39 protein-coding genes, 3 tRNA genes and 1 riboswitch are annotated in these 41,840 nt (G+C 55.6%); of the genes, 25 read left to right on the top strand and 17 right to left on the bottom strand.

The features are described 5' to 3' along the window. Positions 1-172: 172 nt before the first annotated feature. Complete coding sequence (locus VKV29_RS02740; RefSeq protein ID WP_324199766.1) at positions 173-793, bottom strand: hypothetical protein; 621 nt, start codon at positions 791-793, stop codon at positions 173-175. A 1,534-nt stretch (positions 794-2,327) separates the two neighbouring features. Between VKV29_RS02740 and VKV29_RS02735 the strand changes: the two genes are divergently transcribed. From VKV29_RS02735 to VKV29_RS02710, 6 genes are all read left to right on the top strand, one after another. Beyond that, on the top strand, positions 2,328-3,413 hold the full coding sequence (locus VKV29_RS02735; RefSeq protein ID WP_324199765.1) for a glycoside hydrolase family 172 protein: 1,086 nt from the start codon (positions 2,328-2,330) through the stop codon (positions 3,411-3,413). Positions 3,414-3,500: 87 nt separating this feature from the next. Beyond that, a complete protein-coding gene (locus tag VKV29_RS02730) occupies positions 3,501-5,219 on the top strand; it encodes a hypothetical protein (RefSeq protein WP_324199764.1) in 1,719 nt (572 codons plus the stop codon). A 23-nt stretch (positions 5,220-5,242) separates the two neighbouring features. Beyond that, positions 5,243-6,037, top strand: a complete 795-nt coding sequence (locus VKV29_RS02725; protein WP_324199763.1) for a hypothetical protein — start codon at positions 5,243-5,245, stop codon at positions 6,035-6,037. 142 nt (positions 6,038-6,179) lie between these two features. After that, a tRNA-Gly gene (locus VKV29_RS02720) sits at positions 6,180-6,251 on the top strand. 33 nt (positions 6,252-6,284) lie between these two features. After that, positions 6,285-6,357, top strand: a tRNA-Cys gene (locus VKV29_RS02715). Between the two features lie 147 nt (positions 6,358-6,504). Then, positions 6,505-6,837 (top strand): 2Fe-2S iron-sulfur cluster-binding protein, encoded by a 333-nt coding sequence (locus VKV29_RS02710; RefSeq protein ID WP_324199762.1) that lies wholly within the window; start codon positions 6,505-6,507, stop codon positions 6,835-6,837. Here VKV29_RS02710 and VKV29_RS02705 read toward each other — a convergent pair. Beyond that, complete coding sequence (locus VKV29_RS02705; protein WP_324199761.1) at positions 6,834-7,274, bottom strand: ribonuclease HI family protein; 441 nt, start codon at positions 7,272-7,274, stop codon at positions 6,834-6,836. The genes VKV29_RS02710 and VKV29_RS02705 overlap by 4 nt on opposite strands. A gap of 10 nt (positions 7,275-7,284) precedes the next feature. Beyond that, positions 7,285-8,001: a zinc ribbon domain-containing protein gene (locus VKV29_RS02700; RefSeq protein WP_324199760.1), complete on the bottom strand. Its 717-nt coding sequence runs from the start codon at positions 7,999-8,001 to the stop codon at positions 7,285-7,287. Between the two features lie 117 nt (positions 8,002-8,118). Between VKV29_RS02700 and VKV29_RS02695 the strand changes: the two genes are divergently transcribed. From VKV29_RS02695 to glyA, 3 genes are all read left to right on the top strand, one after another. After that, positions 8,119-9,060, top strand: a complete 942-nt coding sequence (locus VKV29_RS02695) for a polysaccharide deacetylase family protein (RefSeq protein WP_324199759.1) — start codon at positions 8,119-8,121, stop codon at positions 9,058-9,060. Between the two features lie 106 nt (positions 9,061-9,166). Beyond that, positions 9,167-9,496 (top strand): hypothetical protein, encoded by a 330-nt coding sequence (locus tag VKV29_RS02690; protein ID WP_324199758.1) that lies wholly within the window; start codon positions 9,167-9,169, stop codon positions 9,494-9,496. Positions 9,497-9,615: 119 nt separating this feature from the next. Beyond that, entirely contained in the window at positions 9,616-11,007 is a 1,392-nt protein-coding gene (glyA, locus tag VKV29_RS02685) for a serine hydroxymethyltransferase (protein WP_324199757.1), read from the top strand. A gap of 54 nt (positions 11,008-11,061) precedes the next feature. On the opposite strand, the gene VKV29_RS02680 is transcribed toward glyA, so the two are convergent. After that, positions 11,062-11,134, bottom strand: a tRNA-Lys gene (locus VKV29_RS02680). Between the two features lie 303 nt (positions 11,135-11,437). On the opposite strand from VKV29_RS02680, the gene VKV29_RS02675 reads away from it, so the two are divergent. From VKV29_RS02675 to VKV29_RS02665, 3 genes are all read left to right on the top strand, one after another. Further along, positions 11,438-12,202 carry a sugar transferase gene (locus VKV29_RS02675; RefSeq protein ID WP_324199756.1) on the top strand — a complete coding sequence of 255 codons (765 nt, stop codon included), beginning with the start codon at positions 11,438-11,440 and terminating at the stop codon, positions 12,200-12,202. A gap of 326 nt (positions 12,203-12,528) precedes the next feature. Then, the gene (locus VKV29_RS02670; protein WP_324199755.1) at positions 12,529-13,107 is read left to right on the top strand and encodes a hypothetical protein; all 579 of its coding nucleotides are present in this window, start codon (positions 12,529-12,531) and stop codon (positions 13,105-13,107) included. Between the two features lie 698 nt (positions 13,108-13,805). Continuing rightward, entirely contained in the window at positions 13,806-14,687 is an 882-nt protein-coding gene (locus VKV29_RS02665) for a phytanoyl-CoA dioxygenase family protein (RefSeq protein WP_324199754.1), read from the top strand. Here VKV29_RS02665 and VKV29_RS02660 read toward each other — a convergent pair. After that, a complete protein-coding gene (locus VKV29_RS02660; RefSeq protein ID WP_324199753.1) occupies positions 14,684-16,060 on the bottom strand; it encodes a folylpolyglutamate synthase/dihydrofolate synthase family protein in 1,377 nt (458 codons plus the stop codon). The two genes, VKV29_RS02665 and VKV29_RS02660, sit on opposite strands and share 4 nt — an antisense overlap. 271 nt (positions 16,061-16,331) lie before the next feature. Here VKV29_RS02660 and VKV29_RS02655 point away from each other — a divergent pair, with 271 nt between their 5' ends. The 6 genes from VKV29_RS02655 to metK all read left to right on the top strand — a co-directional run bounded on the left by VKV29_RS02655 (position 16,332) and on the right by metK (position 24,455). Then, positions 16,332-17,237 carry a prepilin-type N-terminal cleavage/methylation domain-containing protein gene (locus tag VKV29_RS02655; RefSeq protein WP_324199752.1) on the top strand — a complete coding sequence of 302 codons (906 nt, stop codon included), beginning with the start codon at positions 16,332-16,334 and terminating at the stop codon, positions 17,235-17,237. A gap of 13 nt (positions 17,238-17,250) precedes the next feature. Continuing rightward, positions 17,251-17,430 carry a hypothetical protein gene (locus VKV29_RS02650; protein ID WP_324199751.1) on the top strand — a complete coding sequence of 60 codons (180 nt, stop codon included), beginning with the start codon at positions 17,251-17,253 and terminating at the stop codon, positions 17,428-17,430. Between the two features lie 104 nt (positions 17,431-17,534). Further along, positions 17,535-18,536, top strand: coding sequence for a YncE family protein (locus tag VKV29_RS02645; RefSeq protein ID WP_324199750.1), 1,002 nt, complete (start codon positions 17,535-17,537; stop codon positions 18,534-18,536). 208 nt (positions 18,537-18,744) lie between these two features. Beyond that, entirely contained in the window at positions 18,745-19,854 is a 1,110-nt protein-coding gene (locus tag VKV29_RS02640) for an alcohol dehydrogenase catalytic domain-containing protein (RefSeq protein ID WP_324199749.1), read from the top strand. Between the two features lie 53 nt (positions 19,855-19,907). Beyond that, positions 19,908-22,931: a glutamine amidotransferase gene (locus VKV29_RS02635; RefSeq protein WP_324199748.1), complete on the top strand. Its 3,024-nt coding sequence runs from the start codon at positions 19,908-19,910 to the stop codon at positions 22,929-22,931. 82 nt (positions 22,932-23,013) lie between these two features. Continuing rightward, positions 23,014-23,135, top strand: a riboswitch (SAM riboswitch). A 162-nt stretch (positions 23,136-23,297) separates the two neighbouring features. Next, positions 23,298-24,455: a methionine adenosyltransferase gene (gene metK / locus VKV29_RS02630; protein ID WP_324199747.1), complete on the top strand. Its 1,158-nt coding sequence runs from the start codon at positions 23,298-23,300 to the stop codon at positions 24,453-24,455. A gap of 125 nt (positions 24,456-24,580) precedes the next feature. Here metK and pdxS read toward each other — a convergent pair whose 3' ends face one another. The 6 genes from pdxS to dnaK all read right to left on the bottom strand — a co-directional run bounded on the left by pdxS (position 24,581) and on the right by dnaK (position 29,769). Continuing rightward, entirely contained in the window at positions 24,581-25,483 is a 903-nt protein-coding gene (gene pdxS, locus VKV29_RS02625) for a pyridoxal 5'-phosphate synthase lyase subunit PdxS (protein ID WP_324199746.1), read from the bottom strand. Beyond that, positions 25,480-26,169: a pyroglutamyl-peptidase I gene (locus VKV29_RS02620; protein WP_324199745.1), complete on the bottom strand. Its 690-nt coding sequence runs from the start codon at positions 26,167-26,169 to the stop codon at positions 25,480-25,482. The genes pdxS and VKV29_RS02620 overlap by 4 nt, the downstream gene beginning before the upstream one ends. Positions 26,170-26,280: 111 nt before the next feature. Next, positions 26,281-26,403: a hypothetical protein gene (locus VKV29_RS02615; protein ID WP_324199744.1), complete on the bottom strand. Its 123-nt coding sequence runs from the start codon at positions 26,401-26,403 to the stop codon at positions 26,281-26,283. Beyond that, a complete protein-coding gene (locus VKV29_RS02610) occupies positions 26,400-26,747 on the bottom strand; it encodes a MerR family transcriptional regulator (RefSeq protein ID WP_324199743.1) in 348 nt (115 codons plus the stop codon). Before VKV29_RS02610 ends, VKV29_RS02615 begins: the two co-directional genes overlap by 4 nt. Before the next feature lie 17 nt (positions 26,748-26,764). After that, on the bottom strand, positions 26,765-27,808 hold the full coding sequence (locus tag VKV29_RS02605) for a J domain-containing protein (RefSeq protein ID WP_324199742.1): 1,044 nt from the start codon (positions 27,806-27,808) through the stop codon (positions 26,765-26,767). Positions 27,809-27,909: 101 nt separating this feature from the next. Then, positions 27,910-29,769 carry a molecular chaperone DnaK gene (gene dnaK / locus VKV29_RS02600; protein ID WP_324199741.1) on the bottom strand — a complete coding sequence of 620 codons (1,860 nt, stop codon included), beginning with the start codon at positions 29,767-29,769 and terminating at the stop codon, positions 27,910-27,912. Between the two features lie 219 nt (positions 29,770-29,988). On the opposite strand from dnaK, the gene VKV29_RS02595 reads away from it, so the two are divergent. From VKV29_RS02595 to VKV29_RS02585, 3 genes are read left to right on the top strand one after another with little or no spacing between them, the layout of a single operon-like run. Further along, a complete protein-coding gene (locus VKV29_RS02595) occupies positions 29,989-30,663 on the top strand; it encodes a vWA domain-containing protein (protein ID WP_324199740.1) in 675 nt (224 codons plus the stop codon). Continuing rightward, positions 30,648-31,442 carry a PP2C family serine/threonine-protein phosphatase gene (locus VKV29_RS02590; protein ID WP_324199739.1) on the top strand — a complete coding sequence of 265 codons (795 nt, stop codon included), beginning with the start codon at positions 30,648-30,650 and terminating at the stop codon, positions 31,440-31,442. The genes VKV29_RS02595 and VKV29_RS02590 overlap by 16 nt, the downstream gene beginning before the upstream one ends. Before the next feature lie 50 nt (positions 31,443-31,492). Continuing rightward, positions 31,493-33,907 carry a protein kinase domain-containing protein gene (locus VKV29_RS02585; protein WP_324199738.1) on the top strand — a complete coding sequence of 805 codons (2,415 nt, stop codon included), beginning with the start codon at positions 31,493-31,495 and terminating at the stop codon, positions 33,905-33,907. Here VKV29_RS02585 and deoC read toward each other — a convergent pair. Continuing rightward, complete coding sequence (deoC, locus tag VKV29_RS02580; protein ID WP_324199737.1) at positions 33,904-34,596, bottom strand: deoxyribose-phosphate aldolase; 693 nt, start codon at positions 34,594-34,596, stop codon at positions 33,904-33,906. The two genes, VKV29_RS02585 and deoC, sit on opposite strands and share 4 nt — an antisense overlap. Positions 34,597-34,752: 156 nt before the next feature. Here deoC and hppD point away from each other — a divergent pair, with 156 nt between their 5' ends. Genes hppD through VKV29_RS02560 form a run of 4 tightly spaced genes read left to right on the top strand, consistent with a single transcriptional unit; the run spans position 34,753 to position 37,990 of the window. Next, entirely contained in the window at positions 34,753-35,892 is a 1,140-nt protein-coding gene (gene hppD, locus VKV29_RS02575) for a 4-hydroxyphenylpyruvate dioxygenase (RefSeq protein ID WP_324199736.1), read from the top strand. Further along, complete coding sequence (locus VKV29_RS02570; RefSeq protein WP_324199735.1) at positions 35,889-36,848, top strand: fumarylacetoacetate hydrolase family protein; 960 nt, start codon at positions 35,889-35,891, stop codon at positions 36,846-36,848. Before hppD ends, VKV29_RS02570 begins: the two co-directional genes overlap by 4 nt. Then, a complete protein-coding gene (locus VKV29_RS02565) occupies positions 36,841-37,779 on the top strand; it encodes a YihY/virulence factor BrkB family protein (protein WP_324199734.1) in 939 nt (312 codons plus the stop codon). Before VKV29_RS02570 ends, VKV29_RS02565 begins: the two co-directional genes overlap by 8 nt. Positions 37,780-37,810: 31 nt before the next feature. Then, complete coding sequence (locus VKV29_RS02560) at positions 37,811-37,990, top strand: hypothetical protein (protein WP_324199733.1); 180 nt, start codon at positions 37,811-37,813, stop codon at positions 37,988-37,990. An 8-nt stretch (positions 37,991-37,998) separates the two neighbouring features. Here the strand turns inward: VKV29_RS02560 and VKV29_RS02555 are convergent, their stop codons facing one another. The 5 genes from VKV29_RS02555 to VKV29_RS02535 all read right to left on the bottom strand — a co-directional run. Next, positions 37,999-38,760 carry a 2-phosphosulfolactate phosphatase gene (locus VKV29_RS02555; RefSeq protein ID WP_324199732.1) on the bottom strand — a complete coding sequence of 254 codons (762 nt, stop codon included), beginning with the start codon at positions 38,758-38,760 and terminating at the stop codon, positions 37,999-38,001. Further along, on the bottom strand, positions 38,760-39,434 hold the full coding sequence (locus VKV29_RS02550; protein WP_324199731.1) for a macro domain-containing protein: 675 nt from the start codon (positions 39,432-39,434) through the stop codon (positions 38,760-38,762). Before VKV29_RS02550 ends, VKV29_RS02555 begins: the two co-directional genes overlap by 1 nt. A 33-nt stretch (positions 39,435-39,467) precedes the next feature. Continuing rightward, a complete protein-coding gene (locus tag VKV29_RS02545; RefSeq protein ID WP_324199730.1) occupies positions 39,468-40,835 on the bottom strand; it encodes a nicotinate phosphoribosyltransferase in 1,368 nt (455 codons plus the stop codon). 110 nt (positions 40,836-40,945) lie between these two features. Further along, a complete protein-coding gene (gene upp / locus VKV29_RS02540) occupies positions 40,946-41,566 on the bottom strand; it encodes a uracil phosphoribosyltransferase (protein ID WP_324199729.1) in 621 nt (206 codons plus the stop codon). Positions 41,567-41,636: 70 nt separating this feature from the next. After that, positions 41,637-41,840, bottom strand: a 204-nt coding sequence (locus tag VKV29_RS02535) for a hypothetical protein (protein ID WP_324199728.1), incomplete at its 5' end; no start/stop codon positions are given.

Here is a 41,840-nt window from a genome sequence, read left to right as displayed (position 1 = left end):
AAACTCCCCACATACTTCTGACTGCTGCTCCCCGCCTGACCACTCCGTACCATACCGTATACATCGTACTTTTGGACTGCCTCTATGCAAAGCGCAAATGTTTATACTGTTGCTTCAACAAAAACCACCCTATTTCCTTCTGCAGCTATGCTTTTTATCATAAAATCAGTTGCTAAAGGTCTTGTTCACCTGTCTTGCATTCATTAACCGAGCGCTCGCCTGGAGGCTCCCTTAGAGGAAGGGATGTTTCTAGATAAAAACGCTGATATGGTTGTAACAAGGTGTTGATTTCCTCTGGTGCAGCAGCAGGAACGACCAGCCCTATCTTCCTTTTCTCTCTATGCCAAAACCATTCCACATAGGCCTCCATCGCTTGGCGACAGAGGCGAACCCGTCCGGCTAAATCGCTTTGAGGATAGGCTCGTATCCACTCCGCTCGTCGAGGCCCCACCCAGTCTTTAGCCCCAAAGGGCAAGTTGCTAACAAGCTTCAACTGGAATTGTTCTAGAAAGCCTTCCAACGGGGCAGGATCCCCTTCTGGATTATCCCCTTCCTGTTCTAGCAGCGCCAACACCTGCAGGGTTACGGGGAACCATAGCTCATAGAAACAACCCTTTAACGCAAGATAATACAGATTTGCACGTGCTTGTGAGGAGAGAGCGCGTAGGGTAAAGTTAGGTTGGTTCAGATGTTGGAGCAGAATAAGACGCCTATCTTGAAACCACTCTATCAGGGAATCCTCTACAGCACCGTTCTTAGCGTTTACTCGCATGTACAGTCCACAACTGACCATAAATAGAAACATCCTGCACTCTATGTCTGCATCATACTTGCCTGAGATAGCTGTATGGGTAGTAGTTTATAGCAACATTGTTCGGCTTCTTTACGTACTGCCTCTTCCAAAACAGTGAAGCGCAGACTTGCCAGTCGGTAGAAAAAATAGTTTGCTATGCGCCTATCCTGACCTCCTAGCTGACACATCCCTCGCAAAACAGTTACAACGAACTCCGTCTTTTGACCATAACATGCGAATAAGGCAATCTTTTCAATAAAATACCAAATCCCATCTGAAGGGAGGACTCTCAGGGTTCCTACCCCATCCCGTAAAGATATATTGCTCAATTAAAGTCCACCATTGCCGCCTTCCCTCAACCCCTGTACAATATCGTAAGGCCACCAGTGCTGTGGCCAAAATATCTTGCTGCTTCTCCAATGCACCCCGCTCAAGGCTTCTTTGAAGTTCGCCACAGAGCGCTAGCAGATCATCTTGTGTTTTCTTCCAACCCATCCATATCGTGCCTACGACGCAACATAAAGCCACTAGCACAAGTAATCTTAGTAGCCATGCCTTTGGCAGATCGAGAAAATGCTGGAATACTCCCCCAGGTGCTCAGTCAAACCAAGAAAAAACACGAACTCCAATACGACCGCCAACAATGTTTTCTGAATACGCTGATCGAATCGCTTAGCGTAGCTTCGTGCAAAGACCGTAACTTCCGCTTCATCTGATTGTGGAGCGACTGCTTTATCCGGCAGGCTGCTCTCGGCTACTTCCGTACGGAATTCAGATTGAGGAAGAAACAGTTGTTCCCTACGTGGATACGATAGCAATGGGGAAAGTGCCAGCGCTCCGCCCAGATGGGTTCGGTAATAGGAAGACGGCGGGCTTTTCCTACAAGACCTCGCACGGTTAGTCCGTCGGAGGAAAGTTTAACTACTGTCCCAATCGCGTTAGGGAGACGTAAGGCTAGGTAACAGGGGATGATAAGCGAGAAAGCAAGGCATAATAATCCTAATTTGTCGCCATATTGCCTAGTCGCTCCATGTTGTGGCGACCAAGATAAGTCGCCTAAAGGCAGTAAGAGCGTCAGTAACCCCAAGACGATCAGGAAACACAAAGCGATTAGAAACAAGTAAGCGAGTCTGCGTTGACCTGGATAGTGCACAGGGCTTCTCCTTTCGTCAGCTCATTAGTGCTGCAAATGCATCGTCTGCGAGCGCATGCACATTAAATGCTGTCCCACACACGGCTGCGCCCCCACCGCCTAACGTGTTCCCGTCCACATCGTTGACGTAACCGCCTACATTCCGACGTACCAAAGCCGACTGCCATCGTATTTGGCGTGTTGCTTTACGGCTTGATAAGCTGCCTTGTGATGCAAGTTGACAATCGGTTTTGATTGTAGACGGATGAGAACAGGAAAGCGTTTCGGCAAGTTGCCTCGCTTGCAGGCTTGAACCAGAGGGCTATCTCTCCAAGTCTCTGCAGGAAATGAGATGCCTTTCAACGAAATAGAGCTAAAATTTTCCCAGAATGAGAGGTAACCATGGAACCTTTTTGGGGACCTGCGCTCCATAACATCTTTCTGCTGTCTCACGCCAAAACGCGCTCGATAAGCGCGGAAAACCCCACCGGAGAAAAAGGTAAGGGGGGCATGGCCACGGAAGGAGCCGGCGCACGTGCCGCACGAGACTTGGGACAAGGCTGGAAAGTCTCGCCCTGCATCACCCTTCCGGCTCGAACCACCGTAACCCTTGCCGAAATTCAAGGCCCCGGCACCCTCCAACATATTTGGAACACGGTGCACCCGGACTGGTGGCGTCGCCTCGTTTTTCGCGCCTACTGGGATGACGAACCCACCCCCTCCATCGAAACCCCCCTCGGCGACTTCTTTTGCAATGGCTGGTGCCGACGCTGTAATGTGAACTCGCTTCCTATCGCCGTGAACCCCGCCGGCGGCTTCAACTCCTACTGGCCGATGCCGTTTCGCCGGTCAGCCCGAATCACCATCGAAAACCTATGGGATGAAGATTGCCATGGCTATTACTACCAGATTACCTATGCCCTCACGGAGGTTCCTGAGGAGGCAGGGTACCTTCATGCCCAGTTCCGCCGATCAAACCCCCTTCCCTATAAACAGGTTCATACCCTGCTCGACGGCGTTCAGGGACAGGGGCACTATGTGGGCACCTACCTGGCCTGGCAGGTCAACAATAACGGCTGGTGGGGTGAAGGCGAAATGAAGTTCTACCTCGATGGCGACGGCGACTTTGCTACTATTGTCGGAACGGGCACAGAGGACTATTTCGGCGGGGCCTGGAATTTTGAACACCCCCCCGGACAGTATGGGGTTTACTCCACTCCCTTCCTCGGAATGCCCCAGGTGATCATGGCCGGAGAAGGCGGTATGTACCAGTCGCAGCAGCGCCACGGAATGTACCGATGGCACATTCCCGACCCCATTCGCTTTGAAAACGACATCCGTGTCACCATTCAAGCGCTTGGGTGGCGCAGTGGAGGCCGCTATCTTCCTCTACAAGACGATATCTCCTCCACCGTGTGGTGGTATCAGCGAGAACCTCACGCACCATTCCCACCTCTACCCGACCGTGATGGCCTAGAAGTGATTTAAGCCAACATGGGCGAGGGGCGATGACACCGCAGGCTTATCCGTTCCGTATTCTCAAACAAAGCTGCGGTGTTTTGAAAGGAGCAGGCCATGCTGCCGCAACAAAAAAAGAGGGCGCTTGCTTTGGGGCTGCTGTTGATTGGCCTACTTGCCACCATCAACGCCTTTTCTCAGCCTACCAACTTCTCACAAGACCCCCTCGCCCGCGCGCTTCAACGCCAGGATGTATTTGTAGGCCGTACCCGCCGCGCCGATGTGGATGCCCAAACACTTCGGGAGGTCGTGCGTAACGCCCCCGGTGATATGCCGGTTAAGATCGCCGTGCTTTCCCGATTGCCGAATCAGGCCCGGGCGTTTGGCACGCGAGATGCCTATACCCATGCGCTTCACGCTTGGTTGAAGCTAGGTCGTGGGCTGCTCGTTATCGAAACCAAACAAGGTATCTCCGCCAGCTCATCGGCTCTTTCAGGCACACAGATAAAGACGGTGCTGCGGCAGCACCTTTCTGAGCTTCAAACGAACCCCACTCAGGGCCTGAAGGATGTGGTCGAAACCCTCATCCAAACGGCGGAGGCAACCTCAACCGCCTCTCCTCAACCGACAGCAGCCCCGCCCTCACCGACATTCGGAGGAACCGCCATGCCCATGCCAGAACCGCCATCTTTCGGCTTTCCGGTAGATGTTTTTGGCATTTTTGCCTTGCCGATGATCATCTTTATCATACTGGCGATCTTCATGGTGATTGCAGCCCTGATCGCCTCTGCTACAAAGCGAAATCGCATAAAGACCGCCATTAAACAGCGCTTAGAACGGCTGCATCGTCAAATTGTGGAGAATATCTCCTATGCCGATAACTATCTCGACCTTCTCCCGGCCTCTTCGGCGGCTCAGGCGGCCAAAGAGGCGCGCCAGCGTGCCGCCGAGCTAGATGCGCAAGCCGTACAGCTTCTGCGCACCTCACCAAACCCGCAAGATTGGGGGCGTGCCGAGGCGCTTTTGCAAGAGGCGCTGCAACAGGTTCAGCTCTGCAGACAACAGATTGACGTGGCAACGGGAGGTACGGGCGTGGTCATGGCCGTAGAGGGCACGGACTATCGGGTTACGCCGGCCAATGCCCCCTCTAAAGCCGCTCCCATAGCGACCCTAACGCCTCCCGATGAGATTCCGCCCGAAGAGAGAGCCGTCTGTTTCTTCTGCTCACGACCGGCTCGCCTCTCGGAGTTGACGCCCATCACCATTGCCATAGAGGGCAAGCGTCGTAAAGTGCTTGCCTGTGCCGAGGATGTACGCATCGTTCAACAGGGCGCTGTTCCCCAAATCCGGACGGTATCGGTGGGGGGAAAAGCTATGCCTTGGTACGCCGCGCCGCATTACGACCCCTATCGCGACTACTACGCCCCCACCGTCTCCTACGCTCCCGTATACGCCTCAGACGGTGGGTTCTTCGAGGGCTTTCTCCTCGGTTCGCTGCTCTCTCCACCCGATCCTATTCCCTATCCGGTCTTTGTAGACCCCATAGAGGTTGCTCCACCGGCGCAGATGTTTGAGCCGATCTTTCCCGATACCACCTTCACGGACTCGGTAACGTTGGATACCGGTGGCGTAGATTTCAGCGGCAACGACGCCACGGATACGGGCAGCATAGATACAGGCGGCGTAGACTTCGGAGCCGGCCCCGATGTTAGCACCGATACCGGTGGCGTGGACTTCGGCAACGATACGGGAGGTGTGGATTTCGGCAGCGATACCGGCGGCGCCGATTTCGGAGGGGATAGCGGCGGCTCGGACTTCGGTGGGAGCGACTTTTAACTTCCTCTAAGGAGCAGACACCCATGCCTTGGCCTTTCTTTACCACGTCGGTGGCACGACGACGTTTTTTGGGAGGGGGCTTTCTGGCCTACCTTTTGCGTTTTCGGCAAAAAGAGAACGGCTCGCCATCACCCCCTTCTCTGAGTGCGTCAGGGCCGCCTCTTCATGCGCATATGCAACTCGGCAACCCGCCCCTACAGCCGCTCGATACCATGATCCTTTTTGAACGTGGCGACAACAATAACGGCCGCGCCGAGACCCACGAAGTGCTCTCGCTGATCCATCAAGAAAAAGGAGCACGCTCCTACCCTTGGACGCTCTACGCCAGTCTAGAGACGCACCACACAGAAGGCGATGCCTGCGTGGTCTGCTCACGCTTGCACAAATACGGGCCGGGATGGTCTACGGGACTACATTCAGAAGTGTTCACCCACTCCCGTGCTGTGGTCATCGGTTGCAACATCGAAGTGAGCAACCACTATCAAGGAACGGAGGCCACCTTAGCGATCGGGCTAAATATTCAGGCCAAAGGCCCCCAAAAAGCCCAATATGGTATTCAGATTCACGATGGAGGTGGGGGTTTTGAGCGAGGTATTGGGCTAAACGGTTCTGGAGCCATCGGTTTAGACCTCGGTGGGAAATTCGACGTGGGTGTGCACGCCCACCAAAACCCCATTCGTCTGAGCGAGGGCACCTGTATTGAGCTGGAGGATACGGGCACGATTCGCCTGAGATACCTCAAAGGGCGCATTGAGTTTTTAAAGGGTGACCGCTGTTTCGCCCATATAGATGTGGATGGCCCCGACCACGCGCTTTAGCGACCCCAGGCGTCGGAATTTGTGAGGTTTAAGAACGGTATTTATTATATGGAAGAACCAGATTCGGCGTTTGCTCTTCGGTGTGCACGCCCTAAGCAACTTGACAGACGGCCTCGATTCGGCGTAAAATGAAAATGGCTGTGCGGGAGTAGTTCAGTGGTAGAACGTCAGCTTCCCAAGCTGAATGTCGCGAGTTCGAGTCTCGTCTCCCGCTCTAGGGCGTCGGTAGTCCGGCGTCTACAGACGAGGGGCCGTACCCAAGTGGCTAAGGGAGCGGTCTGCAAAACCGCGATTCACCAGTTCGATTCTGGTCGGCCCCTTTTCCGTGCTTTCCATCTTACAGGCTCTCGCATCGAAATGTCACACACCCATCGGCATCGCCTCTAAGCCCCCGTTTCGTTTCAGCGCTCGCACTCAAATTCAGGTATCCTACGACTGCATCATTTTCTACAAGGGAAGAGGAGGGAATGCCCCATATTACCGTTATTGGAGACAATGAAAAAAGTTTCGAGGTTCCCAGCGGCACAAAGTTGGTTTTGGCCTTAGAAGACAACGGCGTGCCCATGCTGCACCGTTGCGGTGGACAGGCACGCTGTACCACCTGTCGCGTGGAGATCGTAGAGGGCACACCGCCTCCAATGGGCGAGAAAGAGCGGACGGCCCTTATGAAAGAGCCTGGCCTTATCGAACGCTATCGGCTTTCGTGCCAGATTAGAGTAGAGAGCGATCTTACCGTGCGCATTCCGCCAAGGCCGCCACATCTTGAGGGAGTAAGCCCCGGCCCCCGCCCGCGCCCCTAAACCGCCTGCTGATTGCAAGCAGACTGCGTCTTCGCTTGGCTAACCCCGATTTTGGAGAGCATATCGGCCCGTTTGTTCTGCTCACGTGGTACCGATGTGAGTGTGGCCTCCTTAAACTGCCCCATGAGCAACCGCGCCTGCTGGTAGAGCGGCCAAAGATGGGCTGTTTTTACCTGATAGGTGCCCTCGATCTGCCGCGCCATCAGCTCGCTATCGGTAAAGATGCGGATGCGCTCGCAACCCAGCGCCCGCGCCTCCTCAAGCGCCCGAATAAGCGCGTGGTATTCGGCCACATTGTTCGTCGTGCAGCCAAGAGGCTCGGCTATTTCGCGCAGTGTGTTGCCATTGTCATCTAACAGCACCACTCCTAAGCCTGCCGGGCCGGGGTTGCCCTTCGCCGCCCCATCCACATATGCCGTGCATACTTTATGAACCACCGCTCTCTCCTTAATCCTCCGGCACATAGAGAATACGCCCACAGTTGTCGCAATAGACAAACGTTTCGTAGCGGCGCGCTCGGTCTACCGTGTTGGTCGGCAGCGTGAGGTGGCAGGCCGTGCAGATACCGTTGATAACGGCAGCCACCGCCACGCCCTCCTTCGTTTCCCTCAGACGCTCGTAGGTGCGTAAGAGGTTGGATGGCACCTTCGCTAGCGCCTCCTTACGCGCCTCCGCAAGCTCTTGCGACTCGGACTTCATTCGAGTGGCCGCCGTGTTGAAAGCATCTATTTTAGATTGCAGTTGTTTGGCCGCAACAGAAAGCGACTGTCGGGCCTGTTTTTCTTCGGTGCGTCGCTGCTCCAAAGCCTCCATCAGCATCAGAACTTTCTCGTCGAGGCGCGATCTCTGCCGGCCTAAAGCCTCCACTTCGGCCTCTAGAGCCTGCAGTTCACGCGGAGAACGCACGGCACCGCTCTTCAATCGCGCCTCTTCACGCGCCCGCTTGCTCTCGACCCCCTTCAACTCTAGCTCGGCGTCGCGCAGTTCGGTCTCCAACTTCTTTACGGTCTCCTGAAGTGTAGAAAATGCCGCTTTCGCCTCCTCATACGCTTTGCGCTCGGCCTCCCCACGATCTAACCGAGCGTATTCTCTGCGTAGGTCGGCTATCGCGTTGTCAATCTCCTGTAGGCGATACAAGGCTTCCAATTCAGTTTGAATTCCCATGCCAGCTTGCTTTTATCCTCTCCAAAACTTGCCTCATCTATCCTTCTCTATGATTCTTGCATAGATTCGACGCTGGAGGCATCGCATCCTGCAGCCCCTTCAAGATATAATGAAACCATGCCTTCCAACATACCGAACCTACATGCTAACCGATCGTTTCTGCGCTGGCTCATCGTGGGCGTTTTGCTCATCGCAGGTGCCACAGGCGCCCTATGGTATAATGAACATCGCGCAATAAGCTGGAAAGATACGCTTGATCCGTTCTACTGGTGGCGTCGCTGGCATAACGAAGACCTCTACCTGCCTCAGCAAGACCTGCTGCTTCACGGAAACCACCAACTGCCGGAGGTAGCCCTCACCTTTGACGACGGCCCCCACCCCCAAAGCCTGCCTTCCATTCTAGCCACTCTTCAGCGTTTCCATGTGCACGCCACCTTCTTCGACGTAGGAGAGAATATGGCGGCCTACCCAAACCTAGTGCGCGAGACGCTTGCAGAGGGCAATGAGATCGGCAACCACACAAGCACCCACCTACGTCTCCCGCGTCTCTCCCCCCTCGAACGGCATCATGAGATCAACGATGCCGACATCACTTTCTGTCGTATCACCGGTCAACATCTCTATCTGTTGCGCCCACCGGGGATGGACTACAACGATAGGGTGCTTGCAGATGCGAAACGGATGGGCTATATCGTGGTGGGCTACACCGTAGGCGCCAAAGACTTCGTCACCGACGAGTCCGTATCTTTTATCGTACATCGAACGCTTAACCGCCTAGAGAACGGCAGCATTCTCTTGCTGCACGACTATCCGGATACGGCACGTGCCCTTCCCACTATTCTGAAGGGCCTGGCCAAGAAAGGCTATCGCGTCGTTACCATTTCGGAGATGATAGCACACTTGCCGCTTAAGCCGCGCCTTGCAGCGGTTCAGTTTCTGCGGCAACAAGGCGATCCCTATTTTGGCCCTGAGGTTGCCTCGTGTGGAACCGATTCGGCGCCACAGAGTGTCGTAAAAGTACGTACTAAGAAGGAATACAAGGTTTCGCAGTCGAATTAAGCGGGCAATAGAATTCGGTTAACGGAGAACCTATTTGGAGGGATAAACGTCTGTGCAAGTATGGGATGGAGACATGGCTGCCACACTTCATACAGGAGAAAGAGCCGTGAAGTTGCAGACGCGCGGTAGCCTTGTGGGGCGCGTTTTAGGAGTGCTTGTGTTTCTGGGTGGCGTTGGGCTGCTCGGTTGGGTCTTTTATATTGCTTACGGGCTTTTTACCGCACCGGCTTCGGCGGCGCTTGATCTACACTTCACCGGTAACCCCAAAACCGATCCCACTCTGGCTCTCATCGCAGCGCGTTTTGGATGGTTGCTGTTCCGTGTGGTTCTGCTTATGATTATGGCCTTCGCCGGATCGCTCATCACCCAAAAGGGTATTAACCTCTTCCTCTGTTCCGGTCATCACGGCAGCACAGAGACGCCATCCGAACGCTAGGGCGATGGCAAATTCGGGCGCAAAGGTTTGCGTTTTCAGCCCATCGCTAGGTAGAATGAAACAGACAAAAGCCGGTTCGGTTTTTTGTCGCTATTTTGCTTTGGAAAGGGAGTCTCTTAATGTTGCCTGCTGAAACCTCCGAGCGCCTCGAAAACCCCCCGATCACAACAGCATCCGCCTTCGAGGCTGTTCGTGCAACTGATCCCGCTCTGTACGATCTCATCCTGCGCGAAGTGCAGCGCCAAACCGAGATCGTGCGTCTCATTCCTTCGGAAAACTACACATCGGCAGCTGTTATGCAGGCGATGGCCACCCCCTTTTGCAACAAATATTCGGAGGGCTATCCGGGGAAACGCTATTACGAAGGCAACGAGATCATAGATGCCGTAGAAGAGCTGGCACGTGAGCGCCTAAAACAGCTATTTAAAGCAGACCACGCTAACGTGCAGCCGCTGAGTGGCTCGCCGGCCAATCAGGCAGCCTATCTCGCCCTTATGCGCCCCGGCGACAGCGTGCTCGGAATGCACCTTCCAAGCGGCGGCCATCTCACCCATGGGTGGAACGTCAACTTCAGCGGGATGCTCTATAAGTCTCATTTCTACGGATACAACGAAGAACAGGGTGTTAGGGGCATGGACCCCGAAACGGGAATGCTGGACTATGACGAGATACTTGCCATTGCGAAGCGCGTGCGTCCCAAGGTGATCTTTGCGGGGGGCACAGCCTATCCACGCTACTGGGACTTTGCCCGATTCCGCGCCATTGCCGACGAGGTGGATGCCTATCTCGTGGCCGACATCGCGCACATCAACGGCCTCATTATCGGCGGCGTGCACCCAGACCCCGTTCCCTACGCGCATGTGGTTACCTCCACCTCGCATAAAGCGATTCGCGGGCCGCGAGGCGGTTTCATCCTGTGTAAAGACGAGCCGATGAAAGACGATCCGTCGCAACGCCTGCCCGATCGCATAGACAAAGCCGTTTTCCCCGGTCTTCAGGGCGGCCCGCATGGGAACACCATGGCGGCGCTCGCCGTCTGCTTTGCGGAGGCAGCTACCGAGGAGTTTCGTGCCTACGCACACCAGATTGTAAAGAACGCTAAGGCGCTTGCACAAGCCCTGCTAGATAGGGGCTTTGTACTGGTAACGGGCGGCACGGATAACCATCTTATCCTCATAGATGTTATGCGCTCTCGTAAAATTCCCGGCAAACCCTTTGCCAAGGCGCTCTATATGGCGGGCATCGAAACCAACTTTAACTCGGTGCCGAACGACCCACGCAAGCCCTTCTCCCCCTCCGGGCTGCGCATCGGCACCCCCGCCGTTACCACCCGGGGGTTCAAGGAAGAGCAGATGGTGCAGATCGCGGATTGGATGGATCGCGTGGCGGCCGCCTGCACGAAAGTGGGAGGAGAGTATCGCTTCGACGAGGCCAAACTACGAGAGGTTCGCGAGGAGGTGCGTGCCCTCTGCACCGGTGGGAATTTCCCCGTGCCGGGGATTGATATATAACAAAGGCGACGTAAAGTGAACGCGGAAGGGTTTCCCCTTCCGCGTTTTCTTTTCTGAGAGCACTGGGATTCGAACCCAGGACCCACGCCTTAAAAGGGCGTTGCTCTACCACCTGAGCTATGCTCTCAAGGCTCGCAGTTTTTGGATTGTACCCTTTGAACTCGTCATCTGTCAATAAGCCCCATTAAATTCCTCCTGTTTCGAATCATATCCTAAAGAAAAAGAGCACGACTGCCGAAAACTAACTGTTTTTGGGCGTTGTTGGGGCGAGTTTTTGGCCGTAGAAAGGACGCAAGAAAAAAATTTTTCTGGATTTTCCCCAAAATGGCCGCTTTACGTGTAAATTTGGCACGGAAATTGCATTAAGGTTTAGTGAGAGCGTATCGAACAGAACTAGATAGCGTGCGGAGGAAAGTTTAGGATGGGAGTAATGAGTCGAAACAATGCCTCGCCTTTCGTTGCAGTTCAAGAGGAACGCGCGGAATTGACAGAGAGCCAAAAAGCCCGGTCTTACGCTTTTCGACCCTCTTATGAGCAAGAGACCTACCGCTTTGCCAAGGACTATGTAGATCCGCGTTTCCCCTGCAAAGAGGTGCCTTACGCACGCCTAAAGCGCACCTTCGATATCGTCGTTGCCTTACTAGCGCTCATCCTTTTCTCGCCTATCATGCTGCTTGCAGCGCTTCTCATTCGCCTTACCTCACCGGGACCCATCATTTTCCGACAGGTGCGCGTCGGCAAAGGCGGGCGCTACTTCTGGTGCTATAAGTTCCGCTCGATGTGCGTAGATGCGGAACAGAAGAAACAGCAATTGCTGCACCTGAATGAGGCCAACGGCCCCGTGTTCAAGATGAAACGCGACCCTCGGGTGACCCCCGTAGGCGCTATTTTACGTAAGCTTAGCATTGACGAACTACCGCAACTTATCAATGTGCTCAAAGGCGATATGTCCATTGTAGGCCCACGCCCTCCCATCCCTAGCGAGGTTGAACAGTACGACGACTATGCCCGCCAACGTCTGGCCGTTCTTCCCGGCCTCACCTGTCTCTGGCAGGTGAGCGGACGCAGCAACATCAGCTTTGAGCGCTGGGTTGAGCTTGACCTACTCTACATTGAAACCATGTCCTTCCTTACCGACGTGAAAATTCTGCTGCAAACCATTCCCGCCGTTCTCACCGGCTCCGGCGCCCACTAGTTGCCCCTCTTCTACCCACTCAGCCCTCTGCCTCTTTAGGCAAGAGGGCTTTTGAGTTTTATGTACCACAACGCTATCTGCAAATAGCCGTTATCTTCCCGCCCCACGCAGTGATGCCCGCCACCTATACAGAAAAGAACGGTTTTCACCTATTATTGGGGTATAATATTTCTACTCGGAAGCTGAGCCCCGAGTGGAAAGCCGCACGCCTCTTCTCAGCCGGCTAACATCTAGGGGCGCAACCGAGTACTGTTGAGTATGCATCGTTCCCCTGCAAACTGCTGTAGGAGCCGATGTAGTGGATATAGAGAGGGAAAAACACCTTTATGAATTGGAACTTCGCGGGACAGGAGGCGCTCGCCTTCGTCTTCTACTTCCTCTATGGAAGCTTCTTCGAGTGGGCGTTTCATAAGTATCTGTTCCATTCGCCACGCTTCGTTAAAAGCACGTTCCGTGCGCATCAGCTCATTCACCATCAACGCTACAAATATGAGCCTGACTCCTACGAGTGGCAAGAGGGCCAAGAGAAAGACCATGTGGCCATGAACTGGTTTGCTCTTGTGCTCTTCCTGGCCTTCCATGCACCTCTGTTTTGGGCGGTTCAAGCGCTTACGGGCTGGCAAAGTTTGTGGGGTGGGCTGGCGGCCGTCACTACCTACTACGCCATCTACGAGTACTTCCACTACTGCATGCACATCCCAGGTAATCGCTGGTTTGAAAATCGCTGGCCCTTCACTTTTGTGAAAGAGCACCATCGCATTCACCACAAATACATGCTGAAGAACCTCAACGTGTTCTTCCCCCTGGCCGATGCTTGCTTGGGCACTTTCGTAAGCGCTTCAAGCCTTCAGAAAACACGTGCGAAAGTGGAGTCGAACCTCCAAGAGAGCCACATCGCAAGTTAACTTCTTTTCTGCCTGTAAGCCAGAACCCTTAGGTCGTTTACGATCTAAGGGGTTTTTGGTTTATAGGCCAATCAAGGCTAGGAGCAGAGTTCCGCAAGCTGTTGGACAGTAGGAGTGGTTTGCAAATCGCTGACAGGTATGTGCGCCAATGTTGTTTGGGTAGGCCTTGTCCTATCCCTCTATTTGGGTATGGTTTGAACAACGGTCATGTTCTGTTTGTTGCGCGGATCGGAAGTGAAGTAGTTTTGAGAGAGGGATCCGCGCACTTGCATGAGAGAATGTGTTATAATATAAGTGTTGACTTCCTCGGAAAAGGGTTGTATGTGGCCCTTATTTTGAGAGTAAGTTGACGTGGCACCGGCGTTTCGGCGTCGGTGAGGATTGAAACACCACCATCTCGGAAGAGATGGTGGTATGCTTGGTAGTGGCACCGGCGTTTCGGCGTCGGTGAGGATTGAAACCTTGCCTGGATTTGATCGATCAAACTATCCTTGAGGGTGATATGGAGCGTTTCGGCGTCGGTGAGGATTGAAACCTTGCCTGGATGCTCGCTCATTGCTTGATCGGGGTGGCACCGGCGTTTCGGCGTCAAGGCCGACGCCCTCCCCCTCAGTGAGGATTGAAACAAACAAAATAGCAGGAAACGAAAATGGCCTTGTGGAAGTTTGTCGTCAGCTACACTTAAGGAGGGCAACCTTATGACGGATTTGCAGGAGCTTCATCCTTTTCGCGATTCCAGCGACCTCTTGCTCAACCCAGAGGCTTTGCAGCGCCAAATGCAGGAGGAGGGCTATCTGTACCTCTCTTCTCTGCTGCCTAAGGACGTGGTGCATGAAGTCTATGCCATCATCATCGAGCTATGCCAGACCTACGGATGGGCCGATCAACAAGGCTTTGCCCAAGGTTCGGCGCGTTTAGAGGGCAGCGACGCCTGGTGGGAAGTCTACGACCCACTCCAAAAACAGGAGAGTTTTCATGCGCTCCCGCATCGCCCCGAACTCCTACAGCTTATGGAAGCCCTCGTTGGAGAAACCGTGCTTGTTCATCCCCGTAACATCGCGCGCATTGTGTTTCCTGCCACCGAGTTCTTCAGCACACCTCCCCATCAGGATTACCCGCTCATTCAAGGAACACCAGAAACCTACACGGCCTGGATTCCCCTTACCGACTGCCCTGTGGAGTTAGGGGTCTTGGCGGTTCTGGCAGGCTCGCATCGTTTCGGGCTTATGCCCGTCTATTCGGCAACGGGGCCGGGAGGGCTGCGTGTAGATACGGAAAAGCTGAACCTCACCTGGCATGCCAGCGACATGCAAGCGGGCGATGTGCTGATCTTTCATAGCTATACCGTCCATCGCGCCCTGCCGAATCGCACCCACAACCGTCTGCGCATATCGAGCGACTATCGTTACCAGGGCGCTTCCCAACCGATAGTGGAAGATTCGTTGATGCCCCACTATGGGCGGTTAAGCTGGGAGCAGATATACGAAGGCTGGCAGAACGAGGATTTCAAGTACTACTGGCGCCGTTACCGCTTAAATATTGTGCCGCGCAACTTCGCTCTACAAACACCGGTGGCTTAAAAGAGAACCTGGTCGCCGGCTATCTCCTCCACACGTGCCTCACCAACGGTGTAGAAAGAGCCGGTAACGAGAATGAGGTCGCCGGCACGAGAGTCGTCTAACGCGGCTTGCAGAGCGTCCCGCACGGTGGGGTGGATGGTCACCGACGGACAGTAGCGCCGTGCGACCTCGGCCACCTGCTCTTTAGGCAGAGCGCGCTTCCAGTCGGGTTGCGAACAGTAGACGTGAGCGGCCTTAGCAGCGAAGAGAGAAAGCACCTCATCGGGGTCATGACCGCTTAACATGCCGGTCACGAAGAGGATGCGCTTGAGATTTTCGCGTCGGTAAATGGCGTCCACAGGCCCTAACAGCGCCTGGGCCGCCATGCCGTTATGCGCGCCGTCCCGCACCAAAACACGCTGATTGGTCAGTTTGGTTACCTCCATCCGCCCCGGAAGGGTGCAGCGTGCCAAGCCTCTTCGTACGGCCTCTTCGTCAAGTTGAACTCCCTGACGCAAAAGCGCACTCTCCACAGCGGCCACTGCACAGGCGGCATTCGCGCGTTGATAGATGCCGTCCATTCGCACCTCTAGTTCTGTATAGAGACGGGTCGGTGTCGCAATGGTTACACGGGCCGTCTCTTTTTCTAAATCGGACGCCCCCTCGGAGACCTCCAACTGCCAAATCACTCGAGTGGGATCGTAAGTGGGCTGTGTGGCTTTTCCGGACAAAACACGTGCCAGGGGCGCCTCCTTCTGAAGGGCTGTGCGTTGAATGACCTCTAAAGCGTCAGGATGATCGGTGGCGGTGAAACAGGGTATGCCGCACTTAATAATGCCTGCCTTCTCGGCGGCGATTTTGGCATGGGTGTCGCCTAAAATATGCATGTGATCGAGACCGATGTTGGTGATCACCGTGGCGTCGGGTTGTACAATGTTGGTGGCATCCAAACGCCCTCCCAAACCAACTTCTACACAGGCCCAATCCACTTTCTGCTCCGCAAAATAGCAGAACCCGAGCGCCGTTTTTAGCTCGAACTCGGTAGTTTGGCCGTGTGGACTGCAGGCCAGCTCCTCGATATAAGGGCGTATGTGGGTGACCAACCGCGCGAAATCCTCGCGAGGAATCTTCTCGCCGTTCAAAATCACGCGCTCGCATGGGTCGTACACATAGGGCGAGTAGTAACCGCCAACACGATAACCGGCCTCCTGTAAAATAGCTGCAGCCATCGCGGTGGTCGAGCCTTTGCCTTTTGTGCCCGTTATGTGGATTACACGGTAGCGCCGATGCGGATTCCCCAAACGTTCGCACAAAGCCTCAAAACGGTCAAGCCCCAACTTCCATCCGAACCGCAGGAGGCTCGACATGTAGGCTATTGCCTCTTCAAAATCCATCCATTCTCCTCCAAAATCTGGCCGTCCAAAGTGCCGCTTAACATCTTACCCGACGGATGCACCTCCATACCAACTAGCCCTCATCACCATGTGGCCTAGTCCCTCATATAGGCGGAAGAAGGGCTGCATGATGCTGTATAGCTCTTAATGTTTTCTTAATGGAAATTTAACATCAATTTAACCTGGAGCGTCTTATAATGATTCTCGTGGAAGGCACCGTAAGGTGGTTGCCCACAAAAAAACTCTCTTATGGAGTAAAGGAGAAGACACGATGAGACGACTCGCTCGCGGATTTACCCTCATTGAGCTGCTTGTGGTTATCGCGATAATAGCGATACTGGCAGCGATTCTGTTCCCCGTTTTTGCGCAAGCGCGCGAAAAGGCGCGTGCCATCACCTGCATTAGCAACCTCCGCCAAATCGGCACCGCCACCATCATGTACACACAAGACTATGATGAGACCATGCCGATGGTCTCGCACGTTAAACTTCCTGGAGGTATTAAGACTCCAACCAACCCTAACGGGCTGATCACCCAAGATTACTACGTTATCCTACAGCCTTACATTAAGAACGTAGATATGTTCTACTGCCCTGACCGTAGCGATTGGCCTCTTAGAAGCAACGGTAAGCCTCGATGTGAAGATGGAGAGAACCCGCGCCATATCTGTCTCGGCTACGGCTATAACCAAGGCCTGGTAAGCGATGGTGGGTACGGCGTGGTAGGCCCCGACCAACCAGACCCCGGTAACCCTGGCAACTCCTACCGCCCGGGAAGAAAAATAGCCGAGTTTACCACCCCAGCCTCCCTAGCGGTTTTTGGCGACTCTTATGATACGCCCACCTATTCTATCACTACAGACAACATCTTCAGCACCCTGCCGGATGGGTTTAGCACAAGCAACATCCGCCATATGCAAATGCTCGGCTTCTGCTTCGCCGACGGCCACGCCAAAACCATTAAGTTTGTAGCTGCCGAGTACAGTGGCTTTGGGCTTGTCGGTCTGCCGGCCAATAAGCAGGATGCTTTTGACTTCTGCTATAGCCCCGACGCCGTAGGCAACTACGCCATCGGCGGCAATACGCCCGTCTTCCCAAGCTATCCCCTTCAGAGCGATGGGGAAACCTGCGCTCAAGCCGTGGATGATCTTTACTCTCACTCAACGGTTAACCCTTAAGGGAGGCAACGCCATGACACAAAAAAATAGATTGCGCGCGCTGTTGTTGTTATCCACGCTCCTCTGCTGCGGCTGTGGTCACTCTGCCGACATTCCTCAAGGCATGCGCACCACACCGGCACTGAGCAGCAGCACTCTCAACACGATGACAGCACGCCGGCAAGCCATTATCCAGCGAAACAAAGACAAGTAAACGACAGTCTATCTTTTGGTTGGAAACAAGCAGGGCCAACCCTGCTTGTTTCTCTTCTTCTCATCCTTCTTAAAATCCACCTATCCAGAAAGGGTTTTTTAGCTATGCATCGCCACTTTCGCACGCTCTGCAAACTCACCGCACTCGGTGCAGGCCTTGGTTGGCTCCTCCCCAAGCCCATTCACACGGCGGCCAAAGACACATCGCCTCTCGTTGCTCAACCGCCTATGGAAGTCCCCAACAGCTCAGGTGGCTTCGACTACATGCTCTTTGATGCGCGAGGCAACCGTGTCTACGCTTCCCATCCGGGCGCCGGCCGTCTTACCATGCTTTCCGTTAAAGACAATCGCATCACCGAGTACGACACCGATGGAAGGGTCAACGGCATCGCCATTGACTACAGCGGCAATCGTTTCTACGCGGCAGGAGGTAACCAAAAAGTTGTTATTTTCGACTACAAAACCATGAACAAACTCGGTGAGATACCGCTCCCTGGTAACGCCGACGATATCGTGTTCGACCCGGATAACCGCACCCTCTATGTAACCCATGATGACGGTACCGAGTTGTGGACGGTAGATGTCGATCATCAGAAAGTGACCGGCAACATCGCCATCGCCGGCGCCCCAGAGTATATCGAGTACGATGCAAAAACACATCGGCTTTACCAAAATATCAAAACGGCCAATGAGGTGCAGGTCATAGACCCGGTAACAAACACGGTGGTGGCCACATGGTCTACCGAGCCGGTGGAGTCGCCACACGGCCTGGCATTAGATGCTAGGCGGGGCTGGCTTTTCTTTTCCGGTGAGGGAAAAGCCGGGGTGATAGATATAAAAACGGGAAAGCTTATCTCCTCTGTTAGCTTTGGCTCCGGCTATGTAGACCAGATCGCGTTCGATGCCGGCCTAAAGCGACTCTACTGTGCCTGTGGCAACGGCTATTTGGCCGTGCTTCAAGAGACCAGCACCGGACTGAAGCTGCTTGGCAACGTGGAAGACCATCGTGGCTCTCACACGCTTGCGGTAGACCCACATACCCACACCGTGTGGGTTTGCTATGGCGATAGTACACACAGCTACCTGCAGGCGTTTCACGCCGAGTGAACTAACATCAGGCTGTTGCCTTCTAAGAACCACCATCGGAGCGGTTTATAGGCCGCTCCTCTTTCACTTTTTCAAGTTTTAAAGCAGGAGAGTTCGCGCTAAAAGACGAAACTGTTTTCTGTGCCTTCTAACTCCAAGATAACAAATATCGTCTCATCACCGTCTTTAGTAGCAGAGGGCACGTAGTGAGGAAAGGAGCGCAGAAGAGATGGTCTTTACAGGTGGCGAACTACCGAAAACGATGAGGGCTGTTCGCTGTCATGGCCCTGAAGATTATCGTTTAGAGGAAGTGCCGGTTCCCATGCCCGGCCCCGGTGAAGTTCTTGTGCGCGTGGAGGCATGCGGCATCTGTGCATCCGATGTCAAATGCTTCATCGGTGCGCCTCTCTTTTGGGGTGATGCCTTCCGTAAAGGGTACGTACAGGCGCCGGTTACCGCCGGCCATGAGTTCATCGGGCGGGTTGTTGCTTTGGGAGAAGGAGCTGCCGAGCGGCACGGCCTTAAAGTGGGCGATAGAGCTATTTCCGAACAGATCGTGCCCTGTGGCAACTGCCGTTACTGCCGCACCGGCCGCTACTGGCTTTGCCTCGTCCATGACATCTACGGATTCCATACCTACACGCAAGGAGGGATGGCCGAGTATATGCTCTTCCCTCAACGCGCCCTCGTCTACAAAGTGCCCGATGAGCTGCCGGTGGAAAAGGCGGCTCTCATCGAACCGCTTGCCTGCTCGATGCACGCCGTGGAGCGAGCGCAAATTCAGTTCGGCGATGTGGTGGTTATTGCCGGCGCCGGCCCGCTAGGCCTCGGCATGATCGCCTGCGCCCGCCTTAAGAACCCAGGATGCCTTATCTCTGTGGATAAAAGCGACCAACGTTTACTGCTGGCTCAAAACTTGGGTGCCGACCGCACCTTCAATCCGGATAAAACCGATGTGGTGCAGGAGATTCTTGATCTTACCGAAGGATATGGCTGCGATGTCTACATCGAAGCCACAGGCCATCCCGAGGCGGTGAACCAAGGCCTGCGTGCTATCCGCAAAGGAGGGAACTTTGTGGAGTTCTCCGTGATGAAAGAGCCAACCACCACCGACTGGACGATCATCGGCGACACCAAAGAGCTAAACATCTACGGCGCACACTTGGGGCCGGGTTGCTACCCCAAAGTCATTGACTACCTGCATCGGGGTTTGCTAAAAACAGACGGCATCGTGACGCATAAGTTGCCTTTGGAACGATACTTAGAAGGCTTTCGTATGGTGCAAGCAGGGCGCGACTCCATTAAAGTCCTCCTGCAACCACAGAACGGTGCGGAGTAACTTACCGTGTGCCCAGGGCGCCTTGGATGAACCTTTGTTAAGAGGTTGAGAGCGTGCCGTTTCAATTCACAACCTGGTTCTGGCTTCTCCTTCTGCCACCGCTTTACCTCTTCTTCGTGTGGCTCAGCCGCAACACGCTCTCCGATCTGCCTTCCCGTCGTCGGCGCCTCGCGTTGCTTGTGCGCTGCCTCCTTGTAACGCTTCTGATCTTAGCCCTCGCCGGCTTTCAGTGGGTACGAAGGGGGCATCGCCTGGCCGTCATCTTCGCCGTGGATAGCTCCCGCTCCATTCCTGCCGAGGACTTGGAATGGGCAAAGCAGTACCTTGCCAATGCGCAAAAGGGCATGCACGCTCAAGATTTGGCCGGCCTTATAACTTTTGCCAAGGAGCCGCACATTCAAGCGCTGCCCACGCACTCCTTTCCGACGAACTATCTGCAAGAGCCTGGCCCCACAGACGCCACCAACATCGCCGATGCCTTGCGCGAAGCGAAAGCGCTCCTTAACAGCATCCCAGGGAACCCCGGCAAGCGAATCGTGCTTCTCTCCGATGGGGATGAGACAAACGGCAACGCCCTCGGCACCCTATCCGAGTTGCAAGCCAATCATATCCTTCTGGATACGGTGGTGCTGCCCCATCATCTCAAGCAAGAGGCTTTGATAGAGCGCCTAGCGCTGCCCAGTCGCGTGAAGATCGGGGAGCCGTTTGCCGTGCGAGCCGTAGTGGAGAGCCTTACAACGCAACCGGCCACGCTCGTTCTTTTACGCAACGGCGAATTGGCCGCCCCTCAAAAGCATGTAACGCTTCACCCCGGCAAAAATCTTATCTCGTTTTCTCAAACCATTCCTCATCCGGGAACCTATCGCTACACCGTTACGCTGAATGCTCCCCAAGACACCTTCCCAGAAAACAACAAGGGGGAGGGCTTGGTATGGGTACGTGGTAAGCCAACCCTACTCTACGTGGCGGATAGCCCGGCCCTCACCGGCTTTCTGCAACAAACCCTTCGGAAAGAGAATATTGACGTTGCCTACGCGCCGCCTCAGGCCTTGCCGAATGATGCGGCCTCCTTAGAAGGCTTCGACAGCATTTTTCTCAGCAACGTTTCGGCCACCGAGTTGTCGGATACCCAAATGCGCGCCCTGCAAACGGCCTGTAGAGATTTCGGCATCGGCCTCGGAATGGTGGGTGGCGACCAGAGCTTCGGCGCCGGCTACTATCGGCATACGCCCATCGAGGAGGCGCTGCCGGTTAGCATGGATATCAAAAAGCAGAAGCGCCTGCCCTCTGTCGCCGTAGCGCTCGTGATCGAAGACCTCGAAATTCCCACCACGGTCAATATGTCCATCGAAGCCGCCAAAGCCGTTGTAGACCTGCTCGAACCCATCGATCAGCTAGGAGTCCTTGACTGCAATGGGTTCTATTTCGGTCAGACCACCAAAGGGCAAAGCCCGGCCGGCACCTGGCGCATCCCCATGCAGCACGTTACCGACCCAAACGCCATTAAAGCCCAAATGCAAGACCTCACCAATATGGGCGACCCGCCTAGCTATATTCCCTTCCTGCTAGAAGCCGCCCGTGTGCTTAACAACACCGATGCCAAAATCAAGCACATCATCTTTTTGGGAGATGGTGATGCCATCTACGAGGCGGACCAGAAACAGACCATAGCGGCCTTCAAAAAGGTTACCTCCGAGGGGATTACGGTATCTACCATCGCAACCGGTGCCGACGCCATGGGCAAGCGCTATATGGAAGCCATGGCCATTCTCGGACACGGTCAGGCCTACGTTGCCGACTCGCCGCAAGAACTGCCCCGACTGCTTCTGAAAGACCAAGAGACCATAAGTCAACCCCCTATTATCGAAGAGCCTTTCGACCCCGCTCCGGTAGATACCAGCGGTGCACTGAAGGGTATTGACTGGAGCAACGCACCGCCCCTTCTGGGCTACGACGTGGTTTCGCTTAAACCAACGGCGACTTTGGGACTGCTAGATGCCTCTCCAGGTCGTAACAACCCCATCTTCGCCAGTTGGCGCTATGGACTGGGACGTTCCGTGGCGTTTATGTCGGACGACCGGGCGCGTTGGGCGGCGCAGTGGCTTCATTGGCCGGGCTATGCCAAGTTCTGGGCACAAACGGTGCGCTGGACGATGCGTCCCTCCCCTGCCTACGACTACGACCTACAAACCACCCAAGAAAACGGTGTCGGGCACATCACGCTGGATGCGGTGGATACCCAAGGGCGCTTTGTAGATAATCTTAAAGTTCGAGCGCATATCGTTCCTCCTGATAACGGCAGCCCAACGCCTCCGAAGCCCTTCGATATTCCGCTGCGGCAAACAGCGCCCGGCCACTACGAGGGCACCTTCGACGCTCCGGACACAGGCACCTACGCTATCAATGTACTCTATAAAACACCGAGCAGTAGTCGGTTAGTCTCTATGCCCACCGATCTTGTGAACGCCTACCCCGCAGAATATCGAGACCTACACGCAAACGGCTACTTGCTCGGTCGGCTAGCGGAGCTTGGCCTAGGGCGTTTCAACCCGCCCGCGCAGGCCATTTTTGGCGCCGACCGGCCGGAGGAGGCCAGCCCGGTAGACCTCACCCTGCCGCTTCTGGCCACAGCTTTGCTGCTTTTACCGGTAGACATCGCCTTACGCCGTCTCGCCATAGATGCCAAAGAGTTTCAGCGTGCCTGGAACCGGCTGCGTGGGCGGAAAAAGCCTGCAGAAGATGCGGAAAGCAAGCGGCTTTCACGCCTTAAAAAGGCCAAACAGGCCGCTTTCAGCGAGCAACTGTCAACGGAGCAACGTGTCGTCCCCAACGAGGCTCCCCCTTCACAGCCGGTGTCACGCCTCTCCGGGGCGTTCTCCCGTCTTGAAGAGACGGCACCGCAGCCGCTAAGAGAAGAGCCAACTGTGCTTCTGAAAGAGCCGGAGGAGACCGAAGAAACGGCCTCTTCCACAGCAGAAGAGAGGGATGGGATTTCTCGACTTATGGCGGCTAAACGACGCGCCCGCTCTCAAGTGGAAACCCCAACGGAGACACATGACGACCTCAAGCCCCCCTAACTCCGCTCAGTCGCCTGCTTGACACAAACGGCCTGAATGAAGTATTATCCCTTTTGAATTCAACAACAGCATAGCGAGAAGCTTCTTATCGAGAGCGGTCGAGGGAACCGGCCCGATGACGCCGCAACAACCACCTGGCTCTTTTGCCAGGCAGGTGCTAAATCCGGGCAGGGGTGCTTTTGGCACCCACTGCGCAGATAAGAGGCTTGCACGCGCGGAATAGGGACATAGGGACTTTCTAAGGAGTCCGTCCGGTCAAGAACGCTTTTTCTGGCGCGCCTGCGGCCTCTTCTGCTCTGCGGAAGAGGCTTTTCGCTTGCTTATGCGGCTTTTCGGCCGGGCTCTTAAAGAAAGGAACGAAAGACTATGTCCGAATTCCGTCTGTTTACATCGGAAAGCGTTACGGAAGGCCACCCCGACAAGCTGGCCGATCAGATTAGCGATGCAGTGCTCGACGCCCTCATCGAGCAAGACCCTAACGCCCGCGTCGCGCTTGAAACCCTTCTCACCCGAGGCCTCTGCGTTGTTGCCGGAGAGCTTACCACCTCCGCCTATGTAGAGATCGCCGACGTGGTGCGCAAAACCATTGTCAACGTGGGCTATACCGACACCGCCTATGGGTTCGACGGTCACACCACCGGCGTCATGCTCGCCATCCAGCAGCAATCGCCCGACATTGCACAGGGAGTGGATCGCGAAGACCCCAACGAGCAAGGGGCCGGCGACCAGGGGTTGATGTTCGGTTATGCAACGCGCGAAACCGAGCAGCTTATGCCGCTGGCCATCACCATCGCTCACGACCTCACGCGCCAACTCGCCACCGTGCGCCGTAGCCACCCCGAGCTGGGATTTCGACCGGATGGAAAGGCGCAGGTAACGATCGCTCTCGATGAGGCAGGCCGCCCCCATCACATAGATACCATTGTGGTCTCTACCCAACACGACGAGTCGATCTCTCAAGAAGAGGTGAAGGAGCGAGTATGCAACTATGTCATCGGGCCGGTGCTTCAGCGTTACGAGCGCTATGATTATGGAAACATCCACTATTTCATCAATCCAACCGGCCGCTTCGTCATCGGAGGGCCTCAAGCAGACACCGGTGTCACCGGCAGAAAAATCATCGTAGACACCTACGGTGGTGCAGCGCGCCACGGCGGAGGCGCCTTTTCAGGCAAAGACCCTTCTAAGGTAGACCGCTCGGCGGCCTACACGGCGCGTTATATCGCGAAAAACATCGTGGCCGCCGGGCTAGCCGACCGGGTGGAGATTCAGCTCGCCTACGCCATTGGCGTGGCACAGCCCGTAAGCGTTATGTTGGATACCTTCGGTACCGGCAAAATCCCCGACGAACAGATCGTGAAGCGGGTACTAGAAAAGGTAGACCTACGACCTCGCGCCATGATCGAACGGCTTCAGTTGCTTAACCCCGCGCGGGTACGCTACATTGAAACGGCCCGCAACGGCCATTTTGGCAATCCAGACTTTCCATGGGAGCAACTCGATCTAGCCGCCGAAATCGCATAGACGGTTGAGCAAAAGCAAGGGGCCGATCGGAAAATCGATCGGCCCCTCTATTTTGCCTCTCGCTTTACAGGACAAAGCGAACCGTCGTTAAAACCATGCCCAACCTTCTGTTCCACAAGGCTCTCCTACCAGCCGCGGGTGGCGAGAAGCTCTTTCTCTTCTAAGGTATGAATGTCAAGGCTGGGCATAGGCTCGCCAAGACCTTCAGAGATTTCGGCCAAAATTTTGGGATCGTTATAGTGGGTTACCGCATCCACAATGGCACGCGCTCTGGCCTTGGGGTTTTCTGATTTGAAGATACCAGACCCTACGAACACGGCCTCGGCGCCAAGCTGCATCATCAGCGCAGCGTCGGCCGGGGTGGCGATACCTCCCGCCGAGAAGTTAGGAACAGGCAGTTTCCCGGTTCGGTGCACCTCAACAACTAGCTCGTAAGGGGCACGCAACTCTTTCGCCACGGCCATCAGCTCATCTTCTCGTAGCGACTGAATACGCCGAATGTCGCGCATTACCGTGCGCATATGCCTCACCGCCTCGACCACGTTGCCTGTGCCCGCTTCGCCTTTGGTGCGGATCATGGCGGCGCCCTCGCCGATACGCCGTAAAGCCTCGCCTAAATCGCGGCAACCGCAAACAAAAGGAACCTTGAAAGCGTGCTTGTTAATGTGGTTCTCCTCATCTGCAGGGGTTAGCACCTCGCTCTCGTCTATGAAATCCACCCCAATGGCCTCAAGTATTTGGGCCTCTACAAAATGCCCGATTCGGCACTTGGCCATTACCGGGATGGTGACGGCCTCCATGATCTCCTTGATCATCTTAGGGTCGGACATGCGGGCGACACCGCCCTGCTTTCGTATGTCGGCAGGCACCCGCTCCAGGGCCATCACGGCCACCGCTCCCGCCTCTTCCGCAATGACGGCCTGCTCGGCGTTGACCACGTCCATGATCACGCCGCCTTTCAACATTTCGGCCAGGCCCACCTTGGTTCGCCACGTCGCCTTTTGGGCCTCGTATTCAGATACGCTCATCTCTCATCTCCTTTCCATAAAGAAATTGTACCTGCTTCTGCACCCCTTCCCGTTGAGAGAGAAGCCAGGGTGCGCAGCACCGTTTCTACGGCCAAAACATGTTGCTCAAAAGGAAAACCAGGGGCCTGCTGTTGGCTCGGAACACGAAAGGTGGATTCATCCGCAGGAATATGTAGAAACCCGGCCAAAGGGGGAGCGGGGAGCTGACGAAGCAAGTGGAGCACACGGAAGAACAGGTAGTTGCAGAGATAGTCGCCGGCATCGTCGGAAAGACATACAGGAATGCCGCGGCTTTCCAGGGCCTCTACAAGCTGTTGTACGGGCAGTGTTGCCTCTAAAGTTGCCGGCGCTTCTGGGGCGATAGGGCCGGGGGCTAGGCGCGTTTCATCCACATCGAGCTTGTCGGAGACTCTGTTATGAGCCTTACGCTCCACACGCCAGAAGGAGGAGTTGGCAGCGACGCCAAGCATGAGGACATAATCGAACGGATGACCTATCTCGGCGCGCTGGCGAACCAGCGCCTCAACGGTGCAGGGCGCCTGCATGTATGAAACAGGAAGCGTAATGGCCGTAAGGCCGATTCCCTCCACCGGATGTCTTCCGAAATAGCGCACGAGGCGCTGCGAAGGGTTGTGTATCACGGCGCCAAACGGTCCAAAACCGGTAAGCAGTATCTGCACGCCCATTTCTTCCTCCGAAAGGGAGGTGTCCTTTGCTCACCCGTCACTCTCCCTACTTTAAGTTATTACGATTCGGAGTGGACGTTCTGCTTACCTTTGACAGGGCGCTTTCGCGGCTTAGCCGGAGGCGGCAGAACGATCGGAGGGGGGGCTAACGACTTTATCTCCGGTCTCAACGGTGGCGGCAGTAGCTCCGGTAGCGGCCGGCCGGGGGGAAGCGGCTCCAGATTGTCTAGTCAAGGGAATTCGCCACCGTATTTCGATAGGAACTCTTTAACACGTGCTTCAAACTCGGCGGCACGTTTGTAGAGGGCATCTCTTTCTGCGGTAACCTGTTCAAGTCGGTTTAACAGATCTAAGATGACCTCTACACCGGCCAAATTCACCCCCATATCCTGAGTAAGACGGCGAATTTGCAGCAGTCGTTCCACATCGGCCTGGGAGTAGAGCCGATTTTTGTTTCGCCGCACCGGCTTTATCAACCCCAGTCGCTCGTACAGCCGAATGGTTTGAGCGTGCATATTGGTTAATTCGGCTACGACTCCGATCATATAAACCGGTTCATTTTTATCGTGCGCTGCCATCGTCTCTCCCCCCTCTCTCACTTACTGCGCACGGCATCGCCGCGCAGACGTGCCAGTTCTAACAGTAAGCTTTTCTCTCGCTCGCTCATATTGCGCGGCACGGTAATACGCACACGGGCGTAAGCATCCCCGGCTTTCCTGCCGTTCAAAGGAGGCATTCCTTTGCCGGCCAGTCGCAACTTCTGACCCGATTGGACTCCCGGCGGAATAACGATCTGCCGGCGCTGCCCATCCAGCGTCTCTACGGTGGCTTCACCACCTAGGGCGGCCACGGTGAAGGGCACATCTAGATCGAAGTAGAGGTCTTGCCCTTCCCGCTCAAAGCGCGGGTGAGGTAACTGACGCAGCGTGATGTAGAGGTCGGCACGCCGTCCTTTCGCATCTGCCGGCCCCATCCCCTGTAGGCGCAACCGTAAGCCATCCCAAGCGCCGGGTGGAATATTCACCTCCACGGTGCGCGGAGAGGCAATATGCCCCGTCCCTCGACAGCGCGGGCACACGGAGGCGCTGAGGTCAAAACGTCCTTGAGCGGTTCTCTTATGCCCCGAACCTCCACATTCCGGGCAGACATCTTCCACAACGAAATGGGCCTGCTTGGTCGCACCTCGATAGGCCTCTTCCAGCGTCATATCGAGTGCAAACTCGATATCCTCGGCAGTGGCCGTAGGAGGGCGAAATCCAAAACCGAAGCCCGCATCGCCCCCGCGGAACATGCGGAAGATGTCGTCGAGATTAATTCCTTCGGAAAACCGAAAGCTTTCGGCCTGAAAGTCGCCGAAAGGTGAGGAATAGCCGCTTGAAGCGCCGGGTCCTCCACCAAAGGGAGCCTGTTGCCATGCATCTCCAAGCTGATCGTAGCGAGCACGTTTCTCCGGGTCGGAGAGCACGTCGTAGGCTTCTTGGATGCGCTTAAAACGCTCCTCTGCCTCCTTGTTGCCGGGGTTCAGATCGGGATGATATTTGCGCGCAAGGCGACGATAGGCCTTCTTGATCTCGTCTGCCGTTGCGTTGCGCGCCACACCCAAAATCTCATAGTAGCTCTTTTCGTTCACCGTTGGCATCACCCCACTTTCCTATAGTGCTCTGCTTTCTTCCTCCGAAGAAACGTGTGAAAAGCAAGGTACCCTTCGCCGCCCTATGGGCGGCGAAGGGGAACGAAGGATCATTTGAACTCCGTGTCAATCACGGTCTCTTCAGGCGATTCCTGCCCGCCGGCAGCACCATCTGCGCTATGACTGTTTTGCGTGCCCGCTGTGGCGTGTTGATAGACCGCTTCCGAAAGGCGATACATCGTCTGTTCGAGCGCTTGGGTTAGCTCTTGCAAGCGCTCAACCGAAGTATCGCCAGCGTTGACGGCCGATTTCAGATCGCTTATTTGCTTCTCAAGGGTCGCCTTCAGATCCAGCGGCACCTTGTCGCCAAGATCGCGTATCTGTTTTTCCGCCGCATAGATAGCCGATTCGGCACGGTTGCGCGCCTCTGCGCGTTCGCGCTGTTTGCGGTCTTCTTCGGCGTGTTGTGCCGCCTCACGCATCATGCGGTCAATCTCTTCGCGGGTCAGGTTGCTGCTGCCGGTGATGGTGATCTTCTGCTCACGTCCGGTGCCGAGGTCTCGAGCCGACACGCTAAGGATGCCGTTGGCGTCAATATCGAAGGTAACCTCGATCTGCGGCACACCGCGCGGCGCCGGTGGAATGCCGGTGAGCTGGAAGTCACCGAGGAACTTGTTGGCCGCGGCGATCTCGCGCTCGCCCTGATAGACCTTCACATGGACGCTCGTTTGTCCATCCTCCGCGGTGGTAAATATCTGGCTCTTGCGGGTCGGGATGGTGGTGTTGCGCTCGATAAGTTTGGTCATCACGCCGCCTAGCGTCTCGATACCCAGCGACAGCGGGGTTACATCGAGCAACAGGATGTTGGTGCCTTTGCTACCTCCTTCGCTGGCGAGCACGCTGGCCTGAATGGCGGCTCCTACGGCGACCACCTCGTCTGGGTTGACCGTTTTGTTAGGCTCCTTGCCACCACTGAGCTGGCGCACCAGCTCCTGAATCATCGGCATACGTGTGGACCCGCCCACCAACACGATCTCGTCAATATCGGAGGGTTTAAGCTTCGCATCGGCCAGTGCTCGTTCGAACGGCCCTTTACAACGCTCTACGAGATCGCGCGTAATATCCTCGAACTTAGCTCGCGTGAGCGTTATATCCAGGTGCACCGGCCCGTCCGGCGTACTGGAGATAAAGGGCAAGTTGATGTTGGTTTGCGTAACGGTAGAAAGCTCGATCTTGGCTTTCTCGGCGGCCTCACGCAAGCGCTGTAGAGCTTGTCTATCCTTACGCACGTCAATACCGGTCTCGCGTTTGAACTCCTCGGCCACATAGTCCACGATACGCTGATCCCAGTCATCACCACCCAGGTGTGTATCACCGCTTGTGGCCAGCACCTCCAGCACGGAGCCACCGTCCTCGGTGGTACCGATCTCTAACAGAGAGACATCGAAGGTGCCGCCGCCGAGATCAAACACAAGCACGCGCTCCTCTTTCTTTTTATCAAGCCCATAGGCCAGCGCTGCCGCCGTCGGCTCGTTGATGATGCGAAGCACCTTAAGCCCGGCGATTTCACCGGCGTTCTTGGTAGCGGTTCGCTGCGCATCGTTAAAGTAGGCCGGCACGGTTATAACGGCCTCGGTTACCGGTTCGCCCAAATAGGCCTCGGCGTCCGCTTTCAGTTTTTGTAGGATCATCGCCGAAATCTCTTCGGGCTTATAGGTCCTATCGCCGATGGGGATGACCTCGGAGGTTCCCATTTTGCGTTTGACAGAGATAACCGTGCGGTCGGGGTTAATAATGGCCTGGCGTTTAGCAGGCGCTCCCACAAGGCGCTCTCCGGTTTTGGTAAACGCCACGACCGATGGCGTCAAACGGCTTCCCTCCGAGTTCGGGATAACCGTAACCTCACCGCCCTCCACTACGGCGATGACCGAGTTGGTAGTACCCAAATCAATACCAACCGCTTTTCCCATATCCTTTAAATCCTCCAGGGTTTGTTTTTTCGTCGCTATTGTCTTGAAGACACTAGTATTATACCATTTTAGTGTGTCATTATCAAATTACGCAGAGTCGAGAAGGACGGTTCCCTTTCTGCTTGTCACCGTGATTTCTGCCCCTCCGAAAGCGTAGTATAATCATAGAAACAACAGAACGCGATTCGTAACACAGCATAAAAAAGGTAGGTGTTGGATATGAGTGTTCCTTCTGCATTGGAAGAGGCCGTCGAGTTTGCGGAAAACCCAGAGCCGCGATGCCCCTGTGTGCTTCTACTCGATACCTCCGGCTCGATGAACGGCCCTGCCATAGATGCCCTCAATGAGGGATTGAAAACGTTTAAAAACGACCTGATGCGCGACCCTCTCGCCTCCAAAAGAGTAGAGGTTGCAATAGTTGCATTTAATAACGATGTGACGGTCGTTCAAGATTTCGTCACTGCCGACCAGTTCGACCCGCCTACACTCACTGCAGGCGGTATGACCCACATGGGAACGGCCATCAACAAAGCCCTCGACATGATCGCCGCCAGAAAAGCCCAGTATCGCGCCAACGGAATCGCCTACTATCGCCCGTGGGTTTTTCTCATCACCGACGGGGCACCGCAAGGTGAACCGGATGAGGTGGTGGAGCGCGCTGCCCAAAGAATTCGAGAAGAAGAAGCTGCAAAACGAGTAGCCTTTTTTGCCGTTGGTGTGGAAAATGCGGATATGAACAAACTGGCTCAAATTGCCGTGCGAACGCCCGTCAAACTCGTGGGCCTTAACTTTGTAGAGATGTTTGTTTGGCTTTCGGCCTCTATGCAAAAGGTATCGCAGTCACAAGTAGATGAGCAGGTGGCGCTTCCACCACCAGGATGGGGTACGGTTTAACGGTGACACACAGCGGGGTTTGGAGGGTCGTTTCGGCCTCTGTGGCCGGAACAGGCCATGTTCGTGCCGGATACCCTTGTCAAGACGCCCATGATTGCCTTGTTTTACCGAAAGGCCTGCTCTTGATCGCCGTTGCCGATGGCGCCGGTTCAGCACAGTTAGGCCAACTCGGCGCGACTCTCGCCGTACAAAGCTCTCTCCAGTTCTGTGCAGATCAGGCCCCATACCTTCATGAAGCGTCACAGGTACAAAAAAACCTTATCGCTGGCCTCTGCGCAGCACGGGCACGCCTGGAACATGAGGCCGAAACACAGCAGATAGAGCTGCGTGAGCTAGCCTGTACGCTGCTGCTTGTAGCCGCAACCCCCCGCTTCGTGGCTGCCGCACAGGTTGGTGATGGAGCCAGCGTTGGGCTTTTCCCCAACGATACGTTACTTGCTCTTACACGTCCCCCACAAACCGAGTATGTGAACGAGACCCTGTTCCTAACCTCTTCCGCCGGCCTAGAAGCGGCTCAGTTTGCCTTCCATCAAGAGGCGCCGTTGGGCATCGCCGTCACCACCGACGGCCTGCAGCGCCTCGCACTCAAACTACCGGAGGGCGAACCCCACGCTCCCTTCTTTCTTCCGCTCTTTCGATTCGCCGCCAATATCGGCGCCGATGGTCAACAACAGCTTGAAACCTTTCTGAGATCGCCGCGCCTTGCAGAACGTACCGACGACGACCTAACCCTCGTGCTCGCCGTGCGTCACCGTGAACTGCATGGCCGAACCGCTTAACTGCAATGCGCCTCATCCGTAAGTCTAACGGTTCCAGTATTCTCGTAGATATGAATCATCCGCTGGGTTCCGGCGGAGAGGCGCGGGTTTTTGCGGTTACCGATGCAGAACGGCTTTGCGCCAAAATTTACCACCAGCCAACCCCCGATCAGGTGCGCAAGCTCACCGTTATGGTGGAAAATCCTCCCGATATCCCCATCTCCGGCGCCGACCATCACTCGATCGCCTGGCCGATAGACCTGCTCTATCATGCCTACGGCAGTCGCGGGTTTGCCGGCTTCCTTATGCCGCGCGTTAGCGGAATGCGCCCACTCTTTAACGTCTACAATCCGGCCATTCGCCGCAAGGAAACCCCGCTTTTTACTTACGAATATCTCTATACGGCCGCCATCAACGTCGCTTGGGCCGTCCGCGCCCTGCACCAACGAGGCTATGTGATTGGCGACATCAACGAATCGAATATCCTGGTTAAAGACACCGGCTTGGTTACGTTGGTGGATACCGACTCGTTTCAGGTGCATGACCCGGTGAGGAACACGACCTATCGCTGCCAGGTTGGCAAGCCGGACTATACCCCTCCTGAGCTTCAAAACTGCAATTTCCGCACCATCGATCGCACGCCGGAACACGATCTCTTTGGGCTGGCGGTTCTTATCTTCCAACTGCTTATGGAGGGTACCCATCCCTTTTCCGGCATCTATTTAGGGCACGGCGACCCTCCTCCCTACAGCGAGCGCATTCGAGCCGGCCACTATCCCTATGGGGCACGCCCTGTGCCCTATAAACCGATGCCACAAGCGCCCCCTATAGCGCTTTTGCCTTCAACCCTCAAGGCTCTCTTCGCCCGTTGTTTCGAGGATGGCTTTCACGACCCCTCGGCGCGCCCGGACGCAGCCACTTGGAGTGCCGCCCTAAAAGAGGCGGCCGCTTCGCTCACGGTTTGTGCCGAGAACCCCCTTCATCGCTATGGAGCCCATCTTACTCGCTGCCCCTGGTGCGAACGCAAAGCGCTGTTGGGAGGACGTGATCCCTTTCCTCCCGAGCCTCAAGAGCCAATCAAACGCCCATCACGGTCGCAGCCGGCACGCTATCCTGTTACCCTGCCCCCACGCAATCTTCCTGCACCACAGCCGGCGCAAACTTCACCGGTCGTTTCACCATCGCCGCAAGCGGTAGCCACCTCTGGATCGGCCGGTGTGCCCTCCGCGATGTCGTGGCCTCTAGCGCCCTCGGCCTACTACAACTCCTACAGCACCCCCCTGCCCCGCCTACCCTCCTTGCCGCCCTATCCGGCAGCCACATGGGCTGCCGGCGTCTTGGCACTCTTGGCCATTTTTCTGCCTGTGCTGCACTTTGTTACAGGCCTCTTTGCACTTATAGCCGCTATCATCGGATGGAAGGTCGCCCGAGCCGGCAGACCCATGGCCTTTCTCTCCGGTCTTACAGGGGCCTTAGCCGTAACCGTGGTGCTTGCCCATGCGGCGGAAAGGCGCTACATTCCCGCCTATGTGCGCACCATTAGCGAAAGCGGCCCCATCTACTCCGTCGCTTTCTCACCGGATAGCAGCACCGTAGCCACAGCGATGGGCCGGAACGAAGACCAACGCCTTATTCCTGGCGAGCTGAACCTCTACGACACCGTTGAGGGGACGCTCGATCGCTCCATCACAGGCATCGGCAGCGTTACAGCTGTGGCCTACTCGCCGGATGGCAAACTGTTAGCAAATGGCACCGATGCCGTTCTCCTTAACGGCAGTGTTCGGCTACGCGACGCCCACAGCTATCTTACCCGCGGCGAACTCAACGGATTTCAAGGTGATGTAAGCGCCTTGGCCTTCTCGCACGATAGTCAACGCCTGGCCGTAGGCACACGCGCACGTACGGTGGAAGTTTGGGATGTGCACCGGCTCTATCCGGTGGCGCAAATACCCGCACCAGGAGAGGTGTTCGGAGTGGCCTTTTCTAACGACAATCGGCTCGTGGCCATCGCAAGCGGGTCGGTTACAAGCGGACTTCCCGGCCATGTTTGCATATATGACCTTTCAACGGCGCGCTTCCTATGGAACCACCGCGCCCACGGCGCACAAGCGCTCTCTGTTGCCTTCTCGCCAGATGATAAAATGCTTTATAGTGCAGGAGTAGACAACGCCATCCGAGTTTGGGATGCCCATACCGGCAAGCTGCTGCGTATGATAAGCGCCGACGACGCAGGTGGGTTGAATGCGGTGGCACTCTCGCCGGATGGCACGAAAGCGGTAACCGGCAGCACCGACGGCGTTGTGCGTCTATGGGATATGCGCACAGGCCAGGTGCTCTATCGGTTCGCGCCACCGGCCGGCACATCTCAAGAGGAAGACGCCGTTATTAACGCGGTGTCCTACGCCCCGAACGGACGCTTCATCGCCGCCGGAACCCAAGGGGGCACGCTCTACATCTGGAGGGTTCCGGCTCGATTCGTTCGTTAGGCCGTTTGCTTAAAGGCACGCATGGCCTCTTCCATAATCGTCACGCCGGCGCTACAACCAATTCTATCGGCCCCTGCCTCTAGCATCTCTATTGCCGCATGCAAGGTGCGAATGCCGCCGGCAGCCTTGACTTTGCACCGATCCCCGGCCACTTGCCGCAGCAGACGCACGTCTTCTAACGTTGCGCCACCCGAAGCAAAACCGGTGGATGTTTTGAGAAAGTCGGCGCCGCTTTCCAACGCTATCTCCGCCGCGCGTCGCTTCTGAGCGCTGTTGAGTAAGGCGCACTCTAAAATAACCTTTAACACCCCTCCACCCGCGTGCACGCGCCTGGCTACCTGCTGAATATCGGCAGCAACTAGCTGCCAATCGGCATCGTGAACGGCACCGAGGTCTATCACCATATCGAATTCAGAGGCCCCCTGCTCTTGTGCGCGTTCCACTTCATAAACCTTTACTGCCGTTCCATTCGCTCCATGAGGAAACCCTATCACGGTGCCTATGGGGATGCCCGTATTCTCAAGCTCTTTCACCGCAAGGGCCACGCGCACCGGCTGCACACAAACCGAAGCGAACCGGTAAGCCCGCGCCTCTGCACAAAGCCGCCGAATATCGTCGGCGGAAGCTTCAGGGCGCAGAAGTGTATGGTCAATGCACTTTGCCAGCGCTTCTGGAGAACGGATAGCCATTTTTAGCTCCACGACAAGTTCACAGCCTGTATGTTATACCCGTTGGATGTCTTCTGAGGGCACGAATCGCTGAAACAACACCCGGTCACAACCCGTCTCTATTGACAGAGTTAGCCCTAGAAACCATAATAGTTTTTGAGGCCCAGAAGGCCTACGATGACAACGCTCGCTCGAACCGAGGAGACCAACATGTACACACAAGAGCTGCCCATACGGCGTATTGACCACATAAGGTTTTTTGTGGGAAACGCCCGCCAATCGGCCTATTTTTATCGCAATGCCTTTGGCTTCGAGGTTGTTGCCTATGCCGGTCTAGAGACCGGTGTTCGCCATGAGGCCGCCTATCTTCTGCGCCAAGGCGATATCCATTTTGTGCTGGCTTCCCCACTGCGCGCCGACCATCCGGATAATCACCGTCTGCTGATTCACGGCGATAGCGTACAAGATATCGCCTTTGAAGTGGATGATGTGGAGGCGGCCTATCAAGCCGCCCTGGCCAAGGGCGCCACGAGCGCCAAAGAACCTACCTACCATGAGGATGAGGAGGGCGTTTACGTTCATGCAGCCATTCATACCTATGGCGATACCATCCACAGCTTCGTCAATCGCGATCGCTATCGAGGTCTCTTTGCCCCGGGCTTTAAGCCGCTCGATCCGGAGCGCTATAGCCCTCGCACCTTCCATCCGGTGGGTTTTAAGAGCATAGACCATATCGTCGGAAACGTAGAGCTAGGCCAAATGGACCGCTGGGTTCACTTCTATGAGGAGGTGCTCGGCTTTAAACAGCTGATCAGCTTCGACGATAAGGACATCAGCACCGAGTACACAGCCCTTATGTCAAAGGTGGTGCAGGGCGGTCAAGGACGCATTAAATTTCCTCTCAATGAACCGGCTCCAGGTCGCAAACGTTCACAAGTTGAGGAGTTTCTGGAGTTCTACGGGGGTCCCGGAGTGCAGCATATCGCGCTCTCCACCGACGACATCATCTCCACCGTTCGGGCTTTACGTCATAACGATGTCTCCTTTCTGCATGTTCCCGACACCTATTACGAGATGTTGCCGGCCCGCGTAGGTCAGATTGAAGAAGACCTTCATGAGTTGGCCCTGTTGGGAATCCTCGTAGACCGTGATGATGAGGGCTATCTTCTGCAAATTTTCACAAAACCGGTGGAAGACCGTCCCACGCTATTCTTCGAAGTTATCCAACGACATGGGTCGCAGTCGTTCGGCAAAGGAAACTTCAAGGCGCTCTTTGAGGCCATCGAGCGAGAGCAGGCGTTACGAGGAACCCTATGAAATTACTTCGTCTCAAGAGCGAGCCACGCTTCTACTACATTCTGATCGGAGAGGAGATATTCGACTTTGCGGTAACTGTGCCCGGCGACCTTCGTCTTACCATGCCGCTCGACGCCAACGAGTTCCTGCCTATTATCTGCCAAATGCGAAAGCGGGGCAACCTTTTAGAGCGCCATCAGAAACGGCTCGAGAAGATCGGGCCGGAGGAACTTCGACCTTTTCGCAGACCCTTCCCTCTTGAAGACCTCGATCTACCCGTGCGTCCCACCTCCTTTCGAGACTTTTATGCCTTTGAGGAGCATGTGCGTAACGCACGGCGTCATCGAGGGCTAGACATGATTCCGGAGTGGTATGAGGCTCCGGCCTTCTACTTTTCCAATACGGCCTGCATGCTACCACACAGGGCCGCAGTTCCCAAACCTGCAGAAACGGCGGAGCTTGACTTCGAACTAGAGGTGGCAGCGGTAATCGGGATGGCAGGCAGCAACATTCCCGTAGAGGAGGCAGACAGCTACATTGCCGGTTTCACTATTTTAAACGATTGGAGCGCGCGCGACATTCAACGGCGCGAGATGAAGGTGGGGCTTGGCCCGGCCAAAGGCAAGGATTTCGCGACCTCCATAGGGCCTTACCTCATGACGCCCGATGAGTTGGAACCACGAGCGTTGCCAGAGAACGGGCGGGGACGACGCTATGACCTCACGATGAAAGCATTTGTGAACGGGCAGCAGATATCCCACGGTAACCTTAAAGAGATGCACTGGACGTTCGCTGAACTCATCGCCCACGCCTCGCGAAACACCACCCTCCTACCGGGCGACCTTATCGGCTCCGGCACCGTGGGCACAGGCTGTCTGGTGGAGTTCCCGCCGGGAACCTACCCTTGGCTTCGCCCTGGCGATGTCGTGCGTTTAGAAGTCGATCTGCTTGGCACCTTAGAGAATCGCATTGTTTAAGCAAAACCCCACGGATCCAAACCCACAAAGGAACTGGCTGTCGGAGTCCTATCGTCGCGGTAAGCGCATTGGCCGCACCATTTGGCGCTACCTTTACACCATTTATCAAGCCTATAGTCGGCACGAAGGAAGCATGATGGCCTGCGCCTGCGCCTACTGCATTCTCCTTTCCCTAGTGCCATTTCTCGCATTCGGTATTGCGGTTATAGGCTTTTTTATAGGCAGTTCCGAGCGCGCCCTGCACAGCTTCATATCGTCCGTTGAGGGCTTTCTCCCCCTTAACCCCGGCTTTTTGCAGTCTACCCTCGACCATATCCTGGCCAATCGGGGTACTCTTGGGCTTATCGGGCTTGTGGGCTTGCTTTATGGGGCGCATCAAGCGTTCCTCGTGCTCGAAAATGCGCTTAACCTCATATGGGAGGTAAGAGAACCGCGCAAGTGGTATCAGAGGCGTTTTATTGCACTAGAGGCTACCGTACTTACCATTCTTTTTATGGGGGCCGATATGAGCGCCGCGGTGGTCATGGCGTTCTTCTCTCATCTCTTTCCCTACATCACCTCTTTCCTCAGTTCTCTGATGCGGGTAGGGCTAACGCTTCTACCGCTTGTCCTCACAACGCTTCTATTCTACGAGCTTTATCGGCTTCTACCCGCCTATCGCCCTCCCAAACGCCCCGCCTTCATCGGCGCCCTGGTGGCCGCCATTTTCTGGGAGCTTATCCGAATCGCATTCAGCTTCTTCCTGCTTCGTTTCCACTCCTACGATCAGTTGTACGGCTCGCTCAGCAAACTTGTGGCACTGGTGATCTGGACTTACTATTCCATGGTCATCTTTCTGCTTGGAGCGGAGATCGCGGCCGATTTAGCGCGCAAAGCGGAGGAGAAGGATTTGGAAACGACTCGTGCAAAAATTACGTCTATTCAAGAGTAATCCGGTTAAAATTTAGAAGGGAGATTCGGCGATGCGCATCGTTTTCCTCGTCATCGCGATGATCATCGGCTTCATCTTATGGAAGCTTTTGTTAGGCGTGATCGCCTGGGTGGGCCACCTCTTTTTCATCGTTTTAGAGATCGCGCTCCTTGTGTGGCTTATCTCCGAAGTCTATAAGCTGCTAACGAGCAAGAACAAAGAGCTGCTTTAGACCCCTATTTAAGCCGGCACAAGAAAGATGGGGGCCTTCGGTAGCTGTGCCGTCGGGTCTTTCGCCAATTCGGGAATAACAGACAGCCGATCGAGCTGGGCGCAGTAGGCTACATCCTCACCGAAACCTATTTCAGCAAGATGTTGCGCATGGCGCCCCTCAAGCCAGCTACGAAGGAGCTGAGGGTCTTGCTGCCATAGACGTTTACAGGCCACGGCCGCGTCGTCTAAACGAGGTAGCTCCCAGGGTGTGGCTTGGGCGATAAGCGCCTCTACAAAGAGGCCGGCAGAGGTGGCATCCTCCAGCGTGAAATTGCCATCCGTTCCGCTGCACACGATAACGATATCTCCCTCAGCCTGTTGGGCTGCCGCCCAAGCCGCTTGTGCTACGGCCGTTCGATTAAGTGGTGCCCCTGCAAAAACGCGCCGAGCTTGCCTCACCTGTGCCAAAGCGCGTGTGCCGTTGGTGGTGGAAAGCACCACGGGCTGCCCCTGAAAATCTTGCGTGAGAAACTCCACCGGTGAGTTGCCGAAGTCGAACCCCTCCGGCTTTCGTCCTTCCGTCTCTCCACACAGCAGCAGATGGTTCTCGCGTGCAAAGCGGATGGCGGCTTCATGGCCCTCTGCCACATAAACGCGGGGGCAGTTGCGGGCAAAGAGCACGGCGATGGCAGAAGTAGCCCGTAAGGCATCTATAACGATGCAGACAGCGTTGCGAATATTTCCAACCAAAGCCGGCAAGAGCGCGACGCGAATCTCCATTGTGCGCATTAGAGACGCTTAAGCTCTCGCAGATAGACCTCAGCATTGCTTGGGTCGTAGCACCAGATGTGAATCTGCTCCATAAGCCCCCGGCAGGCGCGAATGGCTTCCACCATAGCAAGGGCGGTGGATTCGGCAACCGCCCTTTGTAGAGATGGGGTCACCTGATTTGGTTGGGGCATAAGGTTGTTTGTAAAATCCGGCAAGATAACGCCCGTGCAATCCCGTTGACGTGCCAGCTCCATCGCCCTCCGCACCGCATGAACGATCCGTTCAGGCGAGCTTTGTTTCTGATGATCGAAAATAACGGCGAGTGCCGTATAGGCATAACGATAGCGAGCGCCGCTTACAATGAGCGCCTCGCCGGGCGACAAGGGGGCAAACCGATCGGCCTCCCGTTGAGGCCGATCGGCTCCGTAGTCGCGTGCAAGCTTGGCGGCTCCATAAACCATCTTCAGATCAGGCGAAACGGGCACGATGATGGCCTGTTTTCTCCGAAAGAACGGTACCCCCAACATGAGCGCCGGCAACTTGTAGGAGGCCGCCCATAGCTGCACATTTAGTCCATCGCGTTGCACTCTATATAGAGGGTGAATGAAGGGCTGAGCCAGCTTCAGGTGGCGCAGGCAGCGCCGCCACGATGGACGATTTTCTTGAGATGTGGGAAGATGAACAACAACCATCTGTCTATTTCCTTTTTCTCGTCTTTGAACTTGTTAGGGCGGCAGTCGGTCTACCGGTTTTAGGTCGGGGTTATCACAAGCCTGCCGTCCTTTTTTTGCCATAGGATACCACTTTCCGTGAATGCGTACCCGCACGACGTCGGCGGTATAGTCGTTGGTGGTGCCGCACTCGGCGCAATTCGAGAAAAGCGCCGAGCCTACGCCATAGGCATCTACGGGAACATGCATCTCCTCGAAAGCCCGTATGCGCTGAGGGTTGAACCCTCCACTCACGATGATCTTCACCCGATGACACCATTCACGCGCTCTATCTACCCAACGGGCCGGAAGGTCCCACGCCTCAAAAGCGGTATCAATGGCAGCACGCAAGGCAAAACAGAGGCGAGGATTTACTCCATTATCCAGACGAGGGTCACCCAAAGGGGCGACGCTTACATCGCGCATATTCCCGCTGGTATCCGGCCGTACACCGTAGAGTACATAACGCTGGGCCTCTTCGATCTTCCCAGCCTCTATAAGCTGCATGTATCGGCTAAACATGCGCTCCATCACGGCGAGCGTATCGCCCAAGCAGTTGTTGTGAAAATCCACCAGGGCAATACGCGGTATAGAGGGCGGCAGAACCGCAGCAAAGGCGAGCATAGTCTCCGCCGTATCTCCCAAAAAACAGGCGATGGCCGCATGGGCTACCGTGCCGCCTCCGGCCCCGCCCCACCAATCGCCCTGCTCATCGGTAGAAACCAAAGAGGGATTCGTGCGCCCATGTTGGGCATTATAGACCTGCACGGCGATATGGTAGGCATATCCATCGCCCGCCTGAACCTCGTGGGCATCGAAACGTGCCGGGAAAAAGAGCACATCCTTGCCTTTGGCCGCCTCAAGAACCTGGTAGACGTTGGTGGCAATGCGCGATCCGCGCGTGAGAGCGCCCAATGTGGGCGTTTCCAAAATGGCAAAATCGCGATAGCGCCCTCGCACCTTCAACACCGGCTGTACCTCCATGGGATCCCCGGAGTAGGTGGCGATATTGCCATCGTGAACGGCTAGCACCTCCAAATTCTCAAACGTATCTATCCATTCCCCCCGTTCGTTGAAGTAGCCGGTGCAGGTCTGCAACATGGCAAGGGCTTTATCTACGCCCACCACAATGCACATAGGTTGCCGGCGCGGGAACCATTGCATCTCGACCTCGATGTTGCCGATGTCCACATTCGAGATATCAACACCGATATCGGAGAGATCGGGACAACTGCCACCAAAGCGATAGCCCTGACGGGCCAACTCAGCCAAGAGGGCCACAATGTTATAGAAGTACTTATCCGAGTACCAGCCGCGGCGCATCCGCTCCACGTCGAGCTTAAATGTGCTCACAGGCAAGCGTTTGCCGTCGAATACGCTCATCGTTCGCCGTTTGTTTCACCCATCACCCCAACGGCAAGCCGGGGCGAATAGGGCTGCCTCTCTCCTTTTCCCTCAAGTCATATCAGTACAACGGTATTATAACACAGAGCCTAGAAGGTTCCATACAGCCTGTCGCCGAAATCGCCAAGGCCGGGCAAAATAAAGCTTTTTGCGTTTAGGTCTCTATCGCGTGCAGCCGCTACGATCTGCAGTGCAGGAAAAGCCTCCTCTAACCGGGCGATGCCCTGGGGGGCCGCGACCACACAGAGCAAAATCACTCTTTCGGCTCCGGCCTCATACAGGCTTTTAGCCGCCCGATAGGCCGACCCTCCTGTGGCGAGCATGGGGTCTAGTAAAAACGCCGTTTTGCCGGCCATGTTCGGCAGTTTACAGTAGTAGGAATGGGCTTCTGCGGTAACCTCATCGCGCTCTAAGCCCACATAGCCGACGGCCGCGCCGGGGAGCATCTCTAGCGTGGGTTCCAGCATTCCAAGCCCGGCCCGCAACACCGGCACGGCCACGATCTCCACACCCAGCTCGCGGCCTTCCATCTCCTCCAACGGCGTGCGAATGACACGAGGACGTGTTGGCAGGTTTTTCGTGGCCTCTGCAATGAGAATGTGCGTTAAAGCCCGCGTGAGCGGACGAAACTGTTCCGGCGGTGTGTTTTCATCGCGCAGGCGCGTCACAATGTGATCGGCAAGGGCATGGTTCAAGACGGTTAGCGGCATTTCCCTTCTCAGCCTTCTTCCTGTTTTGGTAGTGATACCCAAAATAGGCCATCTTTTGCCATGGTCTATTTTAGGAAGCCTGTTTTTCTCTTTGAAAATCTCCCTTCCTTTCGCCAATCCGCTGTTTCCCGACCTCTATCTGCTGGGCAATGGCCGCCATGACGGTTTCGAGAATCTGTTCGCGCGAGGCATCGGGCGAAAAATGGATGGGCGGGCCGAAACAGATGGCAAGGCGTGCCCGTCGTAGCTTTTTCGCTCCGGGAGGCAGCATATC

The sequence above is a fragment of the Chthonomonas sp. genome (genome assembly GCF_035294165.1).
In the GTDB taxonomy this organism is placed as follows: domain Bacteria; phylum Armatimonadota; class Chthonomonadetes; order Chthonomonadales; family Chthonomonadaceae; genus Chthonomonas.
Note: the sequence above shows the minus strand (reverse complement) of the source record. Positions and strands in the feature narration are given on the sequence as shown.

What these genes read in the sequence shown, in the direction of transcription:
- VKV29_RS02670 (WP_324199755.1), top strand. Translation starts at nt 12,529, where the DNA reads ATGAATTGGAACTTCGCGGGACAGGAGGCGCTCGCCTTCGTCTTCTAC.
- VKV29_RS02740 (WP_324199766.1), bottom strand. Translation starts at nt 793, where the DNA reads ATGGTCAGTTGTGGACTGTACATGCGAGTAAACGCTAAGAACGGTGCT.
- VKV29_RS02610 (WP_324199743.1), bottom strand. Translation starts at nt 26,747, where the DNA reads ATGGCAGCGCACGATAAAAATGAACCGGTTTATATGATCGGAGTCGTA.
- VKV29_RS02570 (WP_324199735.1), top strand. Translation starts at nt 35,889, where the DNA reads ATGAAATTACTTCGTCTCAAGAGCGAGCCACGCTTCTACTACATTCTG.
- VKV29_RS02585 (WP_324199738.1), top strand. Translation starts at nt 31,493, where the DNA reads ATGAATCATCCGCTGGGTTCCGGCGGAGAGGCGCGGGTTTTTGCGGTT.
- upp (WP_324199729.1), bottom strand. Translation starts at nt 41,566, where the DNA reads ATGCCGCTAACCGTCTTGAACCATGCCCTTGCCGATCACATTGTGACG.
- VKV29_RS02710 (WP_324199762.1), top strand. Translation starts at nt 6,505, where the DNA reads ATGCCCCATATTACCGTTATTGGAGACAATGAAAAAAGTTTCGAGGTT.
- VKV29_RS02550 (WP_324199731.1), bottom strand. Translation starts at nt 39,434, where the DNA reads ATGGTTGTTGTTCATCTTCCCACATCTCAAGAAAATCGTCCATCGTGG.
- dnaK (WP_324199741.1), bottom strand. Translation starts at nt 29,769, where the DNA reads ATGGGAAAAGCGGTTGGTATTGATTTGGGTACTACCAACTCGGTCATC.
- VKV29_RS02560 (WP_324199733.1), top strand. Translation starts at nt 37,811, where the DNA reads ATGCGCATCGTTTTCCTCGTCATCGCGATGATCATCGGCTTCATCTTA.
- VKV29_RS02555 (WP_324199732.1), bottom strand. Translation starts at nt 38,760, where the DNA reads ATGCGCACAATGGAGATTCGCGTCGCGCTCTTGCCGGCTTTGGTTGGA.
- VKV29_RS02695 (WP_324199759.1), top strand. Translation starts at nt 8,119, where the DNA reads ATGCCTTCCAACATACCGAACCTACATGCTAACCGATCGTTTCTGCGC.
- deoC (WP_324199737.1), bottom strand. Translation starts at nt 34,596, where the DNA reads ATGGCTATCCGTTCTCCAGAAGCGCTGGCAAAGTGCATTGACCATACA.
- VKV29_RS02590 (WP_324199739.1), top strand. Translation starts at nt 30,648, where the DNA reads ATGGGGTACGGTTTAACGGTGACACACAGCGGGGTTTGGAGGGTCGTT.
- VKV29_RS02595 (WP_324199740.1), top strand. Translation starts at nt 29,989, where the DNA reads ATGAGTGTTCCTTCTGCATTGGAAGAGGCCGTCGAGTTTGCGGAAAAC.
- VKV29_RS02655 (WP_324199752.1), top strand. Translation starts at nt 16,332, where the DNA reads ATGAGACGACTCGCTCGCGGATTTACCCTCATTGAGCTGCTTGTGGTT.
- metK (WP_324199747.1), top strand. Translation starts at nt 23,298, where the DNA reads ATGTCCGAATTCCGTCTGTTTACATCGGAAAGCGTTACGGAAGGCCAC.
- VKV29_RS02725 (WP_324199763.1), top strand. Translation starts at nt 5,243, where the DNA reads ATGCCTTGGCCTTTCTTTACCACGTCGGTGGCACGACGACGTTTTTTG.
- VKV29_RS02640 (WP_324199749.1), top strand. Translation starts at nt 18,745, where the DNA reads ATGGTCTTTACAGGTGGCGAACTACCGAAAACGATGAGGGCTGTTCGC.
- VKV29_RS02735 (WP_324199765.1), top strand. Translation starts at nt 2,328, where the DNA reads ATGGAACCTTTTTGGGGACCTGCGCTCCATAACATCTTTCTGCTGTCT.
- VKV29_RS02645 (WP_324199750.1), top strand. Translation starts at nt 17,535, where the DNA reads ATGCATCGCCACTTTCGCACGCTCTGCAAACTCACCGCACTCGGTGCA.
- VKV29_RS02660 (WP_324199753.1), bottom strand. Translation starts at nt 16,060, where the DNA reads ATGGATTTTGAAGAGGCAATAGCCTACATGTCGAGCCTCCTGCGGTTC.
- VKV29_RS02545 (WP_324199730.1), bottom strand. Translation starts at nt 40,835, where the DNA reads ATGAGCGTATTCGACGGCAAACGCTTGCCTGTGAGCACATTTAAGCTC.
- VKV29_RS02650 (WP_324199751.1), top strand. Translation starts at nt 17,251, where the DNA reads ATGACACAAAAAAATAGATTGCGCGCGCTGTTGTTGTTATCCACGCTC.
- glyA (WP_324199757.1), top strand. Translation starts at nt 9,616, where the DNA reads ATGTTGCCTGCTGAAACCTCCGAGCGCCTCGAAAACCCCCCGATCACA.
- VKV29_RS02700 (WP_324199760.1), bottom strand. Translation starts at nt 8,001, where the DNA reads ATGGGAATTCAAACTGAATTGGAAGCCTTGTATCGCCTACAGGAGATT.
- VKV29_RS02620 (WP_324199745.1), bottom strand. Translation starts at nt 26,169, where the DNA reads ATGGGCGTGCAGATACTGCTTACCGGTTTTGGACCGTTTGGCGCCGTG.
- VKV29_RS02675 (WP_324199756.1), top strand. Translation starts at nt 11,438, where the DNA reads ATGAGTCGAAACAATGCCTCGCCTTTCGTTGCAGTTCAAGAGGAACGC.
- VKV29_RS02605 (WP_324199742.1), bottom strand. Translation starts at nt 27,808, where the DNA reads ATGCCAACGGTGAACGAAAAGAGCTACTATGAGATTTTGGGTGTGGCG.
- VKV29_RS02665 (WP_324199754.1), top strand. Translation starts at nt 13,806, where the DNA reads ATGACGGATTTGCAGGAGCTTCATCCTTTTCGCGATTCCAGCGACCTC.
- hppD (WP_324199736.1), top strand. Translation starts at nt 34,753, where the DNA reads ATGACAACGCTCGCTCGAACCGAGGAGACCAACATGTACACACAAGAG.
- pdxS (WP_324199746.1), bottom strand. Translation starts at nt 25,483, where the DNA reads ATGAGCGTATCTGAATACGAGGCCCAAAAGGCGACGTGGCGAACCAAG.
- VKV29_RS02730 (WP_324199764.1), top strand. Translation starts at nt 3,501, where the DNA reads ATGCTGCCGCAACAAAAAAAGAGGGCGCTTGCTTTGGGGCTGCTGTTG.